Origin of the sequence: Streptomyces sp. LBL (assembly GCF_029893585.1) — a bacterium.
In the GTDB taxonomy this organism is placed as follows: domain Bacteria; phylum Actinomycetota; class Actinomycetes; order Streptomycetales; family Streptomycetaceae; genus Streptomyces.
Genome location: NZ_JARXYX010000050.1, coordinates 1 through 57,015 on the forward strand (window position 1 = coordinate 1; position 57,015 = coordinate 57,015).

Below are 57,015 nucleotides of genomic sequence, written 5' to 3' on the forward strand. Positions count from 1 at the left end.
ACGGCCACCCGGCAATCACCGCTGCCCACACCCCGAAGAAACACCCGGAACCCGCCCGACACCCATGATCAGCATTCACGCGGTGGATCGAGGCTGAGACTGCAACGGCTCTGGGGCTCTCAGGGCCGTAAGAGGCTTTGCCGGATCACACTGTCGCTGGCGCGCAGAGCAGCCGTCAGTTCTCCCTGCTGCCCATCCGGGATGGCCCCGGTCCCGAGGGCGCAGGAACGCACCAGGGCTCGGCAGTCCTGTACTTGCCGGTCCGTGGCGATCGCGGTGAACAGGGGGTGCGCCAGGTTGTCGCGGGCCGCATAGCCGTCTTCGGCATCCATCGTCCTGCGGTGGAGGTACTCGACGATGCGATGCGCGGCGGGCGCCTCGGCGGAGCCGATCGCATCGAGGACGGTGAGACCGAGCCGGATGTCGAAGACGGTCATCCCAGGTTCGGCCTGCCGCTCAAGACAGGCGGCTGCCAGGTCCGCCAGGTGGCGGTCGACCGGCTGCCCGGCGTCGCGTCGGCACAGGACGGTCAGGCAGGCCGTGACGGCTTGCTCCCACGGGTCGCCGTCCGTCGTGTCGGTGAGGAGGGCAGCGGCTGATGCCGTGTCACCGGCAACCAGGGCGGCGAGTACGGCGACTTGGCGCCCGTCGAGCATCCGATGACCTACGCCCCGGTGAGCTTCGATGTGTGCTTTGGCCTCGGCCCAACGTCCTGCGGTGGTGAGGGTGCGCGTGCCGTCGGCGAGGAGCACGCGCCACAGCCACGCGCGGACCTCGCGACGGTCCTCATCGGTCGCCGTCAGGTCCGCCGGTACCGCGACGCCGTCGAAGCGAGCAGCTGCGCCCCCTTCGACGGCCTGATACAGGTCGAGCAGTCGCTGACGGCCCTCATCAGCACGGCTGGCGCGGATCTGGAGGCGGGCGAGGTTGGCGATCGGTTCCAGCCCACGGATCGCACTCACGCCAGGCAGGGGGCAGGCGTGGAGGTATGCGGTGGCGTGCTGGCGGCACATCTCCCGCGCGAGGTCGGGAAGGCAGAGATCGGAGGCGAGGAGCGCGGCCTGGTTGTAGACGGCCGATGCGAGCCCCTGGTCGGTCTTCTTCACCGCAGTGGCAGCCAGGCCGACGAGCGCGCGCACGCGCGTAGGCAGGGGCAGACAGGCGGGCCGGAAGCGGGCGACGAGCGGGAAGCGCTGGGCTACGAGTCCTTGCGGGTCCATGGGTCCCCCAGGCGTGAGTGAGAAATGTCGAAACGACGGTGCCCGCCAGCCGTACGTGGACAGGCACCGTCCGCTACGCGCGGGGCATCACAGCCAGTCGACGACGATCCGGTTCAGCGGGGTATGCAGAGTGAAGAGGCCAGGGCGTTGCTCGGCTGCGGGAGCGCCGAGGGGCTGAATCTCGAACGTGGCTTCACGGCCGCGATACTCGCGATCCCAGGTGCGGATGGCGTCGGCGACCTTCGCGGCCAGTTCGTCGCTGCCGGGGCCGTGGCCGATGACCCCGAACTCCCAAAGCTTTCCGCCCTCGGGGGTCTTCTCCTTCGACAGGCGCCGCGCCAGGTAGGTGACGGCGCCCTTGTCGACGATCGCGGTCGACGAGGGGTAGGGGTCCTCGGTGAGCAGACCGCCCTTGGCGCTCCGGGGGAACAACATCCGGATCAGGCCGGAGGGAAGGGAGCAGGTGAGGAACAGTTCCATCCACTCGGGTGACTCCATGGCGCGGACCATCATGCCGGTCCACTCCTCGGTACGCGGCTGGTCCAGGGCACCGGTGAGGGCGTCGGCGTCGATGTGCTGGCCGACGGGGGCCTGGAGCCGGACAGTGCCGTCCGCGCTGAGCGGGATGACGCGGCGGTCGTCGTCGGCGATGCCCCGTCGGAGCGGCATGAAGGTGTTCATCTCGCTGCCGAGCGATACCCATCGGCCGTCGCGCTGCTCGTACGCGATGGAGCGGGACACCGTGCCCTTGAGGCGCTGAGGGACGAGGAGCCGGCCGCTGGGAGCGAGCTGATGCAACCAGGCGTTCGGCACGCCGTGGGCGCCCACGGTTGCGATGATCTGGTCGTACGGCGCTCCTTCGGCGTAGCCGAGGGCCCCGTCGCGGGTCACCGCCTCGACGTTGGTGATCTCGGCGGCGGCGAGATGCGCGCGGGCGCCCTCCACGAGGTCGTCGTCGACGTCGAGAGTGGTCACGTGTCCGCTCTCGCCGACCAGGTGGGCCAGCAGACCGGCGTTGTAGCCGGTACCGGCGCCGAGTTCGAGGATGCGCTCGCCGGGCTGGGCATCGAGCTGGTCCAGCATGAGAGCGACGACGCCCGGCTGGGAAGCACAGGAGATCGACGTGCCGTCGGTGTCGTACTTGATGTGCACCGGTGCGTTGGTGTAGGCGTCTTCGAGCGACGCTTCAGGCACAAACACGTGGCGGGGCACGGTGCGCAACGCATGCTCGACGGCGGGCCTGCGGGCGTGCCCGTCTGCGCGAAGCTGGTCGACCAGGGCGTTGCGGAGGCGCTCGGCGTCCGCCGTGGGGGTGGCGCGCGTGTCGTTGTTCACCGCGTGGACGCTATCGGCGTCGGCGGTGGCATCGCCGGGCGACGCTGTGTTGTCACTCGTTCCCATGACTACCTCTCGTGCGATGTTGGACAGGGCGCTCTGGTCGTCCCGGAGGAGACCGGCGCGGTTGGCGTGGAAGATCACGTGGTGGGCGATGACTGCCCGCAGACCGCGGGTGAGGCCGGCGCCGGTGGCGAGGGAAGCGAGTGCGGCGCCCGTCCGCTCGAAGGCGGTCACCCACTCGTCGTGTCCGGAGAGCGGGCCGTTCGGGCGGCATAGGCTGCGGGCTTCGGCGGTCATCAACTTCCGTATCTCAGATACCAGTTCGGCCACTTGCTCAGGGGGCAGAGCGGTGGTGGTCGGCCGGAGGGCGGCGATCTTCGCCCACACATCGCCCTGCTCGAACCAGTCCAATCCGGCCGCTCGCATCATCGCGCTCGCCAGCAGCACGGTTGTCTCCCGGCGCCCAAGGCTCTCCGGGCCGGGCGGATAGGTGAGCAGGTGACGGCTGTCCGCCTCAAACAGCTCGTGAGCGAGGCCCATTGCCTCGGTCCCGCCGAAGACGTCGGTCTCGGGCTCGTAGACGCTGGGCAGCCACGACACAGCCGTGCCGTCCTCGACAAACTCGCTCAGTAGCGCTTCAACGGCAGGTGAGGGCTCGTCAGCGCGGTACCGCAGCGGCCAGGGCTGCTTGTTCATGAACCACCAGCCGGTGAGCTGCCCGTCGGCTTCTGCCGCGACCAGGGCGGGGGAGAGGCGTTCGGCGATAGCGCGCTTGGCGCTCTCGCGGTCGGCGAAGGTGATGTTGTGCTGCTGCCAACGGTCGAACGTGTCAGGGGGCATGCGGAGCTCCTTCGGTGGATGGGGTCAAGCGATGAGCAGGCAGGCGTCCCACGCGTATCGGGGCGGCACTGCGGTGCTGGGTGCGAGGAGGGCCAGGGCGATACCGGCAGCGCCGTCGAGGAGACCGGGGCATCGCTCCGCGTCCCGTACAAGCTCCTTGGCCGCGTGCGCGGGGTCAGTGCCCCGGGGATGAACCACGGCCAGAAGCGCCGGGATTGTGGCGCGGAGTTGTCCGACCGTCGAAGGGCGGGCGTCGTCGGCCGCGCGGGAGGCGATGTGGGTGAGGCCGGCGACGCCGTGGCACAAGCCGTTGTCCGTCGTGGCCTTGAGCTGTGCGGGGTCACTGAGGGCGGCCACGAGCGCGTTCTCGGCGTCCACCTGACGACGGGTATCTCCGAGGGCGAGCGCGGCCAGTTGCTGGGCGCGGGCGAGACCGGCGGTGCCGTAGCACCATGACGGCCGCTGCAGCGCGGACCCGGTAAGGCGTCCCGAGCACAGCTCGTCCCGGATGACCCAGTACGGCCAGGCCGGGCCCCGGCCGGTGTCCTCTTGCCAGCGGTCAAGCCACGCCAGGATCCGGCCCAGTGCTTCGTCGTGTCCGTCGACGAAGGTGCCGTGCCTGGCGGCGAGCGCGAGCAGTCCAAGTACGCCACCGATGCCGTGCGCCATGCCGTTGTTGGCGTGCCCGCCAGGGAAACGGTCGTCCGGGCGGCCCGAGGGCCCCGTTTCCGTCCACCAACCCGGCACGGTCGCGCCATCGTGGGTGATCGGTTGGGTGAGGCGTACGCAGTAGTCGAGTACGGCGCGTAGGGCGGCGGCACCGGGGTTGCGGCGCAGGAGGTAAGCGCCGTATCCGGTCAGACCCCGGATGGTGTCGAATTCGGCGAGCGCCGGGAGGAGTCCGGCGTCGATACGGCGATGCGCGGCGTCAACGCGGCGGCTCACATCGGCGGCCATCTGCCGGTCCAGCGTGGCCAGGGCACCCTGGTAGGCGCCAGGCAGGTGATCAGTGGCGCAGGCCAGGGTGTGCGCGAAGGCGGGCGCCCCGTAGAAGGGGTGACTGTCGGGGCCAGTGGTGAACGGTTCGTGGGAAGCAGCGGCGAGCCAGTCATGGGCGCGCTGCCACGGTCCGAGGCCGGCCGCGGCCCGCTCGATGTGCAGCAGCGCGATGCCGGGAAGGCCGTGAGCGAGGTGCTGCCGATGAGAGGTCACCGGCCCAAGGTGTGCCGCGCCGGGGTCGGCGAGTTCCTCGGCGACGGCAGCGGCGAGGTCAAGCGCGGGGTGGGCGGTCACGGTGTCCTCCCGGTGGTGCGGGCGGTCCAGGCCAGGGCGGCGGCACGGGCTAGGTAGAGGCAGACCTCTTCTTCGGGGAAGTTGACCGCGATGTGCCGTACGAAGTGGACGTGCAACAGGGAGGTCAGGACGTCGTCGAGGGCAATGCCCTGCGTGTCGAGGCCTGGTAGGTGCGGCCGGTAGGCGGCGAGTGCCGCGTCGCGGTCGGCCCAAGCCGACACGATGGCCGCTCCTCCGGGGGCGTCGCGCAGTTTCGCCCAGTCGGCGTTGGGGTCGGCGAGGCGTACGGCGTCGGTGAACTGCGGGCGTGGTACGGGCGCGGGGGCTGCGGGCGGGACGTGTTCGATCAGCCAGCGCATCCCGGCTTGAGTGCTGCCGAGGAACGCGGAGGCGATGGCGAGGGTGTGGACGGCCACGAGCGTGCGCTGGTGTGGGCGCCCTGGCTGGAAGAACTGGGCCAGGATGGCGCGTGAGTCCGCCCGGAACACTTCCTCGGCCGCGTCCCATGCAGTGCCGGAGCCCCAGCGGCCCATCTCCCGGTAGGAGGTGGGATAGCGCAGGTCCGCCAGCAGACCCGCAACGCGCAGCTCGTTGGCCCAGGCACTCACCGTGTGGGCAGTCGCGGCGAATGCCTCCGGGGCGGGGAGCGCGATGCGCAGGCGCAAGTGCTGCTCGGGGTCTCGGAAGCGGATGAACCACCACCGCGGGCCGCCGAGCCGTTCGAGGAGGTCAGGCAAGTGGCGGGAGAGCAGGGTGTCCTGGCGGCGAGCGTCTCCATAAAGGGTGGCCAGTAGTACCGACGAGACAGCCGGTGTCTGCATCTGGGCCAGGGAGAGGGCACGGGCCGGGGTGGGGACGGGAAGGGGTGGCCACGCCGGCGGCCGGTTCGCCTTGAGCGGCACGACTACCTCGTGGGCGCGGCCGTCGCACCAGCCGAACGCCTCGGGTTCCGCGGCCTCGACGAGCACGGCCAGGCGCGCGCGGTCGAGGTGGTGGCGCAGCAGTGTCCGGTGGCCGGCCTGGTCGAGGTCGAGGAAAAGGCGCCGGTCGTCCTCGACGAGGTAGACCCGCTGAGGTAGCCGCCGCCGGGCCCGCCAGTCGGTGAGGGCGGCGTCCCATTCGTCCTGAGGGAAGGCGCGGTCGGGCAGCTCGGGCGCCTCCAGCCGCCAGCGGGCCGGGGCGAGCACCGTGCGCCGGTAGCGCAGGCGCGGCAGGAACGGCATCGCGGCTGCGGCGCCCCAGTCGAACACGGTGACCTGCGCGCACTGGGCGCGGGACAGCTCGGTGAGGAATCGCACCAGCGGCGGAGTGTGCGTCTTGAGGTTCAGCGCGTGCATCCCGACGGCTTCGATGCGCTGGCCGCGCTCGGGGGCGGCCAGGTACAGGCGGCGGCCATCGCAACCCACCGCCAGGTCCCTGGGAGTGAGGACGGCGTCCGCCGGAGCGCGGTGCTCCTGGAGGCTGATCACGGTGGGCAGGACCTGCGGGGCGCGGGTGACGTGGGCGCTCTCGGACAGGAGCGGTGGGAAAGAGAGCTGCGCCGGCACGGTGTTGCTGTCGGCGGCCGGGATGTCGACCAGCTCCGCGGCCAGGGCCTCGCGATCGCCCGGCGTCAGCACGCTGAGGAACCGGCCCGTGGAGACGCCGGCCCCACGGGACACACTCACGACCTCCAGCCGGAACCGCCCGCGCTGCAACTCTTCCAGGCTGGCCGCAAGCACCCGCACGCCCAACTCCAGGTGCGACGGCACCCGAGGCTCGTCGGGTCCCACGTCCAGGGCCGTGATCAACTCGTCGGTGAGGATCATCTCGTCGCGGCCGTCGAGCGCGGCGGCCTGTGCCAGCCGTACGAGGGCGTCATCCCGAGCGGAGACGCGAGGCCGACGCGCGCCGGTCGCAGTGCCCGGGTAGCCGTCGGGATAGCCGGCGCCGCTGTCCGCGACGAGCTCTTGGAGCGGCACCATCGTGCCGATGCCGTACCGCTCGTAGAACCTCTGGTGGTACTCACCCCACGCGGCGGTCCCGTACGGGCGAGCACTCACCCGGGTCAGGATGAGGACGGCGCGCTCGATCTCGCGTGCTACTTCGTCCGGCAGAACGATCCGCGCGTCCAGGCGCAGATCGAGCGCGACAGGGTGGCGGCGCAGGCCGGGTACGACGGCTCGCATCCGCGCTGCGACGCTGTCCCGGCCGCCGCGCGTGACGCACTCCTCCAAGCCCGCCCGGATTGCGCGGAGTTCGCGCATCGTCTCAGCGACCGGGGCGAGAGTACCGACGTCGATCGCGTCGAGCTGGTCGAGGAGATATCCGAGGGCGTCGGTCTCGGTGCTCGGAGCGTGCAGACTCGTGATCAACACCCGCTGCCGGATCAGCTCCCCCAGCAGACGACGCGCCTTCTCCGGCTCGGCTGCTGGGAACTCCGCCCGGAGCTTGTCCTCGAGCGCACCGACCCGGATCGGCGTCTGAGAGGCGGCGAGGACCGTGCGTACTGGTTCGGTCAGGGTCAGGGACGCCTCGACCGCGCGAGTCCGATCGTCCTGGATGTCGGACTGGAACGGCACGATAAGCCGGTCCCCCCGGCTCGTCACGGTGCCGTTGAGGACCACGGGCAGTTGTTGGAGCAGGTCAGGGCACGACTCCAGCCGCTCGACGACGGTGGCCAGCCACTCCGCGCCCGCGTGGCCGACGGCCACGTGGTCCACTCCCCAGTCTGTGCACGCCTGCGGTCCGAACTCCGCAGTGGTGACGCCGGCGAAGAGGCCGAATGGCGTCGCCCGGTGCTGGGATCGCAGTAAGTAGCGGGCTACGGACAGCGTCGCGCGCCGCACGTCCCGCGCAGAGGGCTTCTCGGCCGTACACAAGGTCCGTACCTGTGTGGCCAGGACGGGGCTGGAGTGTTGCAACGCTTCGGCGACATCGCTGTTCGCCCAGACCGCGCGCAGCCACGCCACACAGGCCGCCGGGCTGCTGGGCGAGCGGTCATCGGGGTCAGGGCACGGCGGAACCGGCAGCGACGGCCGGGCTACGGCGCGGACGAGTGCCGTAGTACCAGCAAGAAACGCTGTGGACGGAGCAACCACGACTACCTCCGTAGGCGAGGGATGAACGGCTGGTGCCCCCGCGTCGCGCCCCGCGACGCGGCGACACCAGCCGGGAGAAACCCGAAGTTCGGGTCAGGCGACGTTGGTGGTGCAGGCGCCACAGGTGGTGCCGCAGTTGTCGTCGGTCAGGTTGACCAGGCCCGCCGTATCGTCGATTTCGACAAGGGAGACGTCCAGGTCGAAGCCGTCCGATGCCCCCGGGGTCTGCGGGCGTGCCTGGGTGCGGCTGGGAACTACGGTGTTGCGCGTCATGCCAATCAACTCCTTTGAATGGTTGGGTGTTGCGGTGCCGTCCCAGCGAGAGGTCACGAGCCGTCGGAGGCCGTCTACCTCGCGCTGGGAAGTCTTGTGACGCGAGTCAGATCAGGCGGTAGCTGGTCGCTGCTTCATGAAGTAGGCGAGCCCCAGGTACCGACCACAGCGGGCGCCCTCCATGGCCATCTGTTGGCGGGGTCGGAGGCGGCCGAGGCTCGGGAGGGGCAGGAGCACCGCGGCCGCAGTGCTCACTGGTCGCCCTTGATGAGGAGTTCGGCCCAGACCTCTTTGCCCCATGGGCGCCTGTCCGAGCCGCGCAGGTCATAGCCCCAGCGGTCGGAGACTGCGTCGATGAGGACCAAACCGCGGCCCGCCTCGTCGTCATCATCGGGCGGACCGAGGCTCGGTAGGCGCGAAGGCGCCCGGTCCACCACCCCGACACGTACCCGAGTCGCGCTCGGCCGCCCGACAACCAGGCGGATCGAGCGGCACGGGGTGTGCCTGACGGCGTTGGCGATCAGTTCCGAGATGATCAGTGCGGCGCGGTCGGCGAGGTCTTCGAGGTGCCATGCGCCGAGAGCGTCACGGACGAGCTTGCGGCCGATCTCGGCCGTGGAGGGCTCGCACGGGAAGGTCTGGCTATAGGCAGGATGACCAGTGGGAGCGGGCTGAACGGGCGTGCTGAGACTCGTCATTGGGGTGGAGCCTTCGCGTTGTCTCGGCGCCCGGCTCGTCCCAAGAAGGCATCAGGGGCGAACCGGGCCGTCAACAGCCGCCCGTACGGGGGTGACGAGCGACCAGTGACCAGACAACTCCCGTTCGCACCAGCCTGGTTAGGGTGATCGGGGGGTCACCCAAAGTAACAAACTAGGGCGATTTGACCTCTTATTTGCCTGACGGGAAGGGGTCGTCAGGGCTACCGTGCAGGGATGGGCACCACGCGCAACACCTCTCTTGAGGCGTGGATGGACGAACACGGCTACAGCTCCAACAGCCTGGCTGACGCTGTGAACAGAGCCGTCGAGCAGTTAACCGGGCGGATGGGCGGCCTCGACGGCTCGTCGGTCCGGGCCTGGAAAGCAGGCCGGGTCACGTGGCCCAAATCCGCTACCCGCAAGGCACTTGAGGACGTCAGCGGCCTGCACGCCGTCGCCTTGGGGTTCGTGCCACGGGGCCGGACTCCGTCCAACCCAGCCCCACCGCAGCAGGAGGACCCCGACATGAAGCGCCGTACCCTCGTCGGCGGCATCGCTGCGGCTGCCGCCGCAGCAGCAGCCCCTGGCACCGCATCGCCCCGCCGTATCGGCATGAGCGACGTCGATCGTCTACAGAAGCGCTTCGCCGAGATCATCGCCAGCGACCACCGCCACGGCGGCCAACTCGGCATCGAGCAACGGGCCGCCGCACTTGCCGACGAGGCACTGAACCTCCAGAACGCCGGCAGCGCCGCCCAGCGCGTACGCAGCAGCCTCTACGCCTCCGCAGCCGCGTTCCGCTCCTCCGCGATGTGGGCCGCCATCGACGGCCGGCGTTACGACGACGCCAAGGCGCACATGCGTGAGGCGCAGTCCCTTGCCGAGATGTCCGGCGACCAGGCCATCAAGTTCCGCATCTGGAGCCACGCAGGGACGATGTACCGGCACATGGGCCGCCCCGCCGACGCGTTCGCCGCCAACGACGTCGCACGCAGTCTGCACCTCACCCGCCGTGACCCGCTGTTCGCCTGCCTGGGACACGCCCGCCAGGCCGCCACCCTCGGCCTCACCGGCGACACCGCAGCAGTACGACATGCCCTCGGCTGCGCTCAGGACGCGCTCGAACGCGCCGATCCGGATCTTGCTCGCCCGGCGTGGATGGCTGCTGTCCGCGACGGAGCAGAGCTGGAAACACTTGCTCTGTCCGCGTACCTCCGCCTTGGCAACTTCGAACGGGCCGAATCGCACGCCCACCGAAGCCTGACCCTGCTCCGCCCTCAGATGCAGCGTGATCGCGCCATCAATACTGCCCGGCTCGCACACGCGCAGCTCGGACAGGGCGAAGCCGACACCGCCACGGCCACCGCGATGAAGGTCCCCGCCGACGCAGCTACTCAACACGCCCGGGTGGCGCGCATGCTGCAAGAGTTCGGGGCTGCGCTGCGCGCCACCGCGCCCGGCAGCACCACCGTCCAGACCTGGACCGAGCACACCACCACCTGGAGGATGGCTGCATGACCACGGCGCCGGCCGTTGAACTGCGCACGTTCACCACCCTCGACACCGTCCGCGGCGATCTCCTCGACGTATACGCCGATGTGCGCGTCCCGCTGCTGCACCTGCCGAACTACGCGGTCACCGCGTTCGGCGAGCGCCTGGACCGGCACTGCCTCGAGCCGGGGTTCACGGCCGTCCTCGCGTACGCGGACGGACATCCGGTCGGTTTCGCATACGGCAACAGCATCGAAAAGGGCGACCGGTACTGGCAGCGCATCAACCCGGCGCCGGCGGAGGAGTACACCGAGCGTCCGGCAGTGTCCCTCAAGGAGGGCGGAGTCCGGTCGCCCTGGCGAAAAACCGGCACCGCCCGCCGCATCCACGACACTCTCCTCGCCACCCGCGACGAGCCGTACGTCACGCTCATGGTCAACCCGGCGGCTGGGGACGGAAAAGTGCACACGCTCTACCAGTCATGGGGGTACGAGGACATCGGGCAGAGCCAGCCGTCACCTGCCTCGCCGGTGCTCACCGTGATGATCCGCGCCAGCCGCACCGCGCAGCCACCTCCATGACCGAGTGATACCGCTGCTCAACCACGCTCAACTCCACCAGCACGGCCCCGGCCTTCCCTGCATGCGGCGATCAGGCGTGCACAGCCAAGCCGAGGAGAGCGCGGTGTCAAGCATCAACCGAGGCAAGACAAGCCCCATGCCACCGACTGAGTTACAACTTTCTCTACGGGTTCAAGGCGGCTCGCTCCGCTCCCCGCGCGCGGCCCGGTCGCCGGCAGGGCCTGCGCTCCTGTCTCCGCCCCGCTCCAGCCCGGCCGGCGACCGGGCCGCGCTCCGCAGTCAACCGTCTGAAAAGCGATGCATGGCAGTTCGGGCCGGTTGACTCCGCGAACTTTGCCGGAATTCTGGCGCCAGCCTGCAGTATCAGGGGCGAACAATTTCCTCCAATCGCTCCACAACTAGCCGCCATTCCCGAGAAACCGCTTCGGGAATGTTCAGCATGCTCGATCGGCCGTGGAGGACATCAGAAGACTTACTGTAAACGTGACGCGCCAGCCTGATTAGTCCGATCGCCTCCTCTTTGCGATCTTCAGGCACCATCCCTAAAACGAACGCCAGTCTCTCAGGGATTCTGGTCGTCACTGTAGCTGTCGGCAGCTGGCACACGACTCGATGGGCCTCTAGAGCTACTCTTTCTAGGCGTAGCCTAATTTCAAGCACTTCGATTCGGGACGCGACCGAGAGGCCGATGCTCAATTTTACTCAGCCTCCCACGAGATCCAAGCAAGCTTTACTGGCAACCTCAATCTCCGATTTCAAATCATTCTTTGTGGTAGGCGCTCCGTGCACGGCATTATTCCAGAGCTTCAAAAAAACGCCGCATCGAAACTTGGCTTCGCTCACCGGATGCTTGCCTCCTGGGGGAATGCTGATAATCTCCTCTGCCTTATCGATGCGAGCCACCGTGCTTTGACACAAGTCGAGGAGGGCTAGGTCGTCCGCCACATCTCGCCCTCCAGAAATAGCGTGTCGCACGACGCTCTCATGGAGGGCGATATCAATCGCCTGACGCAGAAGACCACGGATGATCTGCGTCTCGGTGAGATACCCATTCACTGAAACTTTCGGGGCCAGCGACCTCACGGCTTCCGCATCCACCAGGAGCATTCGCCACAACTGATCGGTAGATTCCAGAGAAATCACACCGGTTTCGAGATCTCGACTAATCGCCCACGACTGACAATTGAGCGAACGCGCCATCAAGTGTGCCTTCAAGCGCTCATCATGCGTGAAGACAAGGACGCGACGAGTCAGTGCAATCTCAGCTAGCACCGACGCAAGCCTGTCAACACGAATATCGTCGAAGGCATGCACAGGGTCGTCCAGAACCAAGAATCCGAAAGGACCGGACTCAATGGTGGCCAGGAGAGGGGCGAGGAGAAATGCATTCCTCTGCCCTGCACTAAGCATTGAGAGGCTAAGTGACTGGCCTGCCGGATTCTGGACCTTGACTTCTGCCCGCTGGGTAGTTAGCCGCACATCCGCAAGCAAGATTCCAGCATCGTCTAGGAGCGCTTTGACGCGTCCGCCCGCCAGTGTAGTGAAGTCTTGCGCCCGCTTATCGCGCAGATCACCTGCTAGGTCCTTCAAGCAGGCACTGGTTGCCTTCCAGAGTTGACTCTCATGCGCGATCTCCGCGTGCTCGCGCCAAGTATTGACGAAATCCTCAACGGCGACTCTTCGCTTTAGACGCCATTGCTTATCGAATGCGCTCAAACTCGCGGCCTCAGCGCACGCCCGCCACCAGTCATGTGTATCTAGTACCGCACGCAGCTCAAGGAGCTTGCTACGTACCACCCCGGTGGGCTGACAACCGTAGCGGTCCAGTAGTTGGCAGAGCACCTCTGCACGATTTTGTGCCAGGTCGAGGACATCCCGAGAGGTCGCTAGCGGAGCAGTTGATGCATTGAGTACAGAAATGACTTCCCGAAATTCTGTTTCGAGCGCCCTCTTTAGCGCAGCCAGTGATGATTCTGCTTCAAGATGCAGCGGCTCCAAGTCAGCAAGTTCCATAACGCTTTCCCGGAGTCGAACCGGCCAGTCGGCTTGTTCGCTTTCACAGACCGGGCACTCTATTCCTGGCGACTCAAGATCGAGCACATGCTCGTGAAAACCACGCAGCGAATTCGCCAGTCGACGCTTCACGGAATCGGGTGACGCGTCGATCCTTTGAAATGCCTCGCCTGCCCGCACGACAGCGGCGGAGAGGGATTCTGAATGCTTCTCAGTAACTTGGGGCAGAAATCCCCCGGAGTCATTCAACTCGTTCTCTTCAAGCCACGCGTCAATCTCACTGACCCAAGCTGGCCAACTAATAGCCTTGACGCTTACTGCAGGATCCATCTTGCCGTTGATCTCGTCAACCTCGGCAACTCTCCTCTTTGCATCTTTAGCTGCGTCATCAATCGCCTTCTTCGAAAAAGCTGCTTTTTCACTGAGCTCCTCTACGCGATCATTTAGGACAACGAAGCACCCACCGAACGCCAAAAGATTCTCGATGTACTCACGCAGGTCTTTACTCTGCTGCACTCGACGCTCGATGTCGGCATAGGCGAATACCGGAGGATGTCCAGCGAGAGCATGACTCCAAGCGGTATCACCTAGATCGATTTTCACCGATTCGCCGCTAGGGAGGGTCCAATCGGCTACATGGGAAGCCACCTCACCGTCGCCATCAATCACGCAGGACAGGTTGAGTTTTTCGCCCTTCCTTGAAAGGACGACTTCAGCCATTGTCTTTTCGGCGTCACGGGCCGCATGAACTTTTTCCCATAGCGGCTCCATCTTGGAACGGGAGGATTTTTGCTCCGCAGATGTCCACCATTTGGTGGTTCCAGAGAGGGCAGTCCGGATTCCATCCGCGATACTCGATTTACCCGAACCATTCGGCCCATGAATAATTGTCACACCAGGTGAGGGGTCAACTTTCATTATTACCTGGTTTGTGGCGCCCTGATAGCCGACTACCGTTACGGATGTCAGGTTCCATGGCTCACCCGCGGTAGGGTCCTGCCGGATTTCTGATTTCGACTTGAGTTCCAAGGTCAAATCGAGAAGGTTGCGCCACGCCTCCTTCTTTGCTGGGAGGCGCGCAGATGAAAGAGATTGTTCAATATCAACAGTAAGATCGGCGAAGCTCAGAAGCCGCAGGTTAGGGAGCTGATGCTTCCCGCTCGGGAAACTCTCTCCGAGTTTCGAACCCCCAACAACCGTGAGGTCTGTACTCACTGCGCCTCCGTAAAGCGGCGTACCTGCCCTGGATGACTGAGGGTACTGTGCGACAAAGGGGGATGCTTGAGGTTTTTTAAGATAGGAGGGAAATAGGACGCACTTGCGACTCATGTTGCGCGAGGATGGGTTCATAACGGGTTAAATAGGCTACGCGTCAGCGGCTGGTCGAGTCACATACGGTCCTGTCGGCAAGGCTTTCTCCGGTCGACGACACTGGCAGCGTGGCTAAGGGCCACTGGGGTGCGGCGAGGCACACGCGCGCCTGGTCCGTCGGCGTACCCACCGCCTTGGCTGGCTGTCGTCGGATGAGGCAAAGGCCCACCCCTCCCCCTCCACGGGTCCGCTCAGAACGAGGGTGTGAAGCTGGCGGACTGGTCGAGATGACAGGGAGCCAGGAGCTGTTGGGGTCCAAACTTTGGAAAGCGTGTTGGTCTCGCGCGGCCGAGCGGTGCGGGGCTGCGACCTTCTGTCGACAATGCCCGCCGCCCGTACCATGATTGGCCAATGCCCGAGTTCAGTTGGCCGGACCGCTCCTTGGTGCTGGCCCCGGATGTCGTAGACCGGAGCTGGCCAACAACGGTCTCCGCACTACCCCTTGGATCTCACGTCAGCGGGCGGGTGATCGACCGACAGCCGTTCGGCGTCTTCCTCCTCCTCGATGGCGTGCCGAATGCAGTCGGCCTTGCCGAGATCACCGCCATGCCTCCCCGCATGGAGCTGCCGACCATGGGCACCACCGTCACCGGTGAGGTGATCTGGCACGCGGACCACAACCATCAGGTGAAGATCCGCCTCGACGAATGGAACGTGCAAGGCTGATCCCCTTCGGGTCGCCGCAGTTCTGCACCACAACCGCACCAGATCCAGCGGGGAACAGCGGGGAACCACGGTGAAAGCAGCCGAGCCCGACGAGGCCGCACCTCGACCGTTCGCCCAGGTCAACGCCCGAACCAGCCCCAAATGCCCGCAGCTTCCCAAGCTGATGTCACGCAGCTACGTGGGCGAGGGACGCTGTCAGCGGCGACCAGTAGCCTGCGACGACGATCAGCCGTCGCGCGTCTGGAGATGCCGTGGAAGCTACCGCTCTCGTCAGTCCCGATCAGTTGTGGTCGGCGCAGGAGGTCTTGGTTCGTCCGAGTCCTGTACCGGCGGCGGCAGGGGTCTACGGGTGGCACTTCGAGCAGCCGCCCCACCCCGACCTGGACGCTGGGCGCCTGCTGTACGTCGGTATAGCCCCGCGGTTCATGGCGAACCGGACCAGCACGCAGAACCTTCGCAAGCGCGTGCGCTACCACTACCGGGGCAACGCGGCCGGCTCGACGCTGCGGCTCACCCTCGGATGCCTGCTCGGACTTGAGCTGCGCCGCGTGGGCAGCGGCAAGCGAATGACCTTCGGCAAGGTCGGTGAAGCGACCCTGAGCCAGTGGATGGCGGACAACGCGCGGGTGTGCTGGATCGAGCAGAGCGAACCATGGGACCTGGAGTCACAGCTCATCTCCCAGCTCGACCTCCCGCTGAACCTCGACCAGAACCGCCACAACTTGTTCCACAGTCGCCTGAAGGAGATGCGAGCCCAAGCACGCCAGCGAGCACGAGAGTTGCCCATCAGCTCGTAAGCCGCCGAACGGGCCGTTGCCTGGGCCGTCCCTGGGCCGTCCGAGGTCGCTCGACAGTGGCCGATGACGACCAATGACGACCACCAAGCGCCCGGGCCCACCGCTCCTGAGCAGCGAAAACGCAGGTCACCAAGATCCCCGACAAGACCCAGGGCAAGAAGAAGTAGAGAACGCGATCATGCTCTGAGCCGCACATTCGGCGCGGCTCAGGGGCATTTTCACGGTTGGGCCTCAATGGGCCCCTCGCACTCCGGGCTCGAAGCCTTGAGCGGCTACCCAAGTGTTTTGCTGACCAGGGCGATTCAGCTGATATGGCTGAGCGGCCGAGTCGGCACCTGAGCGCTTGAGTTGGCCCGGGAGCGTCGCGGTTGGCCCGCAGGGCGCAACCCGAGTAGTCAGGTTGTGCTGCCGAAGACGACGTCCTTGGTCTCGACCGTCCCAGCTGTCCGCCCCGGCGCCGTCTGGTAGCTCCAGTACAGGTTCGTGTGCGCGATGACCTGGTCCGGCGGCGGCGCACCCCATGCCGTCTTGTCGCCCGCCGTGTGGGCGTCGCTGACCAGCGTCGCGTCGTACCCCCTGGCGAACGCGCCGTGGAGCGTCGAGCGGATGCAGGCGTCGGTCTCCGCGCCGACGACGAAGAGGCGCCCCGCACCGAGCGCCGACAGCACGGCCTCCAGAGTGGTGTCCTCGAAGGCGTCGCCGTAACTCTTCTCGACGAGCGGCTCGGCGTCCTCTGGAGTGAGCTCCGGGACGATCCGCCAGTCGTCGCTCCCTCTCGTGAGTTCCTCGTCGGAGTGCTGGACCCAGACGACCGGGACGCCTTCCCGCCGTGCCCGCTCGACGAGGCCGGCGACGTTCGCGACGACCGCGTCGCGCTGGTGGGCCCCTTCGACGACGCCTTTCTGCACGTCGACGACAAGGAGCACGGTGTTCGGCCGGTTCTCCAGTGTGGTCATGGTTTCCCTTTACGCGTGCTGGGCTCGTGCATCTACGCACGGTAGTCCCAGCGTCGACAGTGGGCCAGCCGTCGATCAGGGCCGCCGCCCAGGCAGCAGCCCGAGGCGGGAGAAATAACTGACGGGCGCAACGAGGCGGGGCGCGTTGACTGTCCGCCAGCCGCAGGCCGAGCCGGCGGTCAGCCATGGATGGCGTTGAGGACGGCGGCGAGCTTTTCCGGCGCACTGATCATGGCCATGTGGCCGGTGTCGAGATCGGTGACGTCGGGCCGAAGCAGTGCGATGGCGCGCTGCTGGAGTTCCTCGGTGTAGCACTGGTCGCGCGTGAGGTGCACGTAGGTCCGGGGGATCTCGCGTCGGTAGCCGCTCAGGGTCACGGTCTCGCTCAGAAGGGCGGCCGAGTCGTCGGCCAGACGGTCCAGGGCGGACGTCGTGGTCGCCTCGTCCATGTCGTTGCACAGCATTGCGGCGGCGCCCTCGCGGGTCTGGTGGTAGACGCCGTCGGTGATGGACTGCTCCACCAGACCCCGCACTTCGGGATCGATCTGGTCAAGGACCCGGGATCTGTCCGCTGGCACCACGGCCGATACGAGGACGACGTGACGGATCAGGTCAGGAATGAGGTCCATGACACGCGGGATCGTGACGCCCGCGAAGGAGTGACCGACCAGTACGACGTCCCGCAGATCCTTCGCTTCGACGTCCTCGCGGGCCGCATCGGCGCAGTCCGCGAGGGTGACCGTCCCCAGGTCGACTTCGGCCCTGGTCCCGCGCCCGGGAAGGTCGACCGCCAACGCTTCCGCACGGAGATACGGGATCAGCTCGTCCCAACAGTTCGCGCCGAAGCCTGCCCCATGGATGAGAACGAACGCCATGATCGACCTCCTCGTCAACCAGAGGGCCCGGCGGGGATGTCGTAGAGCGTCAGCGCCTCAGACCGCCAGCGGGACCTCGTGGATCTCGTCCGCCTTGTGGCCCGCGCGTTCGTGGACGCGTTGGACCGCGTCGGCCGAGGGGGCCTCGGAGAGGCAGTAGATCGTGCCGGACGACGGGTCCGCCCAGGCATGTGCGAAGTGCACGCCCTCTTCCTTCTCCAGGGCGAGGTCGGCGTCGTGAGCCTGCCTCAGCTGGTCGGGCGTGATGCCCTCGAATCCGTGGTGGACGTCCATGAACTGAGCCATGGTCTCGCACCCCCTGTCCTTCCGTACGTGCGTGTGTTCCCCCGCCCCTCGTTTCATGGTGCGCCTGTGCGCAGACCCCCGCCACCGGGGGAAATCCGAGGATCCGCACCGGCGATGCCCGCCGCAACGGAGTCCCACCGACGAAGGGCCCCGGCACACACACCGGAGCCCTCACCGTCGTACGAGATTCACCGCACCCTCAGCCGCACTGGCACGGACTCCCCGACTGGCAGCCGCAGCCGCAGCCCGAGCCGCAGCCGCACGCTCCGAAGAGCGGGAGGCTCTTGATCTCGGCGGGCTGCTCGGTCGGGCGTACCTGTGTCGGGTCGGGGATGGGAGCGCTGGGGGATGTGCTGGGGGATTCGGTCATGGTCCCTCCTCAAGGCTGGTGCCTGTGCCCATTGGACGCCCGTTCTCTTGGGCGCATCAACGGCGCACTGTGGCTCGCACGCGCCCGGAACAGGCCTCGCACCACCGGGGGACCAGAGCGGTCAGGCCCTCTCCGCCCCCGGCGTCGCCTGGATATCCGGCTTCAGGTCCGCCTGGAGCTCGTCCGCGTGCTCGCCCGTCACCAGGAAGACCACGCGCTTGGCCACCGACACCGCGTGGTCGGCGAACCGCTCGTAGTAGCGGCCCAGCAGCGTCACGTCGACCGCCGTCTCTATGCCGTGCTTCCAGCGGTCGTCGATCAGGTGCTGGAAGAGGTGGCGGTGCAGGAGGTCCATCTCGTCGTCGTCCTGCTCCAGCTGGAGTGCCAGGTCGACGTCCTTCGTGATGATCACCTCGGCCGCCTTCGCCATCAGGCGCTGCGCGAGCTGGCCCATCTCCAGGATCGTCGCGTGCAGGTCGTGCGGGACCGCGCGCTCCGGGAAGCGCAGCCGGGCCAGTTTGGCCACGTGCTGGGCCAGGTCTCCCGAGCGTTCCAGGTCCGCCGACATCCGCAGCGAGGTCACGACGATCCGCAGGTCCGTCGCCACCGGCTGCTGGCGGGCCAGCAGGGCTATCGCGCGGGCCTCCAGGTCGTGCTGGAGTTCGTCGACCTTCTGGTCGGCCTCGATCACGCTTTCGGCGAGCTTCAGGTCGGAGTCGAGGATCGCCGTCGTGGCACGCCCGATCGCCGACCCGACCAGCCGGGCCATCTCCACCAGTCCGTCGCCGATCGAATCAAGTTCCTCGTGGTACGCGTCCCGCATCAGGGGTTCCCTCTCGTACGTGATCTTCGGGGGTCACCGGGGCCGGGGCCCGGCACGGCTGTCGCCTGCAATACCGGTGCTTCGCTCCCCACGCTCCCACGTTCCGCCCCGTACGCGTCGGTTTCCGGCCCCTCAAATGAACCAATCCTGGCTCCAAGGTGAACTCTGGGCGACGAGTGTCCGAGGTCGCACTCGGACGGCTGTGGCCAGCGGCTCCCGCATGCCTAACCTGGGCGCATGGACGTGAACGCGGCGGTCGCCGCAGCAGCAGCGATCGCCGGGGTATGCACCGGCGTGATCGCCGTGCTGGCGTTCCGCTGGAGCGAGCGGGAGCAGAAACGCCCCACCCGCACCTCCCTGCACACCGACCCGGTGCTTCCGCCGGGCGTGGACACCGTGCTGTCCGTGCTCCGCTCCTCCGCGGTCGTCCTCGACGAGGCCGACGCCGTCGTCAAGGCCAGCTCCGCCGCGTACGCCCTCGGGCTGGTCCGCGGCGGCAGGCTCTCCGTGGAGCCCATGCTCCAGATGGCCCGGGACACCCGACGTGACGGGGAGATACGCCAGGTCGAGCTGGATCTGCCGAGGCGGGGGACCGGGCGGGGGGAAGCCCTCGCCGTTTCCGCGCGGGTGGCCCCGCTCGGCTCCCGGCTGGTGCTGCTCCTCGTCGAGGACCTCACCGAGGCCCGGCGCATAGAGGCGGTACGCCGCGACTTCGTCGCGAACGTGAGCCATGAACTGAAGACTCCCGTCGGCGCGCTCTCCCTCCTGTCCGAGGCGGTCATGGACGCCTCGGAGGATCCGGAGGCGGTGGAACGATTCGCCGGCCGTATGCAGATCGAGGCGACCCGGCTGACCAACCTGGTGCAGGAGCTCATCGACCTCTCGCGCGTGCAGAACGACGACCCCCTCGAAGACGCCGAACCGGTCCGCGTGGACGAACTGGTCGCCGAGGCCATCGACCGCTGCCGGCACCAGGCCGGCACCAAACAGATCACGATGGCCGCGAGCGTGGGGGTGCCCGCAGGGCACGATCAAGGTGCTGGGCGACGGGCCGGCGGCGCTGGGGACCTGCATGTCTGGGGCAACCGCGGCCAGCTCGCCGCCGCCCTCGGCAACCTCGTCGAGAACGCCGTCAACTACTCACCCGCCCGCACCCGCGTCGGCATAGCCGCCCGGCGGGTGAACTCGCCCGGCGGTGACATGATCGAGGTGGCCGTCACCGACCAGGGCATCGGCATCACCGACAAGGACAAGGAGCGCATCTTCGAGCGCTTCTACCGTGTCGACCCCGCCCGCTCCCGGCAAACCGGTGGCACGGGCCTCGGCCTCGCCATCGTCAAGCACGTGGCCGCCTCGCACCGCGGGGAGGTCACGGTGTGGAGCGCTGAGGGACAGGGCTCCACCTTCACCCTGCGGCTGCCGGAGGCGGGTGCGGCCCGCGACCGCGCGCACCAGCACCCCGACCTCGACGACTTCGACGATGTCGACGATCTCGGCGGTCTCGGCGGTCCCGACGAAGAGACCGGCCGATCCACCTCCCCCTCCCCCTCCACCGCCCCCACCCCCCAGTCATCCTCTTACGAACCGCTTCCTGCCCCGGAGGTCCTTCCGTGACCCGTGTGCTCGTCGTCGAGGACGAGGAGTCCTTCTCCGACGCCCTGTCGTACATGCTCCGCAAAGAGGGCTTCGAGGTCGCTGTCGCGACCACCGGGCCCGACGGACTGGACGAGTTCGAGCGCAACGGCGCCGACCTCGTCCTCCTCGACCTGATGCTGCCCGGGCTGCCGGGCACCGAGGTGTGCCGTCAACTGCGTGGCCGCTCCAACGTCCCCGTCATCATGGTCACCGCCAAGGACAGCGAGATCGACAAGGTCGTCGGGCTGGAAATAGGAGCCGACGACTATGTGACCAAGCCGTTCTCCTCCCGCGAACTCGTCGCCCGTATCCGGGCGGTCCTGCGCCGCCGGGGCGAGCCGGAGGAGGTCACCCCGGCCGCGCTGGAGGCCGGTCCGGTCCGTATGGACGTCGACCGTCACGTGGTGACGGTCTCCGGCTCCAAGGTGGATCTTCCGCTGAAGGAGTTCGACCTCCTGGAGATGCTGCTGCGCAACGCCGGCCGCGTCCTGACCCGCATGCAGCTCATCGACCGGGTCTGGGGTGCGGACTACGTCGGCGACACCAAGACCCTCGACGTCCATGTCAAGCGCCTGCGCGCCAAGATCGAGCCGGACCCGGGCGCGCCGCGGTACCTGGTGACGGTCCGCGGTCTCGGTTACAAGTTCGAGCCGTAAACCGTCCGACCACCTCGGGTACGACGGAAGGGCGGGACCTCTCGGTGAGGTCCCGCCCTTCCGTCGTACGACCACCGACCACCGACCACGATCACCGGCCACGGCCACCTGTACGACCACTCGGTGGCCGTACGGCTGCTCAGTGGCCCGCGGCCGGTGACTCCGACGTGCTCGCGGAGGAGGCGTCGGTCGGCGTGGCCGGGGAGCCGGCCGGGTTGGGAGAGCCCGTCGCGCTCTCGCCGCCGCCCGGCGTCCGACCGGTGCCCGGCTTCGCCGAACCACCCGGTGCCGCCGAACCACCCGGCGTCGACGGGACCTTGGTCGGGCCCCACTTGGTGAAGTAGTTCTCGGCAGGGACGACGAAGGCGCGCAGGCTCACCTCGCCGGTGTCGCTGAAGGTGAAGGTGACCTTCTGGGCGTTGCCGTTCTGGACGGACGTGCCGAGGTCGTTCAGCGCGGCGGAGGCGTTGCCCGGGCCGCCGAGGACGACGGAGCCGCCGGCCGGGACGGTCAGCCTGCCCTTGCCCTTCGCGGGCGTGATCTCGGCGGTGCCGCCGCCGGGGACGCTGATGGAGTCCAGGGTCTGGGCGGTGGGGCCGTTGTTGAACACGGTGCCGGAGATCACCGCCGGGCCCTCGACCTCGGGGTTGGGCTGGGTGATGACCACGATGTTCTGGAGCTTGATGGCCCCGACACTCGTGGCCGCGTTGTCCGGCTTGATCTCCAGGGTCTGGGCGTTGTTGCCGGCGCCGCACGCGGCGACCGAGGCGAGCGAGAACGCGATGGCGGCGGTGGCGAGGGCACCGCGTCGAAGGCTGCTGCTCACAGCGGCGGCAACTCCTTGACTCGAGCGAGGCGGCCGTAAAGCCGCTCTAAGTGTCTGTCAGCGGCCTCAGGTTACCGAGCCGTTCCCACAGCCCCGCACCCGACCCTCCCCTACGGCTCCCCTTCTCTCGGCACGGCGTAGCCACTCCGGTCACAAGTGGCTCAGGAGTCCCTTGTGACCGGAGCCGCTCAAGTGACTCAAGTGGCTCAAGTGACTCCTGAGTCACATTGAGCCGGGCGCTCGTCCGCCATTCGCATAAGCCTGCCCGGCGCGGTGTCACGGATTTTCCGTGGAGGAATCCATGAAGACCGGAATTGATCACCATCCGGGTGACCGGGAGGCCGGCTTGATCAATTCCGGATTGGCTCGCGCAGCCGACTCCGCACATCGAACGAAGTAGCGCAAGTCGCACGCTTGGAGGCGGACATATAGGGACGTTCAGCCGCTCAGGGGGACCTCTGGGTACGTGTGGCGTACGGGTTTCACCTCCCCCGGACAGCCGCTCCCACCTGCGAATACTTTCTTCCACTAGGTGGTCGAAGCACGTTCCTGTTGCTGTTGTCAAGCCCCGAGATGTGCCCTGACCTGCGAAAACGCCATTCAGAACACGCGGTTTCCGTGTTACTCTGGATAGCCACGGAAGGGGTACCTGTCACATGACGTTCAAGGTTGGCGACACCGTGGTCTATCCCCATCACGGGGCCGCGCTGATCGAGGCTATCGAAACTCGCCAGATCAAAGGCGTGGACAAGACCTACTTGGTGCTGAAGGTCGCGCAGGGTGACCTGACGGTGCGTGTGCCAGCGGACAATGCGGAGTTCGTCGGCGTACGTGATGTGGTCGGTCAGGACGGACTGGACCGGGTCTTCGAGGTGCTGCGCGCGCCGTATGCCGAGGAGCCCACGAACTGGTCCCGTCGTTACAAGGCAAACCTGGAGAAGCTCGCCTCCGGCGATGTCATCAAGGTCGCGGAAGTCGTGCGTGACCTGTGGCGTCGTGAGCGCGAGCGCGGACTCTCCGCCGGTGAGAAGCGCATGCTCGCCAAGGCCCGCCAGATCCTGGTGAGCGAGCTCGCGCTCGCGGAGAACACGAACGAGGACAAGGCCGAGGCCCTGCTTGACGAGGTTCTCGCGTCCTGACGCCGACGCAGGCCGCAGCAAGCAGCCCGCCCAGCTCAGCACAGTGAAATGCCGCGGTGCCCGATGACAGATCTCATGTCGCCGGGCGCTGCGGCATGTTCGCGCCCGGCGCCGTACGCAGAGTCCATCTCGGGGCAGAGTCCATCTCGGGGGAGACTCCCCGATACCGATACTGCCGATCAATACTGCCGATACTGTGCGTGCCGGGCCCCGCAGCAGGCTCGACCAGGGGTCACGGAAGGGTTCTGGTCAACCTGTCGTACCCGGCACGCTGGGGCCATACCCACGTAGGCCGAGCACACAAACCTGACAGGAACCGATGTCTGACGTTTCGCTCCCCGCGCCCGTAGAGAGCCGTACGACGAGCCGTACGACTCCTCGCGCCGCCGCCGTGATCCCGGCCGCCGGCCGGGGCGTACGCCTTGGCCCGGGCGCCCCCAAGGCGCTTCGCGCACTGAACGGCACGCCCATGCTGATCCACGCGGTCCGCGCGCTGGCCGCGTCCCGTGCCGTCTCCCTGGTCGTCGTCGTGGCCCCGCCCGACGGGGCCACCGAGGTCAAGTCGCTGCTCGACGCGCACGCGCTGCCCGAGCGGACGGACTTCCTGGTCGTCCCGGGCGGCGAGAGCCGACAGGAGTCGGTGAAACTCGGCCTGGACGCGCTGCCGCCCGACTACGACATCGTCCTCGTCCACGACGCCGCCCGGCCCCTCGTCCCGGTCGACACGGTCGACGCCGTCATCGAGGCCGTACGGGAAGGAGCCCCGGCCGTCGTCCCGGCGCTGCCCCTCGCGGACACCGTCAAGGAGGTCGAGCCGGCCGTGACGCCGGGCGAGCCGGAACCGGTCGTCGCCACCCCACAGAGGGCACGTCTGCGCGCCGTACAGACCCCTCAGGGCTTCGACCGCGCGACCCTGATCCGCGCCCACGAGACGGTCACCGACAACGTCACCGACGACGCGAGCATGGTCGAGCAGCTCGGTGAGACGGTCGTGACCGTGCCCGGCCACGAGGAGGCCTTCAAGGTCACCCGTCCGCTGGACCTGGTTCTCGCCGAGGCCGTCCTGGCCCGCAGGAGGCTCAACGATGGCTTCTGAGACGATGGCTTCCGAGACGGCCTACCCGCTGCCCCAGGTCGGCATCGGCACCGACATCCACGCCTTCGAGGAAGGCCGCGAGCTGTGGTGCGCCGGCTTGAAGTGGGAGGGCGAGGGCACCGGCCTCGCCGGCCACTCGGACGCCGACGTCGTCGCCCACGCCGCCTGCAACGCGCTCTTCTCCGCCGCCGGGCTCGGCGACCTCGGTCAGCACTTCGGAACCGGACGCCGCGAATGGTCCGGTGCCTCCGGCGTCACGCTGCTCACGGAGGCCGCCCGCATCGTCCGCGCGGCCGGGTTCACCATCGGCAACATCGCCGTACAGGTCGTAGGACCACGTCCGAAGATCGGCAAGCGCCGGGACGAGGCGCAGAAGATCCTTTCGGAGGCCGCCGGAGCTCCCGTATCGGTGTCCGGCGCGACCACCGACGGGCTCGGATTCCCCGGACGGGGGGAGGGGCTGATGGCGGTGGCGACGGCGTTGGTGGTGCGGACCGGCTGAGAAGGCCCCGACCCACGTCACGAATGTGTGCCCCTTGGCCGAAACGAGCACAGGGCATCGCTCCGCTCCTACTACCCTGGACCCGTGACTATTCGCCTGTACGACACCAGCGCCCGGCAGATCCGTGACTTCGCCCCGCTCCAGCCGGGCTGTGTCTCGATCTACCTGTGTGGCGCCACGGTGCAGGCGGCACCGCACATCGGGCACATCCGCTCGGGCCTGAACTTCGACATCATGCGCCGCTGGTTCGCGTACCGCGGCTATGCGGTCACGTTCGTCCGCAACGTCACCGACATCGATGACAAGATCATCGTCAAGTCGGCCGACCAGGGCCGCCCCTGGTGGTCGATCGGTTACGAGAACGAACGCGCCTTCGACGACGGCTACACCGCGCTCGGATGCCTCCCGCCGACGTACGAACCGCGCGCCACCGGGCATGTCACCGAGATGGTCGAGATGATGCGCGGCCTCATCGAGCGTGGCCACGCCTACGAGGCCGACGGCAGCGTCTACTTCGACGTGCGCTCCTGGCCCGCCTACCTGGAGCTGTCCCGGCAGGACCTGGACGAGATGCGCCAGCCCGCCGAGGAGGGCATCACCGGCAAGCGGGACCCCCGGGACTTCGCCATGTGGAAGGCCGCCAAGCCCGGCGAGCCCGACTGGGAGACCCCCTGGGGCCGCGGCCGCCCCGGCTGGCACCTGGAATGCTCGGCGATGGCGCACAAATACCTCGGCTCCGTCTTCGACATCCACGGCGGCGGCCTGGACCTGATCTTCCCGCACCACGAGAACGAGATCGCCCAGGCCAAGGCCTACGGCGACGAGTTCGCCCGGTACTGGGTGCACAACGCCTGGGTCACCATGAGCGGCGAGAAGATGTCGAAGTCGCTCGGCAACTCGGTCCTCGTGTCCGAGATGGTCAAGACGTGGCGTCCGATCGTGCTGCGCTACTACCTCGGCACCCCGCACTACCGCTCGATGATCGAGTACAGCGAGGAGGCCCTGCGTGAGGCCGAGTCCGCGTTCGCGCGGATCGAGGGCTTCGTGCAGCGCGTGGTGGAGAAGGCCGGGGGAGCCGTCGAGCCCTCCGCCCAGGTGCCGCCTGCCTTCGCCGAGGCGATGGACGACGACCTGGGCGTCCCGCAGGCCCTCGCCGTCGTGCACACCACCGTCAGGCAGGGCAACAGCGCGCTGGCCGCCGACGACAAGGAAGCCGCCGTGGCCCGCCTCGCCGAGGTCCGCGCCATGCTCGGCGTCCTCGGCCTGGACCCGCTCGACCCGCAGTGGGCCGGCGAGGCCGACCGCGGGGACGATCTGCACGGCGTCGTCGACAGTCTCGTACGCCTGGTCCTCGACCAGCGCGAGGCCGCCCGCGCCCGCAAGGACTGGACCACCGCGGACGCCATCCGCGACCAGCTCACCCAGTCCGGACTCGTCATCGAGGACAGCCCCCAGGGCCCGCGCTGGAGCCTCGGCCCGCGCTAGCGCCGCGACAGACGATGTTCGCCCCGTACCGCGGACATCGCCTGCCGCGGCCCTGGCCCGCCCACGATCCGGAAGATCGATTGTGCCGCCCGGGCCTCCGGGCGGCACACTGCACAGACGTACGTATTTACCAGAGCAACAGCACGCTTCTCACAGACAGGTAGGTCATGGCAGCCAACAACCGCCGCATGTCCGGCAAGAAGGGCGCGCAGGTCGGCAGTGGCGGCCAGCGGCGCAGGGGTCTCGAAGGCAAGGGCCCGACCCCGCCCGCCGACATGCGCAAGGGTCACAAGAAGAACCGCGTCGCGGGCGCGAAGGCCAAGCAGACCGTGCGCCGGCCCGCGCCCCGGGGCCGTGGTGGCAAGGCGTCGTCGGAGCTGGTCGTCGGGCGCAACTCGGTCGTCGAGGCGCTGCGCGAGGGCGTGCCCGCCTCCACGCTGTACGTCCAGCAGTTCATCGACAACGACGAGCGGGTGCGCGAGGCGCTCCAGCTCGCGGCCGAGCGCGGCGGGATCAACCTCATGGAGGCCCCCCGCCCCGAGCTGGACCGCATGACCAACGGCCTCAACCACCAGGGCCTCGTCCTCCAGGTGCCGCCGTACGAGTACGCGCACTCCGAGGATCTCGCCAACGCCGCCTACGACAACGGCGTGGACCCGCTCATCGTCGCCCTCGACGGCGTCACCGACCCGCGCAACCTCGGTGCCGTCGTCCGGTCCGTCTCCGCTTTCGGCGGCCACGGTGTCGTCGTCCCCGAGCGGCGCGCGGCCGGGATGACCGCCGGTGCCTGGAAGTCGTCCGCGGGTGCGGCCGCCCGTACGCCCGTCGCCCGTGTCACGAACCTGACGCGGGCCCTGGAGGCGTACAAGAAGGCCGGCATCGCGGTCGTCGGCCTGGCCGCCGACGGCGAGGCCGAAATCGGCGAGCTGGCAGCCCTGGGCGGCCCGGTCGTCATCGTCGTCGGCAGCGAGGGCAAGGGCCTGTCCCGGCTCGTGGGCGAGACGTGCGACGTCCGGGTACGGATCCCGATGCCGGGCGGGGCCGAGTCGCTCAACGCCGGTGTCGCGGCCGGGATCGTGCTCTACGAGGCCGCACGCCGACGCGCCTGAGCGGCTGTTCGACGTAGTCACCCACACGGGGTGTTCCTGGCGTCCAGGACAACCTTGACGGGGTCCGGACAGATCCACCCGGGTCAAGGCAGTGTCCTAACCACACATCACTCGGTTAGATGAGTGTGGACACCAGAACACCCCGCACACCCACGGGGGACGGCCCGTCGGGCTTCGACGACGCTCCCGCGCTGAGCATGGTGAAGGTGCCGAGCGATCCGGCGCAGATCATCGTCAACCATGCGAGCTTCCGCGTGCAGTTGGGCGCGTCGGCCCGGCGTACCCAGTCCCCGCGGATCGCGCGGCACGTGGGCGCCACCGAGGACACCGCGCGCATGCCTGCCGCCGGCCTGGCCGGCAGACCGGGCGCGAGCGCCGGCTCCCGCCGTCGGCCCGTCGTGTGGAGCGGCAAGTCCGCCCCCGACGACACCGGCGCCCACCGCCTGCTCCAGGCAGTACGGGGCGGCAGCGTCGGCCACGGCGAGGAACCCGCCCCGACCGCCGACGCCGGAGCCACTCAGGTCATCCCCCGCGTCGACGCCAACGGCGGCTACGGCGGCCAGGGTTACGCCGACGACGGATACGACGACCTCGCCCGGACCGTCGAGACCCCGGTCATCGGAGCCCAGCGCACCCCCGACGCCGACGGCACCCGACTCCTGCCGAACATGCGGACCGTGGGCAGCACCTACGACGAACTCGCCTACACGGGCGACGAGTTCGAGGAGCACGGGGGATACGAGGGACACGGGGACAACGGCACCGACTCCCGCCTCGGCTCCGACCCCCACACCGACCTCGACTCCGACCCCTACTCCGACCTCCACTCCGACCTCGACTCCGGCGAGAACCGGCGCGGCAGGCGCCACGGCGAGGACCACGCCCGGCACGCCTACTACCCGGGCCGCCGCATGAACCTCGGCGTGGTCCTCCTCCCCCTGCGTATCTTCCTGGGGTTCATCTCCATCTACGCCGGTATGGGCAAGCTCTGCGACCCGGTCTACTTCGACGGCGGCGAACGCGGCTCGATGGTGAAGTGGCTCAACACCCTGCACCCCTGGGAAGTCGCCGAACCGCTGCGCCAGTTCGCCCTCCAGCACCCCGTCGGCGCCGGGCTCGTCATCGCCTTCCTCCAGGTCATCGTGGGTGTCCTCACGGTCCTGGGCTGCTGGCAGCGGGTCACCGCGGTCGTCGGCGCCGGCCTGTCCGCCGCGCTCCTCGTCACCGTCAGCTGGAAGAGCCTTCCCGCCTACGACGCCCCCGACATCATCTTCCTCGCTGCCTGGTCCCCGCTGATCATCGCCGGCGCCCCCGTCTACTCCGTCGACGGCCGCCTCGTCGGCGGCGCCTGGCGGCGTCTCGGCCCCCGCGCCGACATCTGGGACCTGCGCGGCTACGTCCTGCGTCGCGGCGCCCTCATCACCGCCATCGTCACCGGCATCACCCTGCTGATCGGCTCGCTGCTCGGCGGCGCCGTCCGCGACGCCGACCGCGTGATCGTCCCCGGACCCGGCGAAGCCCCACGCAACGAACTGCCCGGCTCACCGCTCCCGCAGGAACCCGTCCAACGCCGCAAGGCCACCCCGTCGGCCTCCGGCTCGCCCACCCGGAGTGCCACCGCGCAAGCGGCCACTCCGACCGCCGACGCCACCACCCCGGTTCCCACCCGGGACACCGGCACCGTGTCCGGCGGCGGCGCGCCCAGCCAGACCCAGGGCACCGGCGGCCAGGTCCCGCCGCCTCAGCCGACCTCCCCGGTCGAGCAGGCCCCCAGTACCAGTTCCGGCCCGACGTCCGGCGGCAGCGCCTCCAGCGGTTCGACCGGCGGCTCGACAGGCGGCTCCAGCAGCGGAGGCTCCACCTCCCAGCCGGGCCTGGTGGGCGGCCTGTTGGGGTAACCCCGCCGGTGGGCCGAATCCTGGGCACGCCCGCCGGCTGAACCAACCATTGCCCATACGACGACGGGGTCCCGCACGGATGACGTGCGGGACCCTTGGTCATGCGGTACAGCAACGCCCGTCGGGAGTGCGGGGGCGGGAGCAGCGCCCGTCAGCCGTGCCTGTCGGGAGTGCGGGGGCGGAGGCAGCGCTCGTCAGGGTGTTGGGTGGTGAGCCGTGCCTGTCGGGAGTGCGGGGGCGGAAGTAGCGCCCGTCAGGAGTGCGGGGCCGTGGGCAACGCCCGGCAGGAGCCGGGTCGTCAGGGGCGCGGGGCCGTGACGTGGTGCGGCTCCGGCGCGTGGGCGCGATCAGCGACAGCGCGCCCGGCGCCGGGCGCCCGGCAACGTCCCCCTGGCCCCCTGGCCCCCTGGCCGCCTGGCCGCCTGGCCTCCTGACGCCCCTAACGCCCCAGCGAAGCCAGTTCCTTCGCCGCCTCCGTCAGATCCTTAGCGGTGTCGATCGCACGCCAATACGCGCCGTGCGGAATCGGAAACCCAGCCAGCCGCCGCTCCCGCGCAAGCTGCGGAAACGTCGTCCGCTCGTGGTCCCCGCGCTCGGGCAGCAGGTCGACGAACTCCGGTGAGAAGACATAGACACCCGCGTTGATCTCGAACGTCGACGGCGGCGCTTCCATGAAGTCGGTGACGTGCCCGAAGCCGTCCGTCCGCACCGCGCCCCACGGAATCCGCGGCCGCGCCAACGCGAGGGTCGCGACCGCGTCACGCTCGGTGTGGAAGTCCGCCATGTCACGGAGCGAGAAACGGGTCCAGATGTCGCCGTTGGTGGCGTACCAGGGCCGGTCGGGGTGGGGCAGGTGCGTGGCGGCGTACTTGAGGCCGCCGCCACGGCCCAGCGGCTCCGTTTCGACCGCCGTCGTGACGTTCACCGGCAGATCCGCGCTCTCCAGCCACTTCTGCAGGACGTCGGCGAGATGGCCGCAGCTGATCACCACGTCCGTCACGCCTTCTTCCGCGAGCCAGACGAGCTGATGGCCGATGATCGGAGTCCCGGTGCCGGGGATCTCGACCATCGGCTTGGGCCGGTCGTCGGTGTAGGGGCGCAGCCGGGAGCCCTGACCACCGGCCAGGACCACGGCTTGAACGGGGCGGGACGCGGCGTTCGGATCGGTCATGATCCGAACTGTACGGGGCGCCCCGCCCTCGGCCGGTTTCCGGCAGGGTTTCCTCAATCAGCCGTTGCCTCCCTCCCGTGGGAAGGGAGGGTCGCGCTCAGTTGTGCGCCGCCGCGACGCCCGTCGCGAAGGACGTGTCGCAGACCGGGCGGGCGTACGACTGCGCGCGCGTGGGCCCGTACACACGGACCGCGGCGCGGCCCAGGGCCCGGGCGATGGACGCACAGTGCCCGGCCAGCGTGGGACGGCCGTTGACGGCCTCCTGGAGGTGCGTGAGCGCGATGCCCGGGTCCTTCTCCTGGAGTTCCGTCAGGAGCTGGTCGCGCAGCACGTCCTGCGGGGCACGGGGCGCCCGCGGTTTGGCGTCCGCCAGGGTGGCGTCCGCTGCCGTGAGCACCGAGTTCGAGGAGTCCCCCGACCAGTTGACCCGGGTGACCGCGAGGGTCCCGGAGAGCACGAGGACGACGGGCAGAACGAGGGCGAGGGAGCGGCCGATCCGGCGAGCGGGGCCCCGGCCGCATCGCGTCGGTTGGTTCGTGGAGTGATTCACGCGTGTGAGGGTAGCGTGGGGTGATGATTTGGCGACATTCAGTCACCGGTTCGGGGGACTAAGTGGCGCCTTTGGTGGGCTGGTGGTTGACGCACAGTGCTCGAAATGACCGGTCTGCCGGGGTATTTGTCGACAACAAGAAGGGCCCCGCAGCGGTCTGCGAGGCCCTCTTCGTCAACGCGGGTGAATCACCCGGGGTGGTGCCGCCTGTCCTCAGTCGGAGAGGCGCTCGCCCGTGGAGGTCGAGAACACGTGGGTCTCGCCCGCGCGCGGTACGACGTGCAGCGTGGCGCCCTTCTCCGGGACCGCGCGGCCGCTGACGCGGACGACCAGGTCCTTGAGGTCGCCGTCGACCTTGGCGCTGCCGTAGACGTAGCCGTCGGCGCCGAGTTCCTCGACGACGTTCACAGAGACGGCGAGACCGGCCGGGGAGTCCTCGCTGTCCTTCGACAGGGCGGCGGCTGCGGCACCGTTGTGCTCGACGATGTCGAAGTGCTCGGGGCGGACGCCGACGGTGACCGTGGTGTCACCCTTGTCGGAGGCGGCCTTCAGGGTCTCGCGGTTGATCGGCACCACGCTGTTGCCGAACTTCACGCCACCGTCGGTGATCGGCACCTCGACCAGGTTCATCGCGGGGGAGCCGATGAAGCCGGCGACGAAGAGGTTCGACGGGCGGTCGTACATGTTGCGCGGCGAGTCGACCTGCTGGAGCAGACCGTCCTTGAGGACGGCCACCCGGTCGCCCATCGTCATGGCCTCGACCTGGTCGTGGGTGACGTAGACGGTGGTGATGCCGAGACGGCGCTGCAACGACGCGATCTGCGTACGAGTGCTGACACGGAGCTTGGCGTCCAGGTTGGACAGCGGCTCGTCCATGAGGAACACCTGCGGCTCACGCACGATGGCGCGACCCATGGCGACACGCTGACGCTGACCACCGGAGAGGGCCTTCGGCTTGCGGTCCAGGTAGTCGGTGAGGTCGAGGATCTTCGCGGCCTCCTCGACCTTCTGCCGGATCTCCGCCTTGTTGATGCCGGCGATCTTGAGCGCGAAGCCCATGTTGTCGGCGACCGACATGTGCGGGTAGAGCGCGTAGTTCTGGAACACCATGGCGATGTCCCGGTCCTTCGGAGGCAGGTGCGTGACATCGCGGTCACCGATACGGATGGAGCCGCCGTTCACGTCCTCCAGCCCCGCGAGCATCCGGAGCGAGGTGGACTTGCCGCAACCGGACGGACCGACCAGGACGAGGAACTCCCCGTCCTCGATGTCGATCTCGAGAGCGTCGACCGCGGGCTTGGTGGAACCCGGGTAGATCCGGGTCGCCTTGTCGAACGAGACAGTGGCCATGATGAAGGGCCCCCTTCTACCGGCAGGAACGTGCCGGACGATCCGTTGTAGGAAGGTGGTGAGCCGCCCCGGACAGGGCCCGGGGTGGTGTAGTCCACACGAGTGAACTGGGTCAGGACGGTACCCGGCGTTTGCCCGGCTGTCAGTACCTGGAGGAGTGTGAACTTCGGGGAAATTCTCGACGGGGCCGGTCCGCGGGATGGGTAGACTGCTCGGGCGCATGCGGGTCCGACGCGTGCGGGCCTCCTTAGCTCAGCTGGCCAGAGCAACGCACTTGTAATGCGTAGGTCGTCGGTTCGAATCCGACAGGGGGCTCCACGAAACCCCAGGTCACATAGCCCGTGACCTGGGGTTTCTGCTGTTCCGGGGCTGGTGTGCCGGATGGCCGGGGCGCGCCGGGAGGGCCTGCGTGAGCGGTCCCTGAGCGGAGCCGCTCAGGGACCCCTACTTCTTGGGCTTCCGGCGCTTGGCCTTCACGGCTTCCTTGGCCTGGGCTTTCGCCTTGTTGCTCGGCTTGGCGCCCTTGGGCCTGTCGGCGCTCTTGGCCGCAGCCTTCTTGGCCTTCTCCTTCTTCGCGGCCTTGGGTGCCGCCTTCTCGGCCTCGGCCTTGCGCTGGAGGGGGACGAGCTTCGCGGTGGCCTCGGCGGCGCTCCTGCCGACGTGGGGCAGGACGCTTAATGGTGACGTCGGTTATTGGAACTGTCCGAATGCCCTGGTGGTGGCTGTGAATGGGAGGGTGTCCCTGCTGGGCCGGGCACCATGCGTGGTGCCCGGCCCAACAGTCGGCGTACTTCTGATTGCGGATCCTTCGCTGTGAAGAGACGTCATGGGGCTACTTAGTTCTGCCATCGGCCTCACCCACGACGCAGCAGGCCGCCCCGCGCACGATGCTTACCAACGCGGCGTCCGCCAAGTTGCTCGGCTGTCGCGAACGTTCTCAACGGGACCGGACACGACGGTTCATCGTGGAGGAGGATGGCCTGCCAGACCTGCTCTTGCAGGGCCCGGACGCACGGGCCACAGGCGTACATCGCTGCCTGGACGCCGGCCACACTCACGGGGCCAATCCATAGAACACGAGTCCAGCGCTGGCCGCAGTAGAGCCAGCAGTACCCATCGGTCCAGCTGTTGCCGTCGTCGGTGTCCGCGGGTGCGGGCAAACCGCCGCGGGCGAACTCGGCGATGCCGGGTACGACCCGCGGCGTCACGGTCAGTTCCATAAACACGCTCGGTTCTCAAGATCACTCGCTCGGTGCAGCCGCCCCGGCTTGCTCCTGCTTGTCGGCGTCAGCGAAGAGGAGCGTGGGTTCGGCGAGGATGTCCCGGTTGGACTCGCTCTTGTAGATCTCGTCGACGCTGCCGAATCGTGCCTCGGTGTAGTCGAGGTCGAGCAGGGCGGCTGCCTGGCGGACCGATGCCTCGTCGGGCCCTTCGATCTCGACGAAGGTGGGGAGGTCCGGCCAGGTGTCGAAGTCGAAGGCGACTTCGCCCAGGCGCCACTCCTCGCGGTAGTTCTCCTGGTAGCGGACTTCGCGCAGGCCGACGTTGCGGAGGATCTCGGCCATGGCGTGCAGGTCGGACACCTCGGTCTCGATCTCGGTGGTGCCGTCGATCGTCGTGTAATCGGTGACCTGCTTCAGTGTGAGCGTGGAGCGGGTGGCCTCGTCCCTCAGACGGACCCAGGCGCTGCCTTCGAGGGCGTCGTTCTCGAAGATCTTCCGGGTAAGGAGGGTGCGCTCAAACGCCTTGACGGCTCCGAGCGCGATCAGTTTGGCCTGGAGGCCGGCGACGTCGACGGCGAGGAACTTGGCCTCGTACTCGTGCTTCATTAGGTCCTTCTTCCCGTAGCTCTAGGAGGGGGCGGACGCACGGGCGGCGAAGAGAAGGCCCATGCGGTGGTTGTGGTCCTGCAGCTGTCCGACGTGCGCCTGCTCGGTGAACTCGTTGGTCCGCAGGGTGAGCAGGACGTTCCAGTCCCCGATGAAGTAACGCCGGAGCTTCTCTGGGGATGTGTAGTGCTCCAGCACGTGGTGGCGTTGTGTGAGGGGCATCATGAACTCCGCGCCGAACAGACCGCCGGGCCGGACCTGGCGCTGCATGCGGTCGACGAACTCGCCCAACGGCCGGTGGTGGTTGGCACTGTAATGCCACGAGCAGCTCGTCCAGACAGCGTCGCAGGAGGCGGTGACGGGTTCGGAGACGAGGAAGTCCTCCTCCACGACCTGGACACGGTCGTGAAGCCCTTCTTGCTTCAGCCGCTCGATCATGCCCATCGCGTGACCGGTTCTGTCACCCGGGAGTTGGACCTCGCCGCCGTGGAGGGCGAGCGGGTCGCGCTCGATGGCGATGACGCGGTAGCCGGCTGCGGCCAGCGGCACGACGAGTCTGCCGTCGCTCGCGCCGATGACCGTCACGGTGGAGTCAGGCTCCGTACGCTCCTTCAGCGCGGCGAGGAACTGAGGGAAGAAGGTGAGGGTGTGCCGCCACATGCTGGGTGTCTGCACTGGCTTGCTCTCCTTGCGGGTGGGTGCTCAGGACGGCTCGGAGGACCTCGTCAGGGGTAAGGCCAGTGGTGTTCACGCGGTGCATCGGGAACGAGGTGTAGGCGTCGGTGATCTTGTCTGCGGTGATCTCGGCGAGGGCGTCCCAACGCGAGACAGGCTTGTCGCGCCTGGCGAGTCGGCGCTGGCGCTCGTCCTCCGCGCAGGCGAGGTAGTAGGTGACGGGACGCGGGATGCCTGGCGGCAGGGGTACGGAGAGGCGGGCTCCGAAAGCGCGGTGGTTAGCCAGGCAGCGTGCGAAGTAGCTCTCGACGACGACCGGGGTGCCGGCGGACAGGTACCGCTGGATCTGATCGGTGGCGGTGAACAGGGCCGAGAGGTAGAAGCACATGCGTGCCTCTGCGTTTCCCAGCCGGTCGACCTCCTGCCGCAGTGCCTGGTAGGCGGGTGGCACGGTCGGGACCAGCACCGCGCCACGGGCAGCCGCGAGCATGGGGGCGAGCGTGGATTTGCCGGCGCCGCGGAGCCCTTCGACGGACTCGAACGACGCCGGGTCAGACACGTCCGTACACCACGTCCGGCACCGCCAGCGTGAGCTCGTCGGTGGCGGACGGCCGGTGGTCGATGTGATCGGCGAGCTTGTCGTACCAGAAGGCATGCGAGTCCTTGCCGACAGCCTTGCAGGACATCGTGAGCGCGCCGCGCGGGTCGGCCTCGATCCGCTCGATCTCCACAGGGCCCCCGGCAGGGAGGCAGGCATCCGGCGCACCCCGCTCGGACAGGTCCTCGTCGAGGATCACCTCGATGTCCAGCTCGGCCGAGGCCAGGCCCTCCCGCAGACGGGTGTAGGCCGTGGCGTCGTTCACGAGGAGCTCGGGGTGATCCGCTGCGTTGCCAACAGGCCGAAGGCAATGGAGTTTCAGCTGCTCCACCCCGTGGTGCTGCAACGTGCGGGCGAGCGGCAGGACCTCGTCCATGTTGCGTGAGGTGACCGTCATGGTCGCGCCGGCCCGGACGCCGAGTTGCTGGGCGATTTCGAGGGCGCTCAGGGCACTCCGGTAGCTTCCGAACTTGCGGATCTTGTCGTTGGTCGTGCCGATGCCCTCCAGCGATACCCGGAGCAGGTCCAGGTCGGGAGCGATCTCAGTGAGCCGACGCTCGATCCGGTAGCCATTGGTACAGATCTCGACCCGCATACCCAGGTCCCGCTTGGCGTATCGGACGACCTGGGCGAGGTCGCGGTAGACGAACGGCTCGCCGCCCAGCAGGGTGACCGCCTCAGTGCCGTACTCGTCACGCATTAGCGTGAGGAGGTTGACCGCCTCGTCCGTGGTGAAGGCGTCGGCGTGCTGGAGCCGCTTGCCATGGAAGCAGTGCAGGCATTCAAAGTTGCAGCGGTAGAGCAGCTGCAGGTACAGCATCCGGATCCTGCGGATCCCAGTGACTTCGCTGATCACGAGGGTCTCCTTCGAGGCGCTTGCCTGGTGGGAGACCTGATATTGGCCGGACAGGTACGGACCCCGTCACCGCGTATCGGGACGCTCCGAGGACGTCCTGGGACGTTTCAGCGGGCGGAGAGCGCCTCCAGAATCCCGAGCACACGGCCGGTGTCCGTCATATCGGGCAGAACCGTATGGGCACCGGCGTCTGCCAGCTCTTGGGGGCTGTGGACGCCGGAGGCGACCGCGATGATCTCGGAGCCCGTGGAGAGTGCGGCCTCCACGTCCCTCGGGGTATCTCCGACGAGCACGACGGGCACGCCATCCGGGGCGCCCCGCAGCCGTTGGGCACGCTCCCGGGCGACAGGGACCAGGTCGGGGCGCTGAAGGGCGTCGGCCCCGTAGGCGCCAACTGGCAGGTCTAGGAGGGGATCAAGGCCGAAGGCCGCGACCTTCACGCGGGCGTTGTCCGCGATATTGCCGGTGAGCACCGACGAGACCCAACTGCTGCGTACGGAGACCTCCTTCAGGACTTCCCGCACGCCGGGAAGGGCTGTCCCCCGTCGGCTGAGATCGTAGAGACGCGCCTCCCCTGCGCCGGATAGCGCCCCCTCGATAGCGGTCCAGTCCGGCTCGGCCAGGCCGTTCCGTTGGAACATGTCGCGCATGATCAACCGGTCAGTACGCCCTTCCGTTCGCGCCGGCCCGGCGGGCGCCCTTCCCGCCAAGGCCCTGAAAGCGGCGGCGTAGATCTCCTTGCTGACCCCGGCGTTCTCGATGAGGGTGTGGTCGATGTCCCACAGGACGATGAGCTCCATGCACCCAGCGTAAATACAGCGGTCATTGCCCCCTCCCTTCTGAGAAACGTCCCGAAACGTCCTTGCCGCTCCTGACCGTCTCGGCTTGTATGGCACCTGTGAACGAGCGATTGCACTCCGTGCTCGCCCAGCGCGGAATCCCACCTGAATCACTCGCCGAAGTCTGCGAGGTGGACCCCAAGACCGTTGGCCGGTGGCTCGGCGGGCGCGTTCCCCATCCCCGCCACCGCTTTCGCGTCGCCAAGCACTTACGGGTGGAGGAACTGTTCCTCTGGCCCATGCCGGCGCCGAGCACGCCGCAGCAACTCGCTGGGGCCGGGCAGGAGCTGGTCGGGACCTACCAGAACCGGGCGAGCGTCCCGCGCGACACATGGCTGTCGCTGCTCAACGGCGCCCAGGAGCAGATCAGCGTCCTCGTCTTCTCCGGCACCTTCTTCGCCCAGTCCAACCCTCACGTCGCCAAGATGCTCGCCGAGCGCGCATCGAGCGGGGTGCGAGTGCGGCTCTGCTTCGGCGACTCGAAGGGCCAGGCCGCAGCAATCCGGGGCCACGAAGAGGGAATCGGCGACACACTCACCGCCAAGATCCGCGCCTCCCTGACCTACTACCGGCCTTTGTTGTCCGAGACCGGCTGTGAGGTGAGGCTGCACGACACCACGCTCTACACCTCCATGTTCCGGTACGACGATGACCTTCTGATCAACCCGCACATCTGGGGCCAGCCGGCCAGCGCCAACCCCCTCCTCCATCTCCGCAGAGCAGACACGGCGGGCTGGTTCGGCAACTACGCTCAGAGTTTCGAAGCTGTCTGGGCCACCGCACGGCCCTGGACACCCGACCAGGAGGGGCCCTCGCCGCATGGGCAGGACTGAGTACTACAACGACCCCAAGGCCCCCAAGGCGAACACGCTCATCCCCGCCAACAACCTGCTCGTCGTCGACGACAACGGCGCCATACTCCTCCAGCGCCGCCGGGACACCGGCCAATGGGCCCTGCCGGGCGGCGCCCAGGACATCGGCGAGACGGCGGCCCAGTGCGCCGTGCGTGAATGCCTGGAAGAGACCGGAATCATCGCCGAGATCACAGGCTTCCTGGGGGTCTACACGAACCCGAACCACATCGTGGCCTACACCGACGGCGAGATCCGCCAGTAGTACGAGAACACCTACATCGGCCGCCCCGTAGGCGGCGAGCCCACGATCAACGACGAAGCCGACGGCGTCCGTTACGTCCAGCCGAGCGAGCTGGACCAGTACGACATCCACCCCAGCATGCGCCAGCAGATCGGTGACTACCTCGCCGGCACGTACCCCTATCTGGGCTGAACCGCCAAGGCAGCCTCCACCCGGCCGACGGCTGCACCGATGTCCGGCGACGCCCTACGGATGAACCGCCCGACCAGACTGTCGGACCCGTAACGTCCGGTGATCTCGGCCAACCGAGCCTCGACCGTAGTGACCTTGCCAGGAAGACGGCGCCCTCGGTGGCTTCGGCGAGGAGTTGGGCGGGGGTCGAGAACCAGGACTCCGCGGGCACGCCCGTGGTCGGGTCGAAGCCGAGGTGAGCTGTGAACCATGTGGGTACGTCGGTGATGTTCACGCGGTGGTGGACCGGGCCGTCGGTCTCCCGCATGACGCGGACGTGGGGTTCCTCGGTGGGAGCGAAGTGGGTCGGGTGGCCGAGGAACGTCTTCGGGAGGTGCTCGGAGAGGAACACGGAGAGGCGCTCGGCGTGGTGGCGGACGTCCTCGGGGTGGAGGAAGAGTTGGAGGCGTGGGCCCCACTCATGGTCCGCGGAGCGGGGGGTGTCGAAGCCGAGGACCTCCGAGCCGCTGCCGATGCGCGCGGCCGAATGGGGGATTCGGGGAGCGGCCTGCTCCAGCAAGGGGCGGACGGCTTCGGTCCAGAAGCGGCGGGAGAGTTCCAGGCCCGGGAGGAAGGTCATGGGCCGGTTCCGAGGGCGGTGAGGGCCTCGTCCGTCAGGCGGTAGGCGGTCCACTCGTCCTGGGGGCGGGCGCCGATGGACTCGTAGAAGGCGATCGACGGGGTGTTCCAGTTCAGGACGGCCCATTCCAGGCGGGCGTATCCGCGTTCGACGCAGATGCGGGCCAGTGCGGCGAGGAGCGCCTTGCCGTGGCCGACGCCTCGGACGGTGGGGCGGACGTAGAGGTCCTCCAGGTAGATGCCGTGGACTCCGCGCCAGGTGGAGAAGTTGAGGAACCAGAGGGCGTAGCCGACCGTTTCGCCCGTGGTGTCGTCCACGGCGAGGTGGGCGTGGGCGGCGGGGTGGTCGGCGAAGAGGGCCTGGTGGAGTTGCTCCTCGGTTGCCTTCGCATCGGCCAGGGAGTTCTCGTACTCGGCGAGTTCGCGGATCAGGGTGTGGAGGGCGGGGACGTCTGCGGGGGTGGCGGGACGGATCATTTTGTCACGCTAGTCCAACGCTGGTCCCGGACTTCGCGGGTCGTGGTGACCCGCGAAGTACGGGGCTGGTCGCCCGGGTTCCGCAGGCGCCTGGCGATCTCCAGTTGCTCCGGCTGCAGCGGGCGGCCGTCCTCGATCTCCCACAGGCAGTTCTGGAGGACCCGGCCCAGGGTCCAGGCGCGGGCCCGGGCGCGGTCGAGGGCGAGGACGTCGGTCATCGCGTCGAAGCGGGGGCGGATCTCGGCGGGGTCGAACCGGTTGGAGAGGGCGGGGAGGAGTTCGAAGCCGGGGTCGCCGGCGAGGGGTTTCGGGTCGATGGCGAGCCAGGGGGCGCGGTCGGCGGCGAGGACGTTCTCGTAGTGGAGGTCCCAGTGCAGGAGACGGTCGCCGGGGTCGGCGGCGACTTCGCGCAGGGCGGCCGCGCAGTCGGTGAGCAGGCGGCGGGACTCGGGGTCCGGGACGCGCGTCAGCGCCGGAGGCGTGTCGTCGAGCATGGTGCGGGCGATGTCGCCGAGGCGGCGCAGGCCGGGGGGTGCGGGAGTGGCGGTGAGGTGGGCCAGGAGCCGGGCGATGATCAGGACGGCTTCGCGGGCGTCGGGGAGCTGGGACAGCATGCGGGTGGGGTCGAGGCGGTCCAGGAGCATGGTGCCGGTGGGCTCGTCGTGGCGGAGGAGGCGTACCGCTCCGTCGCCGTTCCAGGCGCGCAGGGCGATGGGTTCGCCCCGGCTCTCCTCGTCGAGGAGCTGCAGTTTCAGGGCGGCCGGGGTGTCGTCCGTGCGGCGGACGACGGGCAGGACCAGGGCGGAGACGCCGTGCATGGGCCGGCCGTCGAGCCGTAGTTCCCAGCGGTCCAGGAAGTCCGCGGCCAGGTCGGGCAGCCGGGCGATGAAGGCGCGTCCCGCGGTGCCGTTGTACTTCTCCTGTGCCGCTGCCAGTCCGTGCGGAATGTCGATCACGTACGGGACGTTACTTGCGTGCGTGAATCGCCTCATGCGAATTGACGGGCGTCCGAACCGGGTGGTGCGGTACGTCCGCGGTGCGCCCGGTACGTACGTCTGGCTGGCGCTGCTGTTCGTGACGACCGTCGCGGTGCACCACATGTCTCCCGACTTCGAGCGGGAGTTCCTGCTGGAGCGGTCGACGAACATCCAGGGGCTGTCGCAGAACCCGGTCCGGGTGCTGGTCGCGAGTGCGCTGCTGATCGACGGTGGGAACTGGCTGCCGTACGTCTTCCTCTACAGCGTCTTCCACGCGCCGGCCGAGCGCTGGCTGGGGACGCTGCGCTGGCTGGTGGTGTGTGTGACCGCGCATGTGCTGGCGTCGCTGATCAGTGAGAGCGCGGTGCTGGTCGCGATGTGGGACGGGAGGGCGCCTGCGTCGACGGCGGACACGATGGACATCGGGGTGAGCTACGCGCTGGCGGGGGTGGTCGGCGTACTGGTGTACCGGATCGCGCGGCCGTGGCGGTACGGGTATCTGGCGGTGGTGCTGCTCGTGTACGGGGTGCCGCTCGTGGTGGGGCGTACGTTCACGGACTTCGGGCATTTCGTGTCGTTGCTGACCGGGTTCGCGTGTCATCCCGTGACGCGGGGGCGGGGAGGGGCGTGGGATCCGAAGGAGGCGCTCGCTGCTCACAGGGGGTGACTTTCCGCCAGGCCCTGCCCCTGCCCCGCGTCCTCTGCTCCGCGTCCTCTGCCCCGCGTCCTCTGCTCCGCGTCCCCCCTGCCCCGGGTTCAGGCCACCGACTCCGGCACCGGAGTGTTCGCGGGGGTGCCGTGCTTCGGGGGTTTCACCGTGACCATCAGGCCCGCGATCAGGCCGGCCAGGAGCATGATGCCGGCGGCCCACCAGATGGCGACGGTGTAGCCGTGCACCACGCCTTCCTTCAGCACCAGGGCCCGGCGGGCGGGGTCGGTGAGGTGGGCGGTGACGTAGGCGGTGCCGCTGGTGGTGGCGATGGTGTTGAGCAGGGCCGTACCGATGGAACCGCCCACCTGCTGTGAGGTGTTGAGGGTCGCCGAGGTGACCCCGGAGTCCTGCGGGGCGACGCCCGCGGTGGCGGTGGAGAAGACCGGCATGAAGGTCAGGCCCATGCCGAGGCCCATCATCAGCAGGGCGGGCAGGATCTCGGTGGCGTACGCGGAGTCGACGCTCATCTGGGTGAGGATCATCATGCCGCCGGACGCCAGGATCATGCCGGGGACCATCAGCATGCGCGGGCCCACACGGTTGAGGAGCCGGGCCGAGATCTGGGTGGAGCCGATGATGATCGCGGCGGTCAGCGGCAGGAAGGCCAGGCCGGTCTTCAGCGGCGAGTACCCGAGGATGACCTGCAGGTAGTAGGTCATGAACAGGAACAGGCCGAACATGCCGATGATGGCGAGGCCCATGGTGAGGAAGCAGCCGGCGCGGTTGCGGTCCTTGACGATGTGCAGCGGCAGCAGGGGACTGGGCGCGCGGGACTGCCACCACACGAAGGTCACCAGGAGGACGACGCCCACCGCGAACAGCGCCAGGACCAGGGGGTCGGTCCAGCCGCGCGGTTGGGCCTCGCTGAGGCCGTACACGATGGCGACCAGTCCGCCGCAGCCCAGCAGCACCCCGGGCACGTCGAGGCGGACGCCTGGGTGGCCGGGACGGTCGTGCAGCAGGGCCAGCGCGCCGAGGACGGCGGCGACCGCGATGGGTACGTTGACGTAGAGGCACCAGCGCCAGTTCAGGTACTCGGTGAGCAGCCCGCCCACGAGGAACCCGATCGCCGCACCGCTGCCCGCGAGGGCGCCGTAGATGCCGAACGCCTTGCCGCGTTCCTTGAGGTCGGTGAAGGTCGTGGTGAGCAGGCTGAGCGCGGACGGGGCCAGAAGGGCGGCGAAGACGCCCTGGAGGGCGCGGGCACCGAAGAGCATGCCCGGGTTGACGGCCGCGCCGCCGAGTGCGGAGGCGGCGGCGAAGCCGATCAGGCCGATGACGAAGGTGCGTTTGCGGCCGACCAGGTCGGCGATGCGGCCGCCGAGCAGAAGGAGGCCGCCGAAGGCCAGGGTGTAGGCGGTGATGACCCATTGCCGGTTGGCGTCGGACATGCCCAGGTCGCGTTGTGCGGAAGGGAGCGCGATGTTCACGATCGTCGAGTCCAGGACGACCATGAGCTGCGCGAGCGCGATGATCACCAGGGCCCACCAGCGCCGGGGATCGGCGTCCGCTGAATCACCTGTGCGGGTGACACTCATCTGGTCAGAAGACCACGATTCGGGGCGTACTGCATCTCCGGTCATCTGGGTGCGTGTTCTTGTGGTCAGGACGTTGTCGGGGCGGGCGTTGTGTCAGGACACATTCAGTCGGGCCCGCTCGGTCGGGCCCGCTCGGTCAGGGCCCACTCTTCGACCTCAGGCTTGCTTGAGGTCGAGGGTGTGCCGGCCGAGGGCGAGCGAGACCGCGGTGAGCGCGCTGTTGAAGGACACCTCGGACAGCACGCCGGGGGCGGCGACCTGGTCGCCCGCGAGATAGACGCCGTCGCCGCGGTCGATCGCGGGCCGGTCGCGCCAGCTGGTCCCCGGCAGGTCGACGGCTCCGGTACGGCCGTCTGCGACCGCCGTGCGCCGCCAGGTGACGCGCTCCCGCCAGCCCTCGAAGGCGAGATCGAGGAGTTGTTCGGCGCGTGCGACGCCGTCGGCCTTCGTCTCGTGCGGGGCGATCGGGATCTGTCCCTGGAGGAGCTGCTCGCCGGCCGGGGCGAGGGACCGGTCCTGCGCTGTGAACCGTTCGATCCAGCCGGGGGAGTCGAGGTCCGAGACGGCGAAGGCGTCGCCGCGCCGACTGCGCACGGCGAGATCGACGAGCGTCGTACGGCCGCTCGTCCAGGTCGGCGTGGAGTCGCCGAGGAGTCGCCGGGCGGCGTCGAGGGAGGTGGCGACGACGACGGGAGTGTCGGTGGGGAGGGTGTCGACGCGGGAGAGGGTCTCCACCCGGACCCCCAGGTTCCAGGCCCGGGCGGCCATCCGGTCGATGACCGTGCCCCAGCCGCCGCGCGGGTAGTGGGCCTCGGGCGGGAGCTTGGTGGCGCGGCGCAGACGTTCCTGCACGAACGCGGCGGACAGGCGGCCCGGGTCGTGGTGGAACAGGGCGACGGCGGAGTAGTGGGCGGCGGCCCGGGCGCCCTCCTCACCCGCCTGCTCAGCGGCCCAGGTCAGGAAGTCGACGTCGACGGGTGCCTCGCGGGCACTTCGGCGCAGCAGCTTGAGCATCGCGAAGGGCGGGGTGCGGCGCAGGACGCCCTGGTACCGCAGCCGCAACCGGGCCGCCTCCAGCGGGGGGAGGGGAGCGAGCGGTCCGATCAGGCCGCGCTGCCGGAGCCAGGCCCAGTGCGGACCGCCGTTGTAGAGGGCGTGCGGTCCCTCGTTCGTCCGGTACGCCCCCTCGGCGGTCCGTGCCCGCCCGCCGAGGGTGTGATGGGCTTCGTGCACGGTGACCTTGGCGCCCGCCTCGGCTGCGGTGATGGCCGCGGTCAGTCCGGCGAAGCCGCCGCCGATGACGGTGATGCGGTGCATGTCTGGGGTCTCCCTCGGTTCGGGGCCGCTTTCTCGTCTTTCTCTTTTTTCTCTTTCTCTCCCTACGACTGTTGTGGCGACCGGAATGTGACATGGGTGGCGTCTTCGCAGGTCAGGGTGATTGTCAGTGGCGGGGTGCAGCATGGGGGCATGGCGAGGAGAGCGGTGGGCGGGACGGGTGGTTCCGGCGGGAGTGGTGGCTTGGGCCGGGGCGGTGGGTCGGCAGGGAGTGGCGGCTCGGCGCGGAGTGGCGGTTCCGGCCGGGCGGGGGTGAAGGCGGCGCGGCGGCCGGCGGTGCGGCTGCCTCCGCTGGAGCCATACGGCGGTGGGGAGTTGGAGCCGGAGGGGGACTACGACGGGCTGGAGTTCCAGGAGGCGGACTTCGTCGGGCAGGACGGCAGGGGCGCCCGCTTCATGGACTGCGCGCTGACGGGATGCGCGCTGGACGAGACCCGGCTGACGCGCGCGCGTTTCCTGGACTCGGTCCTCACCGGCCCCCGCGGCGTCGGCACCGACCTCGCGGAGGCGACCCTGCGGGACGTCGCGGTGATCGACGCCCGCATGGGCGGGGTCCAGTTGCACGGAGCGGTCCTGGAGCGCGTCCTGATCCGCGGCGGCAAGATCGACTACCTGAACCTGCGCACGGCCCGCCTCAGAGACGTCGTCTTCGAGAGCTGCGTCCTGGTCGAACCGGACTTCGGCAGCGCCCGCCTGGAGCGCGTGGAGTTCGTCGACTGCACCCTGAAGGGCGTCGACCTCACCGCGGCGACGCTGAGCGACGTCGACCTGCGCGGCGTCGCCTCGCTGGAGATCGCACGCGGGGTGGACCGGCTGGCGGGTGCGGTGATCAGCCCGGCCCAACTGCTGGATCTGGCGCCCGTGCTGGCGGGGGCGCTGGGGATCCGGGTGGAGGGGTGACCAGGTCGCTCAGGGTGGGGCGGTAGGAGGCGCAGGGTGGGGCGGGACGCTCAGGGCGAGGGGAGGAGGCGCAGGGTGGGGCCGGATGCTCAGGGCGAGGGGAGGAGGCGCAGGGTGGGGCGGGACGCTCAGGGCGAGGGGAGGAGGCGCAGGGTGGGGCCGGATGCTCAGGGCGATCGGAAAAGGCTCAGCGCGGGGCGGAGAAGGCTCAGCGCGGGGCGGGAGGCCGGCCCGGACGTACTCCCCGCCCCTGCCTCGGGACACCCTGGCCCCGCCCTCAGGACACCCTGGGAAAGCGGGCCTGCAGTGTCCAGATCGCCGGGTTCTCGGCCAGGTCGTCGTGGAGGTCGGTCAGGTCGGCGATCAGGTCGTGCAGGAAGTCGCGGGACTCGCGGCGGAGTTCGGCGTGGGAGAAGGTCAGCGGGGGCTCCTCCGTCGGCATCCAGTCCGACTCGATGTCGACCCAGCCGAAGCGGCGCTCGAAGAGCATGCGGTCGGTGGACTCGGTGAAGTCCAGTTCCGCGCGCTGGGGGCGGGCGGCGCGGGAGCCCGCCGGGTCGCGGTCGATCCGTTCCACGATGTCGCACAGCGCCCACGCGAAGTCGAGCACCGGCACCCATCCCCAGGATGTGGACAGTTCCCGGTCGGCCTTGGTGTCGGCGAGGTAGACGTCACCGCAGAACAGGTCGTGCCGCAGGGCGTGGACGTCCGCGCGGCGGTATTCGGTCTGCGGGGGGTCCGGGAAGCGGTTGGAGAGGGCGTAGCCGATGTCGAGCACGTACGTGATGGTGTCACGCGGCTCCTCATAGGATCGCTGCCGTGTCCCGATCCGCACCGGTTGTCCCGGCCTGTACGTCGCTCCTTCTCGCCCTCGCCCTGACCGCGTGCGGCGGGGGAGTCCACGGCAGCCCCGGCGGCTCCGGTCTCCGCGACCCGTACTTCCCGAAGGCGGGCAACGGCGGCTACGACGTCACGCACTACGACCTCACCCTCGCCTACGACCCGTCCCCGGCCCGGCTGTCCGGGACGGCCGTGGTCACCGCCCGCGCCACCCAGGACCTCACGGCCTTCGACCTGGACCTCAAGGGTCTGGACGTCGAAAGCGTCACCGTCGAGGGCCGGCCCGCGCCTTACCGCTGTCGGCATCGCCGAGGTGCCGGGGTGATGTGAACGCGTGTTCCTGTGGTCGCTGGTGAGGGTGGTGGCGGTGGGTTTTGGTGCGGGTGTGCGGCGGTCGTACATACGGTCCTTCGGAGGATCAGGGACGACACAGTGTTCCGGCCCGGGAACCGTGAGGGGGCGAGATGGCGCAGGTGGGGGTGGCTGTGGAGGGTGGGCATGCCCGGTACACGTTCCGGTTGCGTGTGTCGTCCAGCGCTCGCACTGCTCTGGCGGGGGAGTGGGACCGGTGCCGTTGGCTGTGGAACGAATGTGTCGCCAAGTCCAGGGCCGTGCACCTGCACAACAAGGCGACCGGTCAGAAGGCCACGTGCGGTCCGGCGCAGTTGGACAGGATGCTGACTGAGGCCCGGAGGATGACGCCGTGGTTGCGTGAGGGTTCCTCGGTTGTCCAGCAGCAGGTCATTCGCGACTTCGGCCGTTCCCGTGCCAAGGCGCACAAGGACATTCGCGAGCGCCTGCCCATGGCGCACCGGGCGGGGATGCCGAAGTGGAAGACCAAGCGTGAGGCGTTGGCGACCCTCAACTACACGCAGCGCGGGTTCCGGTTGAAGGATGGCCGGCTGCACCTGGCCGGGGGCATCGTGGTGGGCGTGGTGTGGTCGCGGGACCTGCCGGGTGAGCCGTCCTCGGTGCGTGTGTACCAGGACAGCCTCGGGCACTGGTACGCCTCGTTCGTGGTTCTTGCCGAGGTGCAGCCGTTGGCGAGGACCGGGCGGGTACTGGGTGTCGACTGGGGTGTGAGGGAGACCGCGACCACCACATCCGACGCGCACGACCTGCCGTATGCCGGGCACGGTCACAAGGCCCGGGTGAAGCTGACCCGGTACGACCGGATGATGGCCCGCCGCAGGCCGAAGAAGGGGCAGCCCGGATCGAAGGGCTACCGCGAGGCGAAGAAGCTGCGGGCCAAGGCGTACAAGAAGGTCGCGCGGCAGCGTGAGGACACCGGCCGTAAGTGGGCCAAGAAGGTGGTCCGCGACCACGACGCCATCGCGGTCGAGGACTTCCGCCCGAAGTTCCTCGCCAAGACCACCATGGCCCGCAAGGCCGCCGACGCCGCCATCGGCGCCACCAAGGCCGCTCTGACCGAGATGGGCCGCAAGCACGGGCGGGACATCCACCTGGTACACCCCGCGTACACCACGATGGACTGCGGGCACTGCGCTGCGAGAGCCAAGCACGCACTGCCCCTGGGTGAGCGCACCTACACCTGCACCGCATGCGGAGCCGTGTCCCCACGGGACAAGAACTCCGCACGCGTCATGCTCGTCCGGGCTGGTCTCAACCCGGCTGGTGCCGAGGGCGCAAGACCTCCTGGAGCGCTGCTCCAGGAGGCTGCCTGAGCCAGGAATCCCCTTCCCTTCAGGGAGGGGAGGATTCAATTCGAGGTTCCGTCAGGACGAACAAGGCGCGCGCGGGGTGGGTGCGGAGTTCGGTGAGGGGCCGCCCGTTCTAGAGGTGGGCGAAGCCGTGTTCGACCGGTGCGCGTCCGGTGGCGAAGACTCGGTTGGCGTCCTCCTGGCCGGGTGTGGGCGCGGGTGGCGGTGAAGCCGGTAACGATCACGGGATCACGTACGTCGTTGTCCAGGCCGCGGAGCCAAGGTCCACGAGGGCCCCGAGACGGAGAGGACAGCAAGCCGCATGCACTCATCGCACACAGTCGCAGGTGTGTACAGTCTTCATATGGAGACATATCCACTCGTGGAAGCCCGCAACCAGCTAGGCCAACTGGTCGGCCGGGTCCGGCACGGCCAGGAGCACATCCTGATCACGGAGTATGGCAGGCCCGCCGCCGCGCTCATTCCGATAAGCGAGCTGGAAGAGCTTCAGCGGCTGCGCAGCGAGGCCGACATCGCCGAAGCCCGGGCCCGCGAGGCGGCGGCAACCGGTCCTGCCTTGACCCACGACGAGTTCACGGCTCAGCTGGAGGCAGCGGACCGGCAGGAAGCCGCTTCGTGACACATACGGCGGTCTGGGAACACCACGCCAGGAAACGAGTTCCGGCGGCTCCGGGCCATCGACCCCGTGGGCGCCAAGGCGACCGCCGCGGCGGAGTGCGCACTCGCCGACAATCCCCGCACCGAGTCGGTAGTACCCGAGCCCTCGGCGGTTCCGGTACTACCGACTGCACATCGGAAGTCGGCGCGTGTGCGTGCGCGTGCCGTACCGACCGGAACGCGACACCGTGACCGTCCACGTACTGAAGGTCGGCCGCACAAGCTGATGCAACGCCCAATCCAAGGCCCCCGCGACGACCGGAGCCGCACCCCATGAACCACGCCCAACTCACCGCCCTGGGCCGCGCCCTCCGGGTCCTCGGAGAACACGGTGACGCCCTGACCGGCGACACCCCGGACACCAAGCTTCACGAGGTCAAGGCCGACATCAAGCGTGCCCTGAACCTGCTGGACGACAGCGTCAGCGGAGCCGCGCCCTCCACCCGGTGCCCGGAGCATCCCAACGGGCCGGTCGACGAGAACGCCCCCGACCTGTGTCTGTTGTGCGAGACCCGTCGGCGGGCGGCCCGACGTTCCGAGATCAACGGGCCCGAACCCGCGTACTCCGCCGATCCCAAGCCCTCCCGCTACGGCGTACGGGAGGACCGGCCGCAGCCCCAGCAGCGGTGGCTGCCGGAGCTGTGGAACGGACAGGTGTGGCAACTGTGCGGGACCCCGCGCCGGGACCGGCACGAGGCCGAGCTGTACATCGCCGCCCAGCGACGCGGACCTCGCGCCGCCATGGCCTACCGGCTGGTGCACGAGTTCACCGACTACGAGGTACTGCGTGTCTGGGGCACCCCGGTACGCGTCGACATAGAGCCGCTCGGCAACCTGTAGAGACCCGACCTGAGACACCCGACCTGAGACACCCGACCTGAGACACCCGACCTGAGACACCCGACCTGAGACACCCGACCTGTAGACACCCAACCCGTAGAGACCTCAGCCCAGCAAAGGCAGCGCCGCGAACTCGTACCCCTCCCACAGCCGCATCGAAGCCTCCTCCGGATACGCCCTGACCTGCGGCTCCGCGTCCAGCACCTGCACCAGTCGCGCCTCGGTGTCATACGCAGGCCAGCCCGGGTCGCCGGTCTTCGCGAACGCCGTCCAGGACTGCCGGAAACGGGCCGACAGCGCCTCCGCCTCCGCCGTGACCTCCCCGGCGAACAGCAGCAGGCCGAGGTCGGCGCCGAACGTGCCGAAGAGCAGCGGGATGTCGAGGCCGTGGCAGGCACCCATGGCGCCTGAAATGGCCGGCGCCGACCAGGCCAGTTCGTAGACATGGGCCCGGCCGCCGCCCACGAGCTGCGCCTCGGCCAGATGGAGACTCGGCATTCCGAACAGCCAGTCGGTGTGGACGCGTTCGTAGAGTTCACCCGGCGAGGCGTCGGGGAACGCGGCACGGTACCTGTCCTCGCCCGACTTACCCGACTTACCCAGCTCACCCGCCGCACCTGCCCCGCCCGGCGCGCCCGGCGCGAACATCCGCAGCGCCCCCCGCGCCTGCTCCTCCGTGATCTTCCCCAGTTGCCTGCTCATCGCCAGGAACAGCCGGAACTCGTCCCGGTTGTGGCCGACGACCAGTTCCACGCCCCGGGCCGCCCCGGCCTTCAGCGCCGCCCAGGGCGTGACCGGCAGGACCTCGCCGTCGACCACCGGGGAGAACGGGGTCACCGTGGGAGCGACCTGGCCCCACCTGTCCACGTACTGGAGCATCTTCTCGCCCAGTGCCGCGCCCGCCGAGGTCAGCCGGCGCGGGTCGATCGAAGACAGGTCGGCGGCCGTCGGACGCAGGCCCGCCTCCGCGGCGATCGCCGTCGCGATGTCACGGGCCAGCGCCTCGGAGAAGTACGTTCCCGGCACGCTCTGGGCGATGGCCCGCCGGAACAGTCCGGACGCGCTCTCCATGGCGAGCAGGGCCGCCACCGATCCGGCGCCGGCCGACTCGCCGAAGACGGTCACCTGGCCGGGGTCACCACCGAACGCCGTGATGTTGTCCCGTACCCACTCCAGCGCGGCGACCTGGTCGAGCAGACCTCGGTTGGCGGGCGCCCCCTCGATGCGGGTGAAACCCTCGATGCCGACGCGGTAGTTCAGGGTGACGACCACGACATCGCCGTCCCGCGCGATGCGGTGGGCGTCGTAGCCGGGGCTGCCCGTGTGGCCGAGCTTGTAGGCGCCACCGTAGATCCACACCATGACCGGACGGTGGGCGGCCGGATCCGGGTCGGGCGTCCAGACGTTGACCGTCAACCAGTCGTCGCCCAGGGGTACCCCCGGTGCCACGCCACCGCCCAGGCCCCCCGCGTCCTGCGGGGGCGGGGGGCCGAAAGCGTACGCGTCCCGGACGCCGTCCCACGCCTCGGCCGGGCGCGGCGCCTGGAAGCGTGCCTCGCCGACCGGTGGGGCGGCGAACGGGATGCCGCGGAAGACGGTCAACCCGCCCTCGGGGCGCCCGCGCACCGCGCCCGCCGCGGTGCGCACCTCTGGGTTTCGGGCCTCGGTTGTCGTCACGGTGGGCGCTCCTCGCCGTCAGGTCGATGGTTGCTCGCCTGAATCATTGCTGGCACCCATGACCTTGTCACCCATGACGTGGTCACCACCCATGACGTGGTCACCTATGACGTTGTGCCGCCCATGACGTTGTCGCCCATGACGTCGTCACCCATGCCTTGCGCCGGAAGTGGGACTCAGCTGAGCGTCGCCAGCGCCGCCGCGTCGAACGGCTGCAGTTCGTCGAAGCGGCCGGCGAGCACCTTCGCCGCCCACTCCGGGTCCTGGAGCAGCGCGCGGCCCACGGCGATCAGGTCGACCTCCTCGGACTCCAGACGGTCGAGGAGGTCGTCGAAGCCCTTGACCGAGGCACCCTCGCCCTGGAAGCCCTTGATGAACTCGCCGTCGAGGCCGACCGAGCCGACGGTGATGACGGGCTTGCCGGTCAGCTTCTTCGACCAGCCGGCCAGGTTGAGGTCCGAGCCGTCGAACTCGGGGACCCAGTAGCGGCGGGTGGAGGCGTGGAAGGCGTCGACGCCGGCCGCGGCGAGCGGGGCGAGGATGGCCTCCAGCTCCTCGGGGGTCTCGGCGAGCCTCGCGTCGTACGCGCCCATCTTCCACTGCGAGTAGCGGAAGATGACCGGGAAGGAGGGGGAGACCGTCTCGCGGACCGCCGCCACGATCTCCTGCGCGAACCTCGCGCGGGCCACCGGATCGCCACCGTAGGCGTCCGTACGGCGGTTGGTGCCCGCCCACAGGAACTGGTCGATGAGGTAGCCGTGGGCGCCGTGCAGTTCCACGCCGTCGAAGCCGATGCGCTCCGCCGCGGCCGCCGCTTCCGTGAACGCGCCGATGACGTCGTCCAGGTCGCGCTGGGTCATCGCCTTGCCGGTGGGCTCGTCGGCGCCGGGTCGCAGGCCGGAGGGGCCGACGGCGGGGGCGTCGGCGTAGGGCGGCTGGCCCTGCTCGCGGACCATGCCGATGTGCCACAGCTGCGGCACGATCGTGCCGCCCGCCGCGTGCACCTCCTCGGCCACCTTCGCCCAGCCGGCGAGCTGCTCCTCACCGTGGAAGCGCGGGATGTCATCGCTCTGCCCGGCCGAGTCGTGGCCGACGGTCGTGCCCTCGGTGACGATGAGGCCGACGCCCGCTGCGGCCCGGCGCGCGTAGTACGAGGCCACGTTCGCGCCCGGGATGCCGCCCGGGGAGTGGGCGCGGGTCATGGGCGCCATGGCGATACGGTTCGGGACGGTCAGGCCGTTGATCGAGGTCGGCCGGGAGAGGATGTCGGCGGCGCGGGAGGCGGTGGCGGTCACAGCAGGGGGCTCCTCGGAGAGGTCGGTGGGGACGGGACGTCGAGCAATCGGGGCGTTCCGGGCGGTATGTGCATACGCATTGACACCCCGTTCAGGTCAACCGCCGCGCCCGGCCCCGCCATTCCGCCACTCCCCCGGGGAAGCTGTGATCCCGGACACCCGGAGCCGCTACGGCCGTCCGGAGAACGACCGCATGACGAGCCTCCGCCACTCCTGGCGGGCGAACGGGAACGGCCCCCGCACGCCCGCACGACGCCCGCCCACCCGCACCACGATGAACCGTGAGCGAGCGCGGCCCACTACGATGAACCGCAAGCACGATCCACAACGCCCGAGGGCGGCACCCCCCGTTTCCAGGGAGTGCCGCCCTCGGTAAGGACGATGATCAACCAGAGGTCGATCAGAAGTCCATGTCACCGCCGGGCATACCGCCACCGGCGGGCGCGGCGGCCTTCTCCGGCTTGTCGGCGATGACGGCCTCGGTGGTGAGGAAGAGCGCGGCGATGGAGGCGGCGTTCTGCAGCGCAGAGCGGGTCACCTTCGCCGGGTCGATGATGCCCTCGGCGATCATGTCGACGTACTCACCGGTCGCGGCGTTCAGGCCGTGGCCGACGGGCAGGTTGCGCACCTTCTCGACGATGACGCCGCCCTCAAGCCCACCGTTGACGGCGATCTGCTTGAGCGGGGCCTCCAGGGCCAGCTTCACGGCGTTGGCGCCGGTCAGCTCGTCACCCTCCAGGTCCAGCTTCTCGAACACCGAGGAGGCCTGCAGCAGGGCCACGCCGCCACCGGCGACGATGCCCTCCTCGACGGCCGCCTTCGCGTTGCGAACGGCGTCCTCGATGCGGTGCTTGCGCTCCTTGAGCTCGACCTCGGTGGCGGCACCGGCCTTGATGACCGCGACACCGCCGGCGAGCTTCGCCAGGCGCTCCTGCAGCTTCTCGCGGTCGTAGTCCGAGTCGCTGTTCTCGATCTCGGCGCGGATCTGGTTGACCCGGCCCGCGACCTGGTCGCTGTCGCCGGCACCGTCGACGATGGTGGTCTCGTCCTTGGTGATGACGACCTTGCGGGCCTTGCCCAGCAGGTCGAGCGTGGCGTTCTCCAGCTTGAGGCCGACCTCCTCGGAGATGACCTCGCCGCCCGTGAGGATGGCGATGTCGCCGAGCATGGCCTTGCGACGGTCACCGAAGCCCGGGGCCTTGACGGCGACGGACTTGAAGGTGCCGCGGATCTTGTTGACGACCAGGGTCGACAGGGCCTCGCCCTCGACGTCCTCGGCGATGATCAGCAGCGGCTTGCCCGACTGCATGACCTTCTCCAGGAGCGGGAGCAGGTCCTTGACGGAGCCGATCTTGGAGTTGACGATCAGGATGTACGGGTCGTCGAGCGACGCCTCCATACGCTCCATGTCGGTGGCGAAGTACGCCGAGATGTAGCCCTTGTCGAAGCGCATACCCTCGGTGAGCTCCAGCTCCAGACCGAAGGTCTGGGACTCCTCGACGGTGATGACGCCTTCCTTGCCGACCTTGTCCATCGCCTCGGCGATGAGCTCGCCGATCTGCGTGTCGGCGGCGGAGATGGAGGCCGTGGAGGCGATCTGCTCCTTGGTCTCGACATCCTTGGCCTGCTCGAGCAGGGCACCGGAGACGGCCTCGACGGCCTTCTCGATACCGCGCTTGAGAGCCATCGGGTTGGCGCCGGCGGCTACGTTGCGCAGGCCCTCCTTGACCAGGGCCTGGGCGAGAACGGTCGCCGTGGTCGTACCGTCACCGGCGACGTCGTCCGTCTTCTTGGCGACTTCCTTGACCAGCTCGGCGCCGATCTTCTCGAACGGGTCCTCGAGTTCGATCTCCTTGGCGATGGAAACACCATCGTTGGTGATCGTGGGGGCGCCCCACTTCTTCTCGAGGACGACGTTGCGGCCCTTGGGGCCGAGCGTCACCTTGACGGCGTCCGCGAGCTGGTTCATGCCGCGCTCGAGGCCGCGCCGCGCCTCCTCGTCGAACGCGATGATCTTGGCCATGTGAAGTGGTCCCTCCAGGACTGGGGGTGATTCCTTCGGACCGCGCCCGCGCCCGCGACGGACGGCTCGCATGCCTCGTGGTTCCTTGCCCCACTTGGCCTGCAGGCCTCACCGACTCGGTCCTTCTTGTCACTCTCACCTTCAGAGTGCTAACGCCAATGATTAGCACTCGCCCATGCCGAGTGCAAGCGCCTCGGAAGGATCCGCAGGTGAACAGCGTCCCGCCACCGCGCCCCGGGCGCGTCCGCCGCACCCCGGACACACCGAAGGGCACACGAAAGGCGAGCGCCCCGGACACACCGAAGCGCGCTCCCGGACACACCGAAGCGCGCTCCCGGACACACCGAAGGGCTCGCACCCCGTGAGAGGTGCGAGCCCTTCGGATAAGAACAGAAGAACGTCGCTGCAGTTACCCGGCGCGATTCAGCCGGTCGCCAGACGAACCATGTCCGCCTGCGGCCCCTTCTGACCCTGCGAGATCTCGAAATCGACCCGCTGTCCCTCTTCCAGGGTGCGGTACCCGTCCATCTGGATGGCGCTGTAGTGGACGAAAACATCCGCACCACCGTCGACCGCGATGAAGCCGTACCCCTTCTCCGCGTTGAACCACTTGACGGTGCCCTGAGCCATGCCTAACTCCCCTATTACTGGCCCTTGCACAGACCCACACTTCATGGATCCGGGTCAGACCTCACCCCCCACACGATTGGGGGTGTGCGCCGGAACGCGTCGACCGCGGCCGAATGTATCCGCCCAACTGCCGTCTGCAACAGGTCAGTCGGACGAGAATTCTGGACGTGCGCGATCCGGAATGTGGCGAGAATTCGCCTGAATTCAGGGCAAGTCGGGCCCCGGGAAGCCCACAAAAGGCGCGAAAGAGGCGCACACTTTGGCTATATCTTGTCGGCGCAAGGCAGGAATCAGGGCTGCCAGCCTGTTATGCGGCGGCGCCTTCCCCAACTGTACCGCGCTCAACCACATGGAATTGCCCCCTCCGCTTCTCTCACGGAGGGGGCAATTCGGTGGACTCTCGGTAACTGAAGTTACCGAAGGTAATAATCAGCCGCCGGCGACGGCCGGAATGATGGAGACACCGGCACCGTCCGGGGTCGCGGTCTCCAGGCCCTGCTCGAAGCGGACGTCGTCGTCGTTGACGTACACGTTGACGAACCGGCGCAGCTTGCCCTGGTCGTCGAGGACGCGGGCGGCGATCCCCGTGTGGTTCTTCTCCAGGTTGCCGATGACCTCGCCGAGGGTCGCTCCCTCGGCGGCGACCTCGGCCTTGCCGCCGGTGTAGGTGCGCAGGATGGTGGGGATGCGGACGGTCACGCTCATGCGAGGCCAGCCTCTCGGAAGGATTCGAGGTTCGGACGGATCGTGGCGGTCAGGCCGGTGCCGGCCACCGCGTCGAGGGTCTTGAGACCGTCACCGGTGTTCAGGACGACCGTGGTCTTCGTCGGGTCGAGGAGACCGTTCTCGATCAGTTTCCTGGTCACACCCACGGTCACGCCACCGGCGGTCTCCGCGAAGATGCCCTCCGTGCGGGCCAGCAGCTTGATCGCGTCGACGATCTGCTCGTCGTTGACGTCCTCCACCGCACCACCCGTACGACGCGCGATGTCGAGGACGTACGGCCCGTCCGCCGGGTTGCCGATGGCCAGCGACTTGGCGATGGTGTTCGGCTTCTGCGGCCGGACCACGTCGAGCCCGGCCTTGTAGGCCACGGACACCGGCGAGCAGCCCTCGGCCTGCGCACCGAAGATCTTGTACGGCTTGTCCTCGACGAGCCCCAGCTTGATCAGCTCCTGCAGACCCTTGTCGATCTTCGTGAGCTGGGAGCCGGAGGCGATCGGCACGACCAGTTGGTCCGGCAGCTGCCAGCCGAGCTGCTCGCAGATCTCGTACGACAGCGTCTTGGAGCCCTCGGCGTAGTACGGCCGCAGGTTGACGTTGACGAAGCCCCAGCCCTCGCCGGCCGGGTCGCCGATCAGCTCGGAGCAGAAGCGGTTCACATCGTCGTAGTTGCCCTCGATGCCGACGAGTTCGCCGCCGTAGATCGCGGCCATGACGACCTTGCCCTGCTCCAGGTCGTGCGGGATGAACACGCAGGAACGGAAGCCGGCGCGGGCGGCGGCGGCGCCCACCGCACCGGCGAGGTTGCCGGTGGAGGAGCAGGAGAGGGTGGTGAAACCGAAGGCGCGCGCGGCCTCGATGGCCTGGGCGACGACCCGGTCCTTGAAGGAGTGCGTCGGGTTGCCGGAGTCGTCCTTCACATACAGCCCACCGGTCACCCCGAGCTCGCGCGCGAGGTTGTCGGCCTTGACGAGCTTGGTCCAGCCGGGGTTGATGTTCGGCTTGGTGGCCACGTCGGCCGGGACGGGAAGCAGGGGCGCGTAACGCCAGATGTTCGAGGGTCCCGCTTCGATCCGCTTGCGGAGCTCCTCGGTGTCGTAGGCCGAGAAGTCGTACGCGATCTCGAGCGGACCGAAACACTCCTCGCACGCGAAGACCGGGCCGAGGGGCACGCGGTGACCGCATTCGCGGCAGCTCAGCGCGGCGGCGGGGCCGAGGTCGACGGGGGAGCCGGTGGTGTTGACGGTGCTGTCCGCGGTGTTTGCAACAGTCTGCGCAGCCATGTGAGGCGAGGCCCTTTCTCCTCATCTTCCTCACGACGCATCTCGCCGTGAGACGGATTTGGCACCTTCCCTAGCCGGGGAGCCTCGCGGAAACGATCGACAGTGATCGCTACGAGACCGGCTGGAGGGTTGCCGGGGCTTCAACGGGCCGTATCCCTCTGCCCCTCTGGATGAGCGGTATGTAGTTGTTGATCGTTGAAACGGAACGCCGACCCTGACATGCGATGGTCATCAGCGTTGTTCAAGACTGTAACCGAAGGCCAGGACAGTTTGAGAGAGCCGTCCGAACCGCGAGATGGATCACATGTTCCACCAG

At 68.6% G+C, this 57,015-nt stretch carries 50 protein-coding genes, 1 tRNA gene, 4 pseudogenes and 1 riboswitch; of the genes and pseudogenes, 21 read left to right on the plus strand and 34 right to left on the minus strand.

Going from position 1 to position 57,015, the window contains the following annotated elements:
- Positions 1–119 precede the first annotated feature (119 nt).
- From M2271_RS39180 to M2271_RS39205, 6 genes are all read right to left on the minus strand, one after another.
- Entirely contained in the window at positions 120–1,220 is a 1,101-nt protein-coding gene (locus M2271_RS39180) for a hypothetical protein (protein ID WP_280892240.1), read from the minus strand.
- 87 nt (positions 1,221–1,307) lie between these two features.
- Positions 1,308–3,398: a methyltransferase, FxLD system gene (fxlM, locus tag M2271_RS39185; protein ID WP_280892241.1), complete on the minus strand. Its 2,091-nt coding sequence runs from the start codon at positions 3,396–3,398 to the stop codon at positions 1,308–1,310.
- Positions 3,399–3,422: 24 nt separating this feature from the next.
- Entirely contained in the window at positions 3,423–4,691 is a 1,269-nt protein-coding gene (locus M2271_RS39190) for a lanthionine synthetase C family protein (protein ID WP_280892242.1), read from the minus strand.
- Positions 4,688–7,642, minus strand: a complete 2,955-nt coding sequence (locus M2271_RS39195) for a lantibiotic dehydratase (RefSeq protein ID WP_280892243.1) — start codon at positions 7,640–7,642, stop codon at positions 4,688–4,690. Before M2271_RS39195 ends, M2271_RS39190 begins: the two co-directional genes overlap by 4 nt.
- A 222-nt stretch (positions 7,643–7,864) precedes the next feature.
- Positions 7,865–8,044: an FxLD family lanthipeptide gene (locus M2271_RS39200; protein ID WP_280892244.1), complete on the minus strand. Its 180-nt coding sequence runs from the start codon at positions 8,042–8,044 to the stop codon at positions 7,865–7,867.
- Between the two features lie 251 nt (positions 8,045–8,295).
- Entirely contained in the window at positions 8,296–8,742 is a 447-nt protein-coding gene (locus M2271_RS39205) for an ATP-binding protein (RefSeq protein WP_280892245.1), read from the minus strand.
- 234 nt (positions 8,743–8,976) lie between these two features.
- Here M2271_RS39205 and M2271_RS39210 point away from each other — a divergent pair, with 234 nt between their 5' ends.
- Positions 8,977–10,260, plus strand: a complete 1,284-nt coding sequence (locus tag M2271_RS39210; RefSeq protein ID WP_280892246.1) for an XRE family transcriptional regulator — start codon at positions 8,977–8,979, stop codon at positions 10,258–10,260.
- The gene (locus M2271_RS39215; protein ID WP_280892247.1) at positions 10,257–10,814 is read left to right on the plus strand and encodes a GNAT family N-acetyltransferase; all 558 of its coding nucleotides are present in this window, start codon (positions 10,257–10,259) and stop codon (positions 10,812–10,814) included. The genes M2271_RS39210 and M2271_RS39215 overlap by 4 nt, the downstream gene beginning before the upstream one ends.
- Before the next feature lie 702 nt (positions 10,815–11,516).
- Here the strand turns inward: M2271_RS39215 and M2271_RS39220 are convergent.
- The gene (locus M2271_RS39220) at positions 11,517–14,042 is read right to left on the minus strand and encodes an AAA family ATPase (RefSeq protein ID WP_280892248.1); all 2,526 of its coding nucleotides are present in this window, start codon (positions 14,040–14,042) and stop codon (positions 11,517–11,519) included.
- 507 nt (positions 14,043–14,549) lie between these two features.
- Here M2271_RS39220 and M2271_RS39225 point away from each other — a divergent pair.
- Together M2271_RS39225 and M2271_RS39230 are read left to right on the plus strand one after the other, a co-directional pair.
- A complete protein-coding gene (locus tag M2271_RS39225; protein WP_280892249.1) occupies positions 14,550–14,864 on the plus strand; it encodes a hypothetical protein in 315 nt (104 codons plus the stop codon).
- A 305-nt stretch (positions 14,865–15,169) separates the two neighbouring features.
- Positions 15,170–15,661, plus strand: a complete 492-nt coding sequence (locus M2271_RS39230; protein ID WP_280892250.1) for a GIY-YIG nuclease family protein — start codon at positions 15,170–15,172, stop codon at positions 15,659–15,661.
- A 395-nt stretch (positions 15,662–16,056) separates the two neighbouring features.
- Here M2271_RS39230 and M2271_RS39235 read toward each other — a convergent pair whose 3' ends face one another.
- From M2271_RS39235 to phoU, 5 genes are all read right to left on the minus strand, one after another.
- The gene (locus M2271_RS39235) at positions 16,057–16,617 is read right to left on the minus strand and encodes an isochorismatase family protein (protein ID WP_280892251.1); all 561 of its coding nucleotides are present in this window, start codon (positions 16,615–16,617) and stop codon (positions 16,057–16,059) included.
- A 179-nt stretch (positions 16,618–16,796) separates the two neighbouring features.
- Positions 16,797–17,492 (minus strand): alpha/beta hydrolase, encoded by a 696-nt coding sequence (locus tag M2271_RS39240; RefSeq protein ID WP_280892252.1) that lies wholly within the window; start codon positions 17,490–17,492, stop codon positions 16,797–16,799.
- Positions 17,493–17,549: 57 nt separating this feature from the next.
- Positions 17,550–17,798 carry an SCO4226 family nickel-binding protein gene (locus M2271_RS39245; RefSeq protein ID WP_280892253.1) on the minus strand — a complete coding sequence of 83 codons (249 nt, stop codon included), beginning with the start codon at positions 17,796–17,798 and terminating at the stop codon, positions 17,550–17,552.
- Between the two features lie 199 nt (positions 17,799–17,997).
- Positions 17,998–18,168, minus strand: a complete 171-nt coding sequence (locus M2271_RS39250) for a hypothetical protein (protein WP_280892254.1) — start codon at positions 18,166–18,168, stop codon at positions 17,998–18,000.
- Positions 18,169–18,289: 121 nt separating this feature from the next.
- Entirely contained in the window at positions 18,290–18,991 is a 702-nt protein-coding gene (gene phoU / locus M2271_RS39255) for a phosphate signaling complex protein PhoU (protein WP_280892255.1), read from the minus strand.
- A 237-nt stretch (positions 18,992–19,228) separates the two neighbouring features.
- On the opposite strand from phoU, the gene M2271_RS39260 reads away from it, so the two are divergent.
- Both M2271_RS39260 and M2271_RS39265 read left to right on the plus strand, forming a co-directional pair.
- Positions 19,229–20,605 (plus strand): ATP-binding protein, encoded by a 1,377-nt coding sequence (locus M2271_RS39260; protein WP_280892256.1) that lies wholly within the window; start codon positions 19,229–19,231, stop codon positions 20,603–20,605.
- Positions 20,602–21,282: a response regulator transcription factor gene (locus tag M2271_RS39265; RefSeq protein WP_015659563.1), complete on the plus strand. Its 681-nt coding sequence runs from the start codon at positions 20,602–20,604 to the stop codon at positions 21,280–21,282. The genes M2271_RS39260 and M2271_RS39265 overlap by 4 nt, the downstream gene beginning before the upstream one ends.
- Before the next feature lie 139 nt (positions 21,283–21,421).
- Here M2271_RS39265 and M2271_RS39270 read toward each other — a convergent pair whose 3' ends face one another.
- Positions 21,422–22,108, minus strand: coding sequence for a copper chaperone PCu(A)C (locus M2271_RS39270; RefSeq protein WP_280892257.1), 687 nt, complete (start codon positions 22,106–22,108; stop codon positions 21,422–21,424).
- Between the two features lie 656 nt (positions 22,109–22,764).
- Here M2271_RS39270 and M2271_RS39275 point away from each other — a divergent pair.
- The 6 genes from M2271_RS39275 (at position 22,765) to M2271_RS39300 (ending at position 29,337) form a co-directional block, all read left to right on the plus strand.
- Positions 22,765–23,247 (plus strand): CarD family transcriptional regulator, encoded by a 483-nt coding sequence (locus tag M2271_RS39275; protein WP_003953493.1) that lies wholly within the window; start codon positions 22,765–22,767, stop codon positions 23,245–23,247.
- Positions 23,248–23,566: 319 nt separating this feature from the next.
- On the plus strand, positions 23,567–24,343 hold the full coding sequence (ispD, locus tag M2271_RS39280; protein ID WP_280892258.1) for a 2-C-methyl-D-erythritol 4-phosphate cytidylyltransferase: 777 nt from the start codon (positions 23,567–23,569) through the stop codon (positions 24,341–24,343).
- A 4-nt stretch (positions 24,344–24,347) separates the two neighbouring features.
- A complete protein-coding gene (gene ispF, locus M2271_RS39285) occupies positions 24,348–24,845 on the plus strand; it encodes a 2-C-methyl-D-erythritol 2,4-cyclodiphosphate synthase (RefSeq protein ID WP_280892289.1) in 498 nt (165 codons plus the stop codon).
- Between the two features lie 84 nt (positions 24,846–24,929).
- Complete coding sequence (gene cysS / locus M2271_RS39290) at positions 24,930–26,330, plus strand: cysteine--tRNA ligase (RefSeq protein WP_280892259.1); 1,401 nt, start codon at positions 24,930–24,932, stop codon at positions 26,328–26,330.
- Positions 26,331–26,497: 167 nt separating this feature from the next.
- Positions 26,498–27,439, plus strand: coding sequence for a 23S rRNA (guanosine(2251)-2'-O)-methyltransferase RlmB (rlmB, locus tag M2271_RS39295; RefSeq protein WP_280892260.1), 942 nt, complete (start codon positions 26,498–26,500; stop codon positions 27,437–27,439).
- Between the two features lie 119 nt (positions 27,440–27,558).
- Positions 27,559–29,337 carry a DoxX family protein gene (locus M2271_RS39300; RefSeq protein ID WP_280892261.1) on the plus strand — a complete coding sequence of 593 codons (1,779 nt, stop codon included), beginning with the start codon at positions 27,559–27,561 and terminating at the stop codon, positions 29,335–29,337.
- Between the two features lie 439 nt (positions 29,338–29,776).
- Here M2271_RS39300 and M2271_RS39305 read toward each other — a convergent pair whose 3' ends face one another.
- The 3 genes from M2271_RS39305 to ugpC form a co-directional block, all read right to left on the minus strand.
- Positions 29,777–30,508, minus strand: coding sequence for a nucleotidyltransferase family protein (locus M2271_RS39305; protein WP_280892262.1), 732 nt, complete (start codon positions 30,506–30,508; stop codon positions 29,777–29,779).
- Positions 30,509–30,605: 97 nt separating this feature from the next.
- Positions 30,606–31,058, minus strand: coding sequence for a hypothetical protein (locus tag M2271_RS39310; protein WP_280892263.1), 453 nt, complete (start codon positions 31,056–31,058; stop codon positions 30,606–30,608).
- Positions 31,059–31,271: 213 nt separating this feature from the next.
- Positions 31,272–32,408, minus strand: a complete 1,137-nt coding sequence (ugpC, locus tag M2271_RS39315) for a sn-glycerol-3-phosphate ABC transporter ATP-binding protein UgpC (RefSeq protein ID WP_280892264.1) — start codon at positions 32,406–32,408, stop codon at positions 31,272–31,274.
- 241 nt (positions 32,409–32,649) lie between these two features.
- On the opposite strand from ugpC, the gene M2271_RS39320 reads away from it, so the two are divergent.
- Positions 32,650–32,726 (plus strand) — tRNA-Thr (locus M2271_RS39320).
- Positions 32,727–33,649: 923 nt separating this feature from the next.
- On the opposite strand, the gene M2271_RS39325 is transcribed toward M2271_RS39320, so the two are convergent.
- From M2271_RS39325 to M2271_RS39345, 5 genes are all read right to left on the minus strand, one after another.
- Positions 33,650–34,237, minus strand: coding sequence for a CYTH domain-containing protein (locus tag M2271_RS39325; RefSeq protein ID WP_280892265.1), 588 nt, complete (start codon positions 34,235–34,237; stop codon positions 33,650–33,652).
- Between the two features lie 21 nt (positions 34,238–34,258).
- On the minus strand, positions 34,259–34,912 hold the full coding sequence (locus tag M2271_RS39330; protein ID WP_280892266.1) for a methyltransferase domain-containing protein: 654 nt from the start codon (positions 34,910–34,912) through the stop codon (positions 34,259–34,261).
- Positions 34,830–35,471 (minus strand): hypothetical protein, encoded by a 642-nt coding sequence (locus tag M2271_RS39335; protein WP_280892267.1) that lies wholly within the window; start codon positions 35,469–35,471, stop codon positions 34,830–34,832. Before M2271_RS39335 ends, M2271_RS39330 begins: the two co-directional genes overlap by 83 nt.
- Positions 35,464–36,366 (minus strand): radical SAM protein, encoded by a 903-nt coding sequence (locus M2271_RS39340; protein ID WP_280892268.1) that lies wholly within the window; start codon positions 36,364–36,366, stop codon positions 35,464–35,466. Before M2271_RS39340 ends, M2271_RS39335 begins: the two co-directional genes overlap by 8 nt.
- A 107-nt stretch (positions 36,367–36,473) precedes the next feature.
- Positions 36,474–37,166, minus strand: coding sequence for a haloacid dehalogenase-like hydrolase (locus M2271_RS39345; protein ID WP_280892269.1), 693 nt, complete (start codon positions 37,164–37,166; stop codon positions 36,474–36,476).
- Between the two features lie 98 nt (positions 37,167–37,264).
- Between M2271_RS39345 and M2271_RS39350 the strand changes: the two genes are divergently transcribed.
- Together M2271_RS39350 and M2271_RS39355 are read left to right on the plus strand one after the other, a co-directional pair.
- Positions 37,265–38,038 carry an XRE family transcriptional regulator gene (locus M2271_RS39350; protein WP_280892270.1) on the plus strand — a complete coding sequence of 258 codons (774 nt, stop codon included), beginning with the start codon at positions 37,265–37,267 and terminating at the stop codon, positions 38,036–38,038.
- Positions 38,025–38,492 (plus strand): annotated as a pseudogene (locus M2271_RS39355) (NUDIX domain-containing protein). Before M2271_RS39350 ends, M2271_RS39355 begins: the two are co-directional and overlap by 14 nt.
- Here the strand turns inward: M2271_RS39355 and M2271_RS39360 are convergent.
- The 4 genes and pseudogenes from M2271_RS39360 to M2271_RS39375 form a co-directional block, all read right to left on the minus strand.
- A pseudogene (locus M2271_RS39360) lies at positions 38,480–38,632 on the minus strand (phosphohydrolase); the annotation flags it as partial. The pseudogenes M2271_RS39355 and M2271_RS39360 overlap by 13 nt on opposite strands.
- 2 nt (positions 38,633–38,634) lie before the next feature.
- Positions 38,635–39,111, minus strand: a pseudogene (locus M2271_RS39365) (hypothetical protein); the annotation flags it as partial.
- Positions 39,108–39,587 carry a GNAT family N-acetyltransferase gene (locus M2271_RS39370; RefSeq protein ID WP_280892271.1) on the minus strand — a complete coding sequence of 160 codons (480 nt, stop codon included), beginning with the start codon at positions 39,585–39,587 and terminating at the stop codon, positions 39,108–39,110. The pseudogene M2271_RS39365 and the gene M2271_RS39370, both read right to left, overlap by 4 nt.
- Positions 39,584–40,543, minus strand: coding sequence for an aminoglycoside phosphotransferase family protein (locus M2271_RS39375; RefSeq protein WP_280892272.1), 960 nt, complete (start codon positions 40,541–40,543; stop codon positions 39,584–39,586). The genes M2271_RS39370 and M2271_RS39375 overlap by 4 nt, the downstream gene beginning before the upstream one ends.
- A gap of 34 nt (positions 40,544–40,577) precedes the next feature.
- Between M2271_RS39375 and M2271_RS39380 the strand changes: the two genes are divergently transcribed.
- A complete protein-coding gene (locus M2271_RS39380) occupies positions 40,578–41,231 on the plus strand; it encodes a rhomboid-like protein (RefSeq protein ID WP_280892273.1) in 654 nt (217 codons plus the stop codon).
- 89 nt (positions 41,232–41,320) lie between these two features.
- On the opposite strand, the gene M2271_RS39385 is transcribed toward M2271_RS39380, so the two are convergent.
- Complete coding sequence (locus M2271_RS39385; RefSeq protein WP_280892274.1) at positions 41,321–42,814, minus strand: MFS transporter; 1,494 nt, start codon at positions 42,812–42,814, stop codon at positions 41,321–41,323.
- A gap of 156 nt (positions 42,815–42,970) precedes the next feature.
- Entirely contained in the window at positions 42,971–44,131 is a 1,161-nt protein-coding gene (locus M2271_RS39390) for an FAD-dependent oxidoreductase (protein WP_280892275.1), read from the minus strand.
- Positions 44,132–44,281: 150 nt separating this feature from the next.
- On the opposite strand from M2271_RS39390, the gene M2271_RS39395 reads away from it, so the two are divergent.
- Complete coding sequence (locus M2271_RS39395) at positions 44,282–45,049, plus strand: pentapeptide repeat-containing protein (protein ID WP_280892276.1); 768 nt, start codon at positions 44,282–44,284, stop codon at positions 45,047–45,049.
- A 277-nt stretch (positions 45,050–45,326) separates the two neighbouring features.
- Here M2271_RS39395 and M2271_RS39400 read toward each other — a convergent pair whose 3' ends face one another.
- The gene (locus M2271_RS39400) at positions 45,327–45,827 is read right to left on the minus strand and encodes a hypothetical protein (protein ID WP_280892277.1); all 501 of its coding nucleotides are present in this window, start codon (positions 45,825–45,827) and stop codon (positions 45,327–45,329) included.
- Between the two features lie 41 nt (positions 45,828–45,868).
- Here M2271_RS39400 and M2271_RS39405 point away from each other — a divergent pair.
- The 4 genes and pseudogenes from M2271_RS39405 to M2271_RS39420 form a co-directional block, all read left to right on the plus strand.
- Positions 45,869–46,177: pseudogene (locus M2271_RS39405) on the plus strand (M1 family peptidase); the annotation flags it as partial.
- A gap of 176 nt (positions 46,178–46,353) precedes the next feature.
- Positions 46,354–47,574 (plus strand): transposase, encoded by a 1,221-nt coding sequence (locus tag M2271_RS39410; protein ID WP_280892278.1) that lies wholly within the window; start codon positions 46,354–46,356, stop codon positions 47,572–47,574.
- Between the two features lie 340 nt (positions 47,575–47,914).
- On the plus strand, positions 47,915–48,190 hold the full coding sequence (locus M2271_RS39415; protein WP_280892279.1) for a type II toxin-antitoxin system Phd/YefM family antitoxin: 276 nt from the start codon (positions 47,915–47,917) through the stop codon (positions 48,188–48,190).
- A 311-nt stretch (positions 48,191–48,501) separates the two neighbouring features.
- Positions 48,502–49,068 carry a hypothetical protein gene (locus M2271_RS39420; RefSeq protein WP_280892280.1) on the plus strand — a complete coding sequence of 189 codons (567 nt, stop codon included), beginning with the start codon at positions 48,502–48,504 and terminating at the stop codon, positions 49,066–49,068.
- 105 nt (positions 49,069–49,173) lie between these two features.
- On the opposite strand, the gene M2271_RS39425 is transcribed toward M2271_RS39420, so the two are convergent.
- The 6 genes from M2271_RS39425 to thrC form a co-directional block, all read right to left on the minus strand.
- Positions 49,174–50,745, minus strand: a complete 1,572-nt coding sequence (locus M2271_RS39425) for a carboxylesterase family protein (RefSeq protein ID WP_280892281.1) — start codon at positions 50,743–50,745, stop codon at positions 49,174–49,176.
- A gap of 176 nt (positions 50,746–50,921) precedes the next feature.
- Positions 50,922–52,040, minus strand: coding sequence for an NADH:flavin oxidoreductase (locus M2271_RS39430; RefSeq protein WP_280892282.1), 1,119 nt, complete (start codon positions 52,038–52,040; stop codon positions 50,922–50,924).
- A 400-nt stretch (positions 52,041–52,440) separates the two neighbouring features.
- Complete coding sequence (gene groL, locus M2271_RS39435) at positions 52,441–54,063, minus strand: chaperonin GroEL (protein WP_280892283.1); 1,623 nt, start codon at positions 54,061–54,063, stop codon at positions 52,441–52,443.
- 423 nt (positions 54,064–54,486) lie between these two features.
- A complete protein-coding gene (locus tag M2271_RS39440; RefSeq protein ID WP_007493268.1) occupies positions 54,487–54,693 on the minus strand; it encodes a cold-shock protein in 207 nt (68 codons plus the stop codon).
- 429 nt (positions 54,694–55,122) lie between these two features.
- Positions 55,123–55,398, minus strand: coding sequence for a MoaD/ThiS family protein (locus M2271_RS39445; protein ID WP_280892284.1), 276 nt, complete (start codon positions 55,396–55,398; stop codon positions 55,123–55,125).
- On the minus strand, positions 55,395–56,699 hold the full coding sequence (gene thrC / locus M2271_RS39450; protein ID WP_280892285.1) for a threonine synthase: 1,305 nt from the start codon (positions 56,697–56,699) through the stop codon (positions 55,395–55,397). The genes M2271_RS39445 and thrC overlap by 4 nt, the downstream gene beginning before the upstream one ends.
- A gap of 18 nt (positions 56,700–56,717) precedes the next feature.
- A riboswitch (SAM riboswitch) is annotated at positions 56,718–56,876 on the minus strand.
- Positions 56,877–57,015: the final 139 nt, after the last annotated feature.

Bases quoted from the DNA above. Each gene is read 5' to 3' on its own strand.
- M2271_RS39395 (WP_280892276.1), top strand. From the start codon at position 44,282: ATGGCGAGGAGAGCGGTGGGCGGGACGGGTGGTTCCGGCGGGAGTGGT.
- M2271_RS39245 (WP_280892253.1), bottom strand. From the start codon at position 17,798: ATGGCTCAGTTCATGGACGTCCACCACGGATTCGAGGGCATCACGCCC.
- M2271_RS39440 (WP_007493268.1), bottom strand. From the start codon at position 54,693: ATGGCTCAGGGCACCGTCAAGTGGTTCAACGCGGAGAAGGGGTACGGC.
- ugpC (WP_280892264.1), bottom strand. From the start codon at position 32,408: ATGGCCACTGTCTCGTTCGACAAGGCGACCCGGATCTACCCGGGTTCC.
- M2271_RS39235 (WP_280892251.1), bottom strand. From the start codon at position 16,617: ATGACCACACTGGAGAACCGGCCGAACACCGTGCTCCTTGTCGTCGAC.
- M2271_RS39275 (WP_003953493.1), top strand. From the start codon at position 22,765: ATGACGTTCAAGGTTGGCGACACCGTGGTCTATCCCCATCACGGGGCC.
- M2271_RS39410 (WP_280892278.1), top strand. From the start codon at position 46,354: ATGGCGCAGGTGGGGGTGGCTGTGGAGGGTGGGCATGCCCGGTACACG.
- M2271_RS39205 (WP_280892245.1), bottom strand. From the start codon at position 8,742: ATGACGAGTCTCAGCACGCCCGTTCAGCCCGCTCCCACTGGTCATCCT.
- rlmB (WP_280892260.1), top strand. From the start codon at position 26,498: ATGGCAGCCAACAACCGCCGCATGTCCGGCAAGAAGGGCGCGCAGGTC.
- fxlM (WP_280892241.1), bottom strand. From the start codon at position 3,398: ATGCCCCCTGACACGTTCGACCGTTGGCAGCAGCACAACATCACCTTC.
- M2271_RS39180 (WP_280892240.1), bottom strand. From the start codon at position 1,220: ATGGACCCGCAAGGACTCGTAGCCCAGCGCTTCCCGCTCGTCGCCCGC.
- ispD (WP_280892258.1), top strand. From the start codon at position 23,567: ATGTCTGACGTTTCGCTCCCCGCGCCCGTAGAGAGCCGTACGACGAGC.
- phoU (WP_280892255.1), bottom strand. From the start codon at position 18,991: ATGCGGGACGCGTACCACGAGGAACTTGATTCGATCGGCGACGGACTG.
- M2271_RS39345 (WP_280892269.1), bottom strand. From the start codon at position 37,166: ATGGAGCTCATCGTCCTGTGGGACATCGACCACACCCTCATCGAGAAC.
- M2271_RS39240 (WP_280892252.1), bottom strand. From the start codon at position 17,492: ATGGCGTTCGTTCTCATCCATGGGGCAGGCTTCGGCGCGAACTGTTGG.
- M2271_RS39390 (WP_280892275.1), bottom strand. From the start codon at position 44,131: ATGCACCGCATCACCGTCATCGGCGGCGGCTTCGCCGGACTGACCGCG.
- thrC (WP_280892285.1), bottom strand. From the start codon at position 56,699: ATGGCTGCGCAGACTGTTGCAAACACCGCGGACAGCACCGTCAACACC.
- M2271_RS39260 (WP_280892256.1), top strand. From the start codon at position 19,229: ATGGACGTGAACGCGGCGGTCGCCGCAGCAGCAGCGATCGCCGGGGTA.
- M2271_RS39325 (WP_280892265.1), bottom strand. From the start codon at position 34,237: ATGAAGCACGAGTACGAGGCCAAGTTCCTCGCCGTCGACGTCGCCGGC.
- M2271_RS39250 (WP_280892254.1), bottom strand. From the start codon at position 18,168: ATGACCGAATCCCCCAGCACATCCCCCAGCGCTCCCATCCCCGACCCG.
- M2271_RS39215 (WP_280892247.1), top strand. From the start codon at position 10,257: ATGACCACGGCGCCGGCCGTTGAACTGCGCACGTTCACCACCCTCGAC.
- M2271_RS39420 (WP_280892280.1), top strand. From the start codon at position 48,502: ATGAACCACGCCCAACTCACCGCCCTGGGCCGCGCCCTCCGGGTCCTC.
- M2271_RS39370 (WP_280892271.1), bottom strand. From the start codon at position 39,587: ATGATCCGTCCCGCCACCCCCGCAGACGTCCCCGCCCTCCACACCCTG.
- M2271_RS39225 (WP_280892249.1), top strand. From the start codon at position 14,550: ATGCCCGAGTTCAGTTGGCCGGACCGCTCCTTGGTGCTGGCCCCGGAT.
- M2271_RS39305 (WP_280892262.1), bottom strand. From the start codon at position 30,508: ATGACCGATCCGAACGCCGCGTCCCGCCCCGTTCAAGCCGTGGTCCTG.
- M2271_RS39200 (WP_280892244.1), bottom strand. From the start codon at position 8,044: ATGACGCGCAACACCGTAGTTCCCAGCCGCACCCAGGCACGCCCGCAG.
- M2271_RS39415 (WP_280892279.1), top strand. From the start codon at position 47,915: ATGGAGACATATCCACTCGTGGAAGCCCGCAACCAGCTAGGCCAACTG.
- ispF (WP_280892289.1), top strand. From the start codon at position 24,348: ATGGCTTCCGAGACGGCCTACCCGCTGCCCCAGGTCGGCATCGGCACC.
- M2271_RS39210 (WP_280892246.1), top strand. From the start codon at position 8,977: ATGGGCACCACGCGCAACACCTCTCTTGAGGCGTGGATGGACGAACAC.
- M2271_RS39385 (WP_280892274.1), bottom strand. From the start codon at position 42,814: ATGAGTGTCACCCGCACAGGTGATTCAGCGGACGCCGATCCCCGGCGC.
- M2271_RS39380 (WP_280892273.1), top strand. From the start codon at position 40,578: ATGCGAATTGACGGGCGTCCGAACCGGGTGGTGCGGTACGTCCGCGGT.
- groL (WP_280892283.1), bottom strand. From the start codon at position 54,063: ATGGCCAAGATCATCGCGTTCGACGAGGAGGCGCGGCGCGGCCTCGAG.
- M2271_RS39300 (WP_280892261.1), top strand. From the start codon at position 27,559: ATGAGTGTGGACACCAGAACACCCCGCACACCCACGGGGGACGGCCCG.
- M2271_RS39445 (WP_280892284.1), bottom strand. From the start codon at position 55,398: ATGAGCGTGACCGTCCGCATCCCCACCATCCTGCGCACCTACACCGGC.